The 45,954-nt window shown below is 64.1% G+C and carries 31 protein-coding genes; 16 read left to right on the plus strand and 15 right to left on the minus strand.

Annotated elements, in window-relative coordinates:
* The 5 genes from VHD36_21190 to VHD36_21210 all read right to left on the minus strand — a co-directional run.
* Positions 1-2,331, minus strand: a 2,331-nt coding sequence (locus VHD36_21190) for a redoxin domain-containing protein (GenBank protein HVU89859.1), incomplete at its 3' end; no start/stop codon positions are given.
* A gap of 215 nt (positions 2,332-2,546) precedes the next feature.
* Positions 2,547-4,388, minus strand: coding sequence for an ABC transporter ATP-binding protein (locus tag VHD36_21195; protein ID HVU89860.1), 1,842 nt, complete (start codon positions 4,386-4,388; stop codon positions 2,547-2,549).
* Between the two features lie 68 nt (positions 4,389-4,456).
* The gene (locus VHD36_21200) at positions 4,457-6,304 is read right to left on the minus strand and encodes an ABC transporter ATP-binding protein (protein ID HVU89861.1); all 1,848 of its coding nucleotides are present in this window, start codon (positions 6,302-6,304) and stop codon (positions 4,457-4,459) included.
* A 220-nt stretch (positions 6,305-6,524) separates the two neighbouring features.
* Positions 6,525-9,836 carry a fused MFS/spermidine synthase gene (locus VHD36_21205; GenBank protein HVU89862.1) on the minus strand — a complete coding sequence of 1,104 codons (3,312 nt, stop codon included), beginning with the start codon at positions 9,834-9,836 and terminating at the stop codon, positions 6,525-6,527.
* A gap of 403 nt (positions 9,837-10,239) precedes the next feature.
* Positions 10,240-12,066, minus strand: a complete 1,827-nt coding sequence (locus VHD36_21210) for a glycerophosphodiester phosphodiesterase family protein (GenBank protein HVU89863.1) — start codon at positions 12,064-12,066, stop codon at positions 10,240-10,242.
* 75 nt (positions 12,067-12,141) lie between these two features.
* Here VHD36_21210 and VHD36_21215 point away from each other — a divergent pair, with 75 nt between their 5' ends.
* On the plus strand, positions 12,142-12,318 hold the full coding sequence (locus tag VHD36_21215; protein ID HVU89864.1) for a hypothetical protein: 177 nt from the start codon (positions 12,142-12,144) through the stop codon (positions 12,316-12,318).
* 51 nt (positions 12,319-12,369) lie between these two features.
* Here VHD36_21215 and VHD36_21220 read toward each other — a convergent pair whose 3' ends face one another.
* Positions 12,370-14,109, minus strand: a complete 1,740-nt coding sequence (locus tag VHD36_21220) for a HEAT repeat domain-containing protein (GenBank protein HVU89865.1) — start codon at positions 14,107-14,109, stop codon at positions 12,370-12,372.
* Between the two features lie 55 nt (positions 14,110-14,164).
* The gene (locus VHD36_21225) at positions 14,165-14,809 is read right to left on the minus strand and encodes a hypothetical protein (protein ID HVU89866.1); all 645 of its coding nucleotides are present in this window, start codon (positions 14,807-14,809) and stop codon (positions 14,165-14,167) included.
* A 307-nt stretch (positions 14,810-15,116) separates the two neighbouring features.
* Here VHD36_21225 and VHD36_21230 point away from each other — a divergent pair, with 307 nt between their 5' ends.
* Together VHD36_21230 and VHD36_21235 are read left to right on the plus strand one after the other, a co-directional pair.
* Positions 15,117-16,043 carry a nuclear transport factor 2 family protein gene (locus tag VHD36_21230; GenBank protein ID HVU89867.1) on the plus strand — a complete coding sequence of 309 codons (927 nt, stop codon included), beginning with the start codon at positions 15,117-15,119 and terminating at the stop codon, positions 16,041-16,043.
* Positions 16,044-16,089: 46 nt separating this feature from the next.
* Entirely contained in the window at positions 16,090-16,932 is an 843-nt protein-coding gene (locus VHD36_21235; protein ID HVU89868.1) for a hypothetical protein, read from the plus strand.
* Positions 16,933-16,947: 15 nt separating this feature from the next.
* Here the strand turns inward: VHD36_21235 and VHD36_21240 are convergent, their stop codons facing one another.
* Positions 16,948-17,730 (minus strand): SDR family oxidoreductase, encoded by a 783-nt coding sequence (locus tag VHD36_21240; protein ID HVU89869.1) that lies wholly within the window; start codon positions 17,728-17,730, stop codon positions 16,948-16,950.
* A 445-nt stretch (positions 17,731-18,175) separates the two neighbouring features.
* Here VHD36_21240 and VHD36_21245 point away from each other — a divergent pair, with 445 nt between their 5' ends.
* Together VHD36_21245 and VHD36_21250 are read left to right on the plus strand one after the other, a co-directional pair.
* The gene (locus tag VHD36_21245) at positions 18,176-19,537 is read left to right on the plus strand and encodes an FAD-dependent oxidoreductase (protein ID HVU89870.1); all 1,362 of its coding nucleotides are present in this window, start codon (positions 18,176-18,178) and stop codon (positions 19,535-19,537) included.
* Complete coding sequence (locus VHD36_21250) at positions 19,515-20,411, plus strand: RNA polymerase sigma-70 factor (protein HVU89871.1); 897 nt, start codon at positions 19,515-19,517, stop codon at positions 20,409-20,411. Before VHD36_21245 ends, VHD36_21250 begins: the two co-directional genes overlap by 23 nt.
* 29 nt (positions 20,412-20,440) lie before the next feature.
* Here VHD36_21250 and VHD36_21255 read toward each other — a convergent pair whose 3' ends face one another.
* Positions 20,441-21,682, minus strand: a complete 1,242-nt coding sequence (locus VHD36_21255; protein HVU89872.1) for a HAMP domain-containing sensor histidine kinase — start codon at positions 21,680-21,682, stop codon at positions 20,441-20,443.
* Between the two features lie 433 nt (positions 21,683-22,115).
* Between VHD36_21255 and VHD36_21260 the strand changes: the two genes are divergently transcribed.
* The gene (locus VHD36_21260; GenBank protein HVU89873.1) at positions 22,116-22,784 is read left to right on the plus strand and encodes a protocatechuate 3,4-dioxygenase; all 669 of its coding nucleotides are present in this window, start codon (positions 22,116-22,118) and stop codon (positions 22,782-22,784) included.
* Between the two features lie 27 nt (positions 22,785-22,811).
* Here the strand turns inward: VHD36_21260 and VHD36_21265 are convergent, their stop codons facing one another.
* Positions 22,812-23,162, minus strand: coding sequence for a DMT family protein (locus VHD36_21265; protein HVU89874.1), 351 nt, complete (start codon positions 23,160-23,162; stop codon positions 22,812-22,814).
* A 293-nt stretch (positions 23,163-23,455) separates the two neighbouring features.
* Between VHD36_21265 and VHD36_21270 the strand changes: the two genes are divergently transcribed.
* Positions 23,456-24,415 (plus strand): hypothetical protein, encoded by a 960-nt coding sequence (locus VHD36_21270; GenBank protein ID HVU89875.1) that lies wholly within the window; start codon positions 23,456-23,458, stop codon positions 24,413-24,415.
* A 42-nt stretch (positions 24,416-24,457) separates the two neighbouring features.
* Here the strand turns inward: VHD36_21270 and VHD36_21275 are convergent, their stop codons facing one another.
* Positions 24,458-26,101 (minus strand): glycosyltransferase family 39 protein, encoded by a 1,644-nt coding sequence (locus VHD36_21275; GenBank protein ID HVU89876.1) that lies wholly within the window; start codon positions 26,099-26,101, stop codon positions 24,458-24,460.
* Positions 26,102-26,488: 387 nt separating this feature from the next.
* Between VHD36_21275 and VHD36_21280 the strand changes: the two genes are divergently transcribed.
* The 3 genes from VHD36_21280 (at position 26,489) to VHD36_21290 (ending at position 29,717) form a co-directional block, all read left to right on the plus strand.
* Positions 26,489-28,339 (plus strand): GTPase domain-containing protein, encoded by a 1,851-nt coding sequence (locus VHD36_21280; GenBank protein HVU89877.1) that lies wholly within the window; start codon positions 26,489-26,491, stop codon positions 28,337-28,339.
* A gap of 151 nt (positions 28,340-28,490) precedes the next feature.
* Complete coding sequence (locus tag VHD36_21285; protein HVU89878.1) at positions 28,491-28,850, plus strand: 2Fe-2S iron-sulfur cluster-binding protein; 360 nt, start codon at positions 28,491-28,493, stop codon at positions 28,848-28,850.
* 36 nt (positions 28,851-28,886) lie between these two features.
* On the plus strand, positions 28,887-29,717 hold the full coding sequence (locus VHD36_21290; protein ID HVU89879.1) for an enoyl-CoA hydratase-related protein: 831 nt from the start codon (positions 28,887-28,889) through the stop codon (positions 29,715-29,717).
* Positions 29,718-29,746: 29 nt separating this feature from the next.
* On the opposite strand, the gene VHD36_21295 is transcribed toward VHD36_21290, so the two are convergent.
* The gene (locus VHD36_21295) at positions 29,747-30,007 is read right to left on the minus strand and encodes a hypothetical protein (protein ID HVU89880.1); all 261 of its coding nucleotides are present in this window, start codon (positions 30,005-30,007) and stop codon (positions 29,747-29,749) included.
* Positions 30,008-30,274: 267 nt separating this feature from the next.
* On the opposite strand from VHD36_21295, the gene VHD36_21300 reads away from it, so the two are divergent.
* From VHD36_21300 to VHD36_21315, 4 genes are all read left to right on the plus strand, one after another.
* Positions 30,275-32,797, plus strand: a complete 2,523-nt coding sequence (locus VHD36_21300) for a DUF1553 domain-containing protein (GenBank protein HVU89881.1) — start codon at positions 30,275-30,277, stop codon at positions 32,795-32,797.
* A gap of 71 nt (positions 32,798-32,868) precedes the next feature.
* On the plus strand, positions 32,869-34,239 hold the full coding sequence (locus tag VHD36_21305) for a DUF1501 domain-containing protein (GenBank protein HVU89882.1): 1,371 nt from the start codon (positions 32,869-32,871) through the stop codon (positions 34,237-34,239).
* 290 nt (positions 34,240-34,529) lie between these two features.
* A complete protein-coding gene (dnaB, locus tag VHD36_21310; GenBank protein ID HVU89883.1) occupies positions 34,530-35,954 on the plus strand; it encodes a replicative DNA helicase in 1,425 nt (474 codons plus the stop codon).
* Positions 35,955-36,388: 434 nt separating this feature from the next.
* Positions 36,389-39,793: a BamA/TamA family outer membrane protein gene (locus VHD36_21315; protein HVU89884.1), complete on the plus strand. Its 3,405-nt coding sequence runs from the start codon at positions 36,389-36,391 to the stop codon at positions 39,791-39,793.
* 101 nt (positions 39,794-39,894) lie between these two features.
* Here the strand turns inward: VHD36_21315 and VHD36_21320 are convergent, their stop codons facing one another.
* A complete protein-coding gene (locus VHD36_21320; GenBank protein HVU89885.1) occupies positions 39,895-40,419 on the minus strand; it encodes an adenine phosphoribosyltransferase in 525 nt (174 codons plus the stop codon).
* Between the two features lie 538 nt (positions 40,420-40,957).
* Between VHD36_21320 and VHD36_21325 the strand changes: the two genes are divergently transcribed.
* On the plus strand, positions 40,958-41,257 hold the full coding sequence (locus VHD36_21325; protein ID HVU89886.1) for a hypothetical protein: 300 nt from the start codon (positions 40,958-40,960) through the stop codon (positions 41,255-41,257).
* Positions 41,258-41,304: 47 nt separating this feature from the next.
* On the opposite strand, the gene VHD36_21330 is transcribed toward VHD36_21325, so the two are convergent.
* Entirely contained in the window at positions 41,305-42,681 is a 1,377-nt protein-coding gene (locus tag VHD36_21330) for an ectonucleotide pyrophosphatase/phosphodiesterase (GenBank protein ID HVU89887.1), read from the minus strand.
* A gap of 370 nt (positions 42,682-43,051) precedes the next feature.
* On the opposite strand from VHD36_21330, the gene VHD36_21335 reads away from it, so the two are divergent.
* Positions 43,052-45,151, plus strand: a complete 2,100-nt coding sequence (locus VHD36_21335) for a hypothetical protein (GenBank protein HVU89888.1) — start codon at positions 43,052-43,054, stop codon at positions 45,149-45,151.
* Between the two features lie 143 nt (positions 45,152-45,294).
* Here VHD36_21335 and VHD36_21340 read toward each other — a convergent pair whose 3' ends face one another.
* Positions 45,295-45,879, minus strand: coding sequence for a hypothetical protein (locus VHD36_21340; protein ID HVU89889.1), 585 nt, complete (start codon positions 45,877-45,879; stop codon positions 45,295-45,297).
* Positions 45,880-45,954 lie beyond the last annotated feature (75 nt).

Consider the following 45,954-nt stretch of genomic DNA (forward strand, 5'->3'; position numbering starts at 1 on the left):
CGCTGCCATCGCTTGCGACAAGGCCGCGAGCAATTGCACGGCCGGCTGCGGGAAGGCGTCGGGTTCGGTGCTCCAGAAGTTGATCGTCGCACGCGTTTCGCCCAGCTTCACCGGCACGTGCAAGCTCGATTTCGCGCCACGGGCGACCATTCGTTCGAAGATCTTGCCCTGCACCTTCGTCAAATCGGCATTCACCACCGGCTTGTCCCCCTCGGCGATCGTGGCCAAGGGCTCGCCCGCAGCTTCGACCTGCGGCAACGGGCTGCGAATCGTTTCGGGGGGCGGAGGTGCCTTCTTGTCGGCATCCGCGCGCCGATTGCCCGTAAAGGGACCGTATTTCTGCACGACCTGGCCGTCCTGGACGACCGTCATGCACACGCGATCGACCTGCGGCACCGTGTTGGGCAGGAGGAAGCCAAAGCGGCCAAACCACTCGGCGTCCGTCAGCGCCATGTGCGTGGCGGCCTTTAGATTGTCATCGGGATCGCCACCGGTGGCTCGCATGACGGTCAAGAAATCTTGCATCCGCGTCGGCTGCTTTTGCTCGGCCTGAGGATTCGTCAGGTCCTGGTGCGGATCGGCTATTTCGAAAAAGCCGATCATCATTTCTTCGAACGTCTGATCGCCGAAGCCGACCGTGGCCTTGGGGTCGGGATTATTCAGGTTGTGCTCGGAATTGTCGAAATGCGCGTGGCAGTCCAGGCGCGTGCCGGCCGGCATCAGTTTCGGCTCTGCCAGACGATAGTTCGTCTGCCAGCCAAAATCGTAGCGCGGCACCGAGAGCAAAGTCTCCTTCTTTCCATCGGGATACGTCACTACGTAGTCGAACGCTTTGCCGCGCAGGTGCATGTGCGGCATCATCCTCAGTAGCAGTGCATCGCGCTTGAAGATGTAGCGCGAATTGACACCGACTTCGTCCGTCTCGGGCGGCAGTTGGAAAACAAAATTCACGGCGCTTGTTACGACGACCTCTTGCTTCACCGTCTTGGGATCGGCGAATTTCACCCCCAAGTAGCTGCGGTCCTGCTGGGCCGAGCCATTCGGCGTGTAGTGCATTTGAAACGCCAGTTTCGAGCCGGCCGGTACTTTACGAGCCATGCCCGGCGGCAAGGGCTCGGGCCGCAGCCCGGGGGCAAACGCTCCGGTGAAATCATTGCCGTTACCCAGGCCTCCCTGGCCGCGACCATCGGGCGGAATCACGAAAATCAAAATGTGGTGTACGACCGCCGGATTGCCCGGCCGCGGCTCGATGGCGCTCAGCCACTTGTCCTCCTTCCAGCCCGGATCGACGACGAACATCTGATATTCGACGACGCCCGTCGCCGGCACGTCGTATGGCTTGTCGGCCATGTAGATGACCTGGTCGGGCTCGGGGATCATCCACCCTTCGGTGAATTGCGGCGGCTTGGGCAGGTCCTTCGGGTCACCTTCCGGCGCGCCAGCGGCCACCCAGCGGGCGATCGTGGCTTTGTCCTCGTCGCTCATCCGCGCGTCGTTTTGGAAATGACCATAGTGCGGATCGGCATGCCAGGGAGGCATGCGGCCGGCTTGCGTGACTTCTTCGATCATGCCGGCCCAGCCTGCGGCGTCCTCGTAACTGGTGAGCGTGAAGGGCGCGATCTGCCCCGGTCGATGGCAGAACACGCAATTCTCGTTCAGGATCCGCGCGACGTGCTTGGTGTAGGTGACGTCACTTTTGGTCGATGGTTGGCGATCGCGGCCGATCAAGCAGCCGCTCAGCTCGGTCGTCGGCTGCGAGACGGGCTTGCCGGCCAGGATCTCATCAAGCGCTTCGGCCAGGTCGCGCCGCGACGGCTCCTTGCGCTGATAGTTGGCCGTCTTCACCAGGCCGTATTGATCGTCGACGCGGCCGCGATAACGGATCTTTCGCGCGCGGTCGAGCACGATGATTTCAGGCGTGCGCGTCGCGCCGACCTTGTCGGCCACCGCCTGCTGCAAGTCTTTGAGGATCGGAAATTCAATGCCGTGCTGCCGGGCGTAAGCCGCGATCTCGGTGACGGCGTCCTGCCGGTTCGCGTCGATGCCCACGAACACCACGCCGCGCGATTCATACTCCTTGGCAAGCGCGGCCAGCCGCGGGGCATACAACTTCGCCAGCGGACACTCGGTGCCCAGGAATGCCAGCACGACGACCTTGTCCTTGGCGGCCTGATCGAGATCGAACGTTTGGCCGCGGTAGTCCTTGAGCGTGAACGAAGCGACCGGCGTTGCGGCCGGCGCGTTTTTTTCTGTGCCGGCCGGCGCTGCGGCCCATGCCAAGGACGGGGTTGTTGCGGTCGCCAGGATGAGCGAATGCCAGAGTTTTCGCATGGGAACCTCACGTCCTTTTGGGGGAAGGATTTTGGCGTGTCGAAGCTAGCGGGCCAACGGCCCTGCACGGGGCCCTCACGGGTCTCGGAATCTTGTTCGCTCGTCGCGGAGGAATATTAGATAACCAGAAGGAAGAATCATCGGCCAGCAAAGACGGGCCCTCATTCCAGGCTTAGCCCCACGAGCGAGACACAGCCCGGACCCTGCGAAGTGGGCTATGCCGCGGCGTTCATATAGTGGCGGCCCAAGCTGGCGTAACGAGCGTTACGCAGTAACAACTCGGCCGGCGAACCTTGCTCGACGATCTGGCCGCTGTCGAGCACCAGCACCTGGTCGGCGCGGCGGATCGTGCTCAAGCGATGCGCCACGATGAAGCTGGTACGGCCCGCAATCAACCGCGACAGCGCCTCGCTGATACGCTTTTCGGTAAACACGTCGATCGCGCTCGTGGCTTCGTCCAGAATCAAGATCGCGGGATCGGCCAACAGCGCCCGGGCAAAACAGGCGAGCTGCCGTTGCCCCAGCGACAGGTTCTTGCCGCACTCTCCCACGTCGGCGTGCAATCCGCCGGGGAGCGATGTCACGAGGTCATAGCAACCGAGCTTCTCGAGCGCGTCGGCGATGTCGTCGTCCGTGGCCTCGGGCCGACCGAAACGAATGTTGTCGGCCACGGTGCCGCAGAACAAAAAGTTCTGCTGCTGCACGATGCCCATCTGCCGGTGCAACGAAAAGGTTTGCAAATCGCGGATATCGTGACCGTCAATCAGCACTCGCCCGGCCGTGGGCAGATAGAACTTGGCGATTAGATTAATGATCGAGCTCTTGCCGCTGCCGGTATGACCAACCAGCGCGATGCACTGCCCGGGCGCAGCGGTGAAGTTTATGTTCTCAAGCACCAGGCGATCGCCTTCGTAGGCAAACGACACATCTTCGAACGCGACTTCGCCGACCATGCGCCCGATGGGTTGCGCCGCAGGACGATCGATCCAATCCGGCTCGATGGCGAGAAATCGCCGCACCCGATCGGCGCCAGCCAGCGTAAGCATCGCCTGGTTGTATTGATCGCCGAGCGTCTGAATCGGCGCAAAGAAGACATTCGCCAGGAACATGAACTGGATCAGCTCGCCCGCCGGGGCACCGATGCCGGGCGACAGGACGCGGTAGCCGCCCAGGATCAGGATCGACGCCAGGAACGCCTGGCTGTTCAATTCCAAGAGCGGCACGAACACGCCGGCCGTGCGCGCTGCCTCCATGTTGTACACCGAATGATCGGCCACCAGTTCGCGAAACAAGCGGGCGCTGGTGTGCTGCCGGGCAAAGCCTTGCGTCACTTGCACGCCGTGTACCGCTTCCACCAGCCGCGCCGTCACGCGGCTGAAGCTCTCCTGCACGGCGCGGTGGGCATCGGTGAGCCGGCCACGAAAGCGATAATTCAACCAGCCCAGCGTGGGTCCCATCGCGGCCACGACCAGAAACAACGCAGGGTCGTACCACAGCATCAGCGCGGCGGCGACCAGCATCTGCCCCAGCCCGACCAGGCTGGTGAAAACGACGTCCTGCACGCCGGCGCGCACGGCCTCGGTGTCGGACGTCATGCGGCTGATAACGCTGCCGAGTTTCGTGCGACTGAAGAAGCTGGGGGTCATGCGCTGCAGGTGTACGAATACCGCGTCGCGTAGATCGTGAACGACGCATTCGCCCAGCTCGAGCGCCAGCCGCTGCCGGAAATGAAAGAACAGGTTCGTCCAGGCTGCGAGTATGACGTAAGCGGCCACGCCGAGGGCCAGTCCGCGCAGCGAGTGCCCCGCGATCGGGCCGCTAACGACGTAACCGGTGACCCATGCCAGCGCCGCCAATTGCAGCGAGCGGACGACGACCAGCCCCAAGAGCACGTTGCGCTTTCGGGCGTAGGGGCGCGTGAAACCGTACAGCCAGCGGACGACGTCCCAGCCCGGCGGCGGCGCCGAATCGTAACAATCGTCTTCGCCTCCGCGCGCACCCCGGCCTGCCAGCCATCCGTCGGTTTTTTGTTTGCCCCTCGCTGCAAATGTCCTCATGGTTTCCAGACTTCATTGGTTGTCGCGGGCGAGTCATCAGGTTCCACGCAGGAGACTCGCCCCAAAACTTACGCGTAGCAGGCGGCCTGTTCGGCGTGCAGCCGCGTGGCCTGCCAGTAAGGGCCATTGCGCTGCGATAATTGTTCGTGGGATCCGGCTTCCACGATCCGGCCCTCTTCCATCACCAATACGACGTCAGCGCGCTTGAGCACGGCGGGGCGATGCGTCACGATGATCGAGGTGCGTCCGCGCATGGCCCGGTCGATCGCGGCGAGAATCTCCTGTTCGGTCTGCGCGTCGACGGCGGCCGTGGGATCGTCCAAGAGCAAAATCGGCGGTTCCAGCAAGATCGCCCGCGCGATGGCCAGTCGCTGCCGTTGTCCGCCCGAGAGATTGTTCCCCTCTTCCTCGAGCCAGGTGTCATAGCCGTTGGGCAGTTGACGAATGAACTCATCGGCGGCGGCAATCTGGGCGGCGCGGACGATTTCCTCGCGCGTCGCCTGCGGATGGCCGAAGGCGATATTCGCCGCCACGGTATCGCTGAAGAGGAATGTTTCCTGAAAGACCAGCCCGACGGCTCGCCGTAGATCCTCCAAGGCCAGGGCCCGCAGATCGATGCCGTCGACCAGGACGCGACCGATGGTCGGATCGAGGAAGCGTGGGATCAGGTGTAGTAGCGTGCTCTTGCCGCAGCCCGTAGCACCCAGGATCGCCACGCGCTCTCCGGGGTTTACCTTCCAACTGACATCGACGAGAACCGGCTCGCCCGTGTGATAGCTGAAGGAGACGTTTTCGAAAGTGATTTCGCCGCGCGGCCGCGGCAGCCGGCGCGGAAACGGGGGCGAGTGGATTTCGATCGGGGCGTCAAGCACCTCGAACACCCGGCGCGCTCCTGCCATGCTTTGCTGCATGCTGTTGAGCACGTTGACCATCTTGCTGACTTGCGCCGAGAACTGCTGCAACAGTCCCGAAAAGACGATCAGCCCGGTCCCCAGCGGCAGCTCTCCGATCGTCACCAGGTAGCCGCCGTAGCCCAACAGCACCGCCAGGTTGAGCGCCGTAAGAAACTCGCTGGTCGGCGTGAACAGGCTCAATCGCCAGAAGATGAAGCGCTGTTGACGTTGCACGGCATCGTTGGCCTGGCGAAAACGGTCGATCTGTTCCTGCTCGCGGGCGAATCCGCGCACGACGCGCATGCCCCGCACATTTTCCGAGAGGACTTGAATCAGCCGGTCCATCAGCCCGCGGTTGCGATCGTAGGCCGGCCGCACGACGTGACAGAACGTCGCCGCGACCATCCACAGCACCGGCATGCTGGCCAGGCAGGCCAGCGACAGCCCCATGTGGATCCGCAGCATGTAAACCAGGTAAACGCTCAGCGATAACAGCAGAATGACCATCTGCAGCACCATGCCCTCGACGAACTGCCGCACCGCCTGGGCATCGCCGGTGACGCGATTGATGATCGACGTCGTGGAATTGACGCGAAAAAAACGGCTGCTCAGATCGTGCAGCTTTTCGTAGATCGCGGCGCGCAGCTCGACGACGATTTGCTGCTGCACCACGCGCGCCGAAGAGATCGCGTGCTGGTAGTTCAGCGCCGCGCGCAACGTCGCCAGCAGCAGCACCGCCGCCGCCAGCACCAGCACCCGAGTAAACGCCGGCCAGTGCGGCGGAAAGGAAAGCCCTTCGGGCCAGGCCGGCGCAGCGCTGGCCGGGTCGACGGCGTGCCGAATCACGTCGATCGCCAGGCCGGTCAGCCCCAAACCAGCGAGCGCAAGCGCCAGCAGAACGATCTGCTGCGCCAGTAGCGTGCAGCATCCCCAGCGATGACGCCAGGCAAGCCGCAGCATGCGCAGCGTCAGCTTCGACGTCGAATGAGACGAACCGGTCTGAAACGAAGGATGAGGCGACAACACGAAGCTTACTGGCCGGGCTGCCAGGCCTGCGAGCACGCAAAAAGATGGCCCCGTGCGCGCGGCATGGCGTCAGAAGTCAGAACCTGTTCCCAAGTCGGGCGGATACTGTAGTCGGATGTCTGGGGCCGGTACAGGCTGAAACTTGGGCAAGCTGGCCGGCCTGCGCGGGACTCGTTCTGCCACGCGAAACCGCGTTCGAAACGACGCACCGACGATGCTAGCGTTGCGGCGCCTGAAGCGGCGCGGGGGGGGTAAATGCTGCCGGCTCGGGCTGTTCGCGAAGGGGCTTGCCCGCCTCGTACAAGGCCAGCCGGTCGCGGGCGATCTGGGTGGCTTGCTGGTTGCCGTCGACCGTGGCCCGCTTGAGCACTTCCCGCATCTCGGCGACGGCCGCGTCGAATTGGCCGGTCTCGGCGAAAGCGGCCGCTAACGAGTCGACCAGGCCCCACTGATCGTAATCCACCCCACGCGCGATCTGCCGCGCCCAGCGCAGCGCCTCTTGCCCGTCGCGCACCGAAGGATCGTAGCTCGTGGCCAGAATTCTCACATAGGCATTGATCCAATCGCGGTTCGCCGCTGCATCCGCCAGGGCCGGGTCGCGAGCAAGCGCCTGGCGAAACTCCCGCGCGGCTTCAGGGCGTCGGCCCAATTCGAGCAACACCTGCCCCAGAGCCATGTGGAAGAAGGCATTTTCCGGTTGCTCATCCACGACCGGTTGAAAGACCGCGGCCGCTTCGCGGGGCATGCCGAGCGACCGATAGATATTGAACAGGGCCATCCGGGCGTCGCTCCGATCGGGCCGATTGCGCAGCCAATCCTCGAGCAGCTTCACGGCTTCGGCCGACTTGCCTTGCTTCAAATAGACGTCGGCCAATAACCGGTGCGGCTGTTCCGAATGCGGTTCGATCGCAATGGCTTGCTGCAAGATCGTGGCGGCCTGGTCCCACCGCTCGCCGTCCATCTGCTCGATGGCTTGTGCCACCAGGAACAGAGCGCTGCCCGGCGGTGCGCCGATCAGTTCACCTAACTGCGCCGTCCATCGGCCATGCGGCAATTTGGCAAGCCGCAGTCCGGCGCGCATTGCCTCGGGCAAGGACGCAAATAAGTGCAGCGGAGCCTTGAACTCCAGCAGCATGTTGCGATCGGTGTTCGTGCGCTGCTGAGAATCCTTGGCGGTGAGCTCGTCGAGGATCTCCTGATCGATCGTATAACGCGCCAACAGCAGCGTCCGAACGTCGGTCGTGTGAAACCAGCGCCGCCAATCGTGCTCGATATCGGGCGAGCTATCGACCAGCTTTTGCATCGCCTCCAGGCGCTCGGCATCGGGTAATAGCGGCCGGTCCGAGGCCAGGAGCACCGTATCCAAACCGCCGGTCAGCGTCACCAGTCCGCAATAGGGAAACACCTTGCGCATGGTGCGCACGATCATCAGGTAATCGGACAGCGAAATGTTGTAGGTCTGAACCCACTGCGCGAGCACACCACCGGGCCGCAGTCGCGATTGCGCCGTCGTAAAGAATTCTTCGGTGAACAAATTCGACACGCCGGCCAGCCACGGGTTCGATGGCTCGGAGATAATGATGTCGTACGACTGCTCATCCCCCTGCAACTGGCTCCGTCCGTCGCCGTACACCATGCGCAGAGTCGATTCGGCGTCCAGTTGCTCGGCGCTGCGCCGGCAGTCGGGCGGAAGCGCCTCGTTCTGCCGCTCGAGACTGGCGCGCGTCCGCTCCAGGGGGCGGTGATTGATGTGCTGAAAGAAGGGCTCGGCGCCCACGACCGCCGGCTCGATTTCGCAGCTCGTCACGCGCGTGCCGGGAAGCAGCAGACTGGTGCCCGACGTCGTGCCGCTGCCGAATCCGATGACCAGGACGTCGCGCGCTGCGGGACAGAAGATGCGGGGAAAATAGGCCAGCCCCAGCTGCGTCACCATGTCGCTCAGGTCGCCGGCGTCGACCTTGCCGTTGACGCGCAAGCTGGCGTAGTCGCCGTACGAGATCACCGCCACGCTGCTCGTCGGCCCTTCGGCGAAATATTTGCAGCTTATGATATCCATCACTCCGGCCTGACTGCCGTACAGGTACAGGCCCAGGTTCGTGAGCCGTGGATCAAGCGGCAGCGAGACTCCAAAAATGATCGCGGCCAGCGCCAGCGCGCAGCCGAGGGCGTTGCGTAGCTCGCGCGCGCTGCCGCTGGGCGTTACGAGCAACATGGCCAAGAGGTACAGGCCCATCGCCAATCCCATCGCCCCGGCCGTGCCGAAGCGCGGAAACAAAACGACCGCCGTCAGCGAGGCCCCCACGATCGATCCGAACGTGTTCCACGCGTAGACATCCCCCACGGCGCGGCCGACGCGCGCGGCCTGTTCGTGCGTCAGGTCGACAAATACGGGAAAGAGAACGCCCATCGCCACGGCGGGCAGGAACTGGACGACGGCCGCCGCCATGACGCACAGGCTCGCATTGCCGAGCAGCGTTTGCCGCACCGTACGGTGATCGCCCACGAAAGTCGACAGCCACGGCAAAAGCAACTTTCCGGCAAAACAAGTCACACCCAGCCCGAAGATCACGATCATCGGCAGGTAGGGAACGACGTCGGTGCTGCGCAGGCGCAGGTGAAAGAACAAGCTGCCTGTGGCGATCCCCAGCAGCACGACAAACAGCGTGGCGCTGTACGCATACGTCGAGCCGCCGAGGACTAGCGCCAATTGCCGGCTCCAGGTCATCTCGAGGATCAAGGCCGCGAGACCTGCCAGCGTGACGGCCACGTAGACGCTCGCGAGCGACACGGCCGGCCCCGAACGCGCCTTGGGCGCGGCGGACGAGATCGCTTGCGACTTTGCTTTGTCATCGGTCGATTCTAGCCGCGGCGAGCGCACACCCACGCGCTCTTGGACAACGATCGCCGCCACGCCGATGGCTATGTTCAAAAGCGCCGTGGAATTATTGGCAGTGACCAGCCCCAGTGCCGGCAACACGTGAAATCCGGTCAGGTAACAACCGGCCGCGGCGCCGTACGTGTTGATTGCGTACAACCAGCCGGTCGCCTCGTCGAGCGCGCCGTCCCGCGCCGTCAACTCGCGCGTCAAGAGCGGCAGCGTCGCTCCCATCAGCGCGCACGGAGGTCCGATAATCACGAGCGTCACCAGGAATTGCAGCAGGAATCGCACCAGCGGCTCCTGGGGCAGATGAGCGTAGATCGCGCTCGAGAGGCCGATCAATGCCTGGATTTGCAACGGAATGCTGAGCGCCGCCAGACCGATGAACGATTCGCAGACGCCGTACCACCCCAGCGGCCGCACGAGGCGGTCGGCAAGTCGGCCACTGAGGTACGCTCCGACGCCGAGACCGAAAAGGAACGAGCCCCCGACGGCGGCGAATGCCAGGCTCGAGCTGCCCCACACGTGCGTGAACCGTTTGAACCAGATGACCTGGTAGGCCAGACCCGTGCCGCCCGACAGAAAGAACATGCCTGACGCCAGCCAGAACAAACGCCGCGAAACCTGCCCTGTCTTAGCGGATTTGGCCATGGGCAAAAGCAGTGTCGGGCGGCGTCCGGGCGGATGGGTGCGTTGGAAACGTAGCGGCGGCTGCGTTGGCGGAACAAGACTTGTGAGTTAATCGATTGGGCGCCGCCGGCAAGCTTTCAATCATAGGTGCCCCGACAGGCGGTGTCGACCGGCGGGCGTACCGCAGCGCGCCGAATGAGCCTGCCAACGCGGCAGGATTCCTCTTGTGCGGTATGATGGAAAAATGACATCGCGACTCTGGCGACTAGGCGCAGGAACGGCCATCGGGGCGATTCTTGGGGGCCTATTTGCACCCGGCTGCGGCGAGGCGTGCGTCCTGCAGTTTGTCGCTGGCGGCGGCGCTGCTGGCCTATTTGTCGCGCTCGTGCTGAACGCGGTTCGTCCGCTGTAGGATTTCCCAAACCTATTCGCGCATCCAGCGGCGCATGCGCATCAGCATTCGCTCGACGTCCCCCAGCGAGGCGTACCAATCGACCACTTCGCGCACCATTGCGGGGTCGTCGGTGATCAGGTTGTCGCAGCCCAGGTCGAGTAAACGCAGTACGGCCTCGCGATCCGATACGCCCCATACGTGGACTTCCATGCCGCGCCGGTGCGCGCGTTTGACCAGAGGCCCGTTGACCAGCCGCTGGTGCAAACTGAGAAAGTTCACCGGCAGCCGCGTCATATCACCTTGGCCGGTCGAGAGAATCATGCCGACTGGGATCTCGGGCGCCCGTCGGGTCGTTTCCGCAAGCGGGGCCAATTGCAGGCACGAGACGATGGCCGGGCCGGAAAAATCGTGGGCGCGCAACACGTCGAGCACGGCCGGCACCAGCAGTGCATTGTCGCCGTAATACTTGAGCTCGACGTTCAGGCGAATCTCCGCGCCGCAGGCGGCGATCATCTCGGCCAGGGTCGGCACGTGCTCATCGGTCGGCGCGCCCGAGTTTCTCATGCGCAACGCTGCCAGGTCGACGGTGCTAATATCTTTTACCTCGCGCGGGTCGCCCGTCATGCGGCGCAGATCGCGATCGTGCATCAGAACGACTTCACCGTCGGCCGTTTGCTGCACGTCGATCTCGGCGAAGTCGGCGCCGGCAGCGATCGACAGCCGTAGCGCCGCCAGGCTGTTTTCCGGCGCGGTCTTCGGACCGGCACGATGCGCCGTGACCAGCATCGGACGACGTTCGAGGGATTCTCGCTCCAGATGCACGGCATAGCCGATGCTCGCAAGCGGACCCAGGCAAGCGAGGGCAATCAGCACTGCGCGCCGACCACCGCTCCCTTGCCGGCCGCCGGTGCTCGTCGGCCACGCAGCGCGGCGCGGCAACTGTTGCGAACGCTGCCCATGCACGTATTCGTAAGCGAGCAAACCGGCCATGCCGATCGCGAAGACGGCGGCCAGCAGTTGCAGAACCAGCCCGTCCACCAAGAGCAACAAGGCCGTTAACCAGACGAGGCTCGTCAGCCGCCCGGCAAACCGATCAAGCAGCACGACGTTGAGCACGTTCAGCAGTGCGACGGCGATCGCGAAGGCGACATACTTTGCCAGTTGCCACCCGCCCAGCACGGTAATCACGCGCGCCACCCGGCCGCGCATCAACTGCGAACTTTGCGCGAGAGTCCCCAGGATCGAATGGCTTTCCACCACACAGACCGGCACCGCCAGCGCCCAGCGCGCGAACAACCAGACCGCCACGATCGCGAACCCCACCGTCAAGGCAATACCGCATCCGACCGCGGCCCAGAATCGCGGCGGACGCTCGGCCAGAAAGTAGTGGATGTCGGCGTCGCTCAGCAGCAGCCAGTAAACCGCGCCACCGAGCGCCATAAACGGCAGCGCCGCGAGCAGCGCCAGCGCCGTCTGAATCAAGGCCAAGGCGAACAGTCGCGGGGCCGCCCACACGAGTGCCCTCGCCAGAGTACCTGCCGAGACGGTTAGTCCATCGAGCGCCGCGTCGGCCAGCAGAATCAATCCCGCGTACTCGAAAAAGACCAATGCAAACCCCACGCTGCCGAAGAGCACCAGGGCCAGCGCGCCCAGCGGCGAGAGCAAGAACGACACCAGTTCGAAGTTACCCAGCACCGCGTCGCCCGAGAGGCCGACGGCGTGATACGTACACGTCGCCACGAGGGGGCCGAGCACCGCGGCCATGACCAGCGACATCAATAGCTCATAGCCAACGAGCGGCTTCCAGGCGCGGCACAGCGCTCCGGCGGCAACCAGCCAATTCTCAGCGCGGGTCATATCGGGCCGTTTCTCGGAGTGCGAGGCTTTCAAGATTTGACGCGGCACGAAGCCGGCATGGTATGATTGCGAGAGATGAATCGAAACAGCTTCACCAGCCGATTGCTCTTGGCCACCAGCAACGATGCCGTGCTCTTGCTGTTGGCATTCTTCGCCTATCGCAATGGGCTCTGGCCGATCGCTGTGCTATTGGCCGTCGGCGCGATTGTGAGCACCGGCTACGTCTTGTTGCGGAAATCTGTTCGACCGTGATCTGTTCGCCGGCAGGGGGCATCCGCGCAGCAGCGGGCGCCACGCACACGCTCAGCCGCGTATCTTTGCGAGCGCGTCATGAACCGCTTCACGCACGGCAGGGCTCGGATCATTTTGCGCCCTTTGCAGTGCTCCGGCCGCCGACTTGGCCGCCGCGCCAAGGTCACCCAGCGCCGCCGCCGCCTCCTGACGCGTCACGTCGGTTTTTCCCTCCTGCACCAGACCCACCAGTACCGGCACCGCCAGTGCGACCGTCTGAGCATTGTCGGGCTGCACGCGCAACAGCGCCTCGGCACAGGCCAGTCGCAGCAATTGATCCTTCGATTTGAGATGCTTCTGCAATTCGTCGACGGCCGCGCGGGCCGCCGGACCAATGTTCGCCAGCGCAAACGCCGCTGCTACGCGCACGTCTTCGTCGCTGTCGTGCAGCAGTGGAACAAGCGCGGTCGTGGCGTCGGCCGCCGCCGGTCCGATGCTCCCCAGGGCGAGCACGATGTCGCGCCGTCGCGGCGCGTCGGCCTCGCCGAGCAGTTCCACCACAGTCGGAACCGCCCCGGCCGCCGATGGGCCCATGCGACTGAAAACCCGCAGCGCTCGATCCTGACTGGCCGGGTCTTTAAGTCGTTCGACCACGCGCGGCACAATCGCCTCGCCCAGTGACGCCAGCGCCCGAGCCACGTTCTCCTGCACTTCCGGATCAGGATCATCCAACGCGGCCATGAGCGGCGGACCGACCGTTTCACGCGGCGCATTCAAGTCGAGCAGGGCCTTGGCGGCTCCCTCCCGCAGGTTCGCATCTTTGCTTTTCAATCCGGCGACGATCAACTCGACCGCTTTCGTCACGGCACTCGCGTCGTCGGGCTTGATCTTGGCAACAGCCCAGCCCGAGATCATGGCCAGGAACGCATCGTCTCCCCCTTCGGCCTTTTCCAAAGCCGGCAGAGCATCGGCCGCGCGGGCCTGGCCCAGCGCGAACGCGCTCGCGTAGCGAACCGCGGGAGTCTTGTCCGCGAGCGCTGCCATCAGTGACGCTTGTGCACTGGCAGCGTCCGCGCCGATCGCTCCCAACGCCATGGCGGCCTGCATGCGCACCTCGGGGTCAGGGTCTTCGAGCAATTTGGCGAGCGCGGGCGTCGCGTCTTTGGCCGCCGGCCCCATTTCGGCCAACACCAGCGTGGCCCAATAACGCCCTTGCCGGTGGCCAAGCGCCTCGACGAGCGCGGGCACGGCTTCGGCGCCTCCTTCGGCCAAGCTTTGCAGCGCCGGCAGTTTCACCGACGGGTCGGCGTCTTCGAGCGCTTTGACCATCAGCGGGATGGCGACGTCCTGGCCCGGCTCGAGCCGGGCGAGCGCGCTGATCGCCGCCCGCCGCACCTGCGCGTCGGGATCGGTGATCAGGCTGGCCAGCCCGTCGACGATCGACGGCCGCCTATCGTCCAGCATGCCCAGGGCCCGCGCCGCGTGCGCGCGAACGGCGGCATCTTCGTCTTTCAGCGCCTTGAGCAACGCCGGCGCGGCGCTCTTTGCCTTGGGGCCGATCGTTTCGAGCGCCCGGGCGGCTCGCCAACGCACTCCCTCGTCGGCATTAGCGAGCGCCTTGGCGAGTTGCGGCACCGCGGCGACTCCCTTGGGACCCGCGTCGGCCAAATCGTCGATCGCCCGTTGCGCCACCCGGCTGTCGGTGTTGTTGATGTCGCTGATGGACTGCCGTAGTGCGTCAGGCTTCTGCGGAGCGCAGCCCAACAGCATCACGGGCAACGACAAACTGCCGATGATTCTCAATACTTGCATGATGGGTCGGTCCAACCGAGGTGATGCGAACGAGGCGTGGCGAGGTTCCGGGGTTCTATCCCGCAGGAAAGCGCGCGTCGTAAGCCAGGCTTTCGACGAATTTCTTGGCCGCGATCCAGTCGTTGGCCTGGTACTCGTTGATGTTTTTCTTGAGCGCCGCCAGCAAGTCGCCCGTGACTTGTTGCACTTGCCGGAACACGTCGGGCGAGATCGAGCTGGCCGTGGCGCGCTCGGCGAAAAGTTTGTCCAGTTGCTCGCGGTCGTCGGCGTACTGAGCATCGCGGAGGATGATCGGCCAGTTGAGTTGCCCGGTCAGCGGGTCGAGCTGCGTGGACGTCAATCGCGTGGGCAAACCCACCCGCGCAAACCGCATGATTTCGTTCTGCGACAGGCGGGGCGATCGCTTTGATGCGCGGTAAGCGCGGTTGGCTTTCCGCATCTGGTAATAGGCCTCGGTCCATTGCAGGCGGTTTTGAATGTCCATCGAGCGGGCTTGCTCGTAGTTTTGCGCGGCCATCGAATCCATCAGATTCGCGGATCCGGCCGAGCGCACCACGTCGGCAAACCCGCGCTGATAGCTTTCGGCCGCCGTCGATGGCCCGAAGCCATTGAAGTACGGCGCCGGCGCGAACCATTGCCCCACGGCCACCAGCGGTACGAGGATTCCGATGGTCGCTGCAGCCGCGATGAGCCTGCGCATCGTGTCACTCCTTGATGAAATCACGGCGATCGAGATGCGTGCGTCAGAGCCCGAGAACGAGAAGGGGCGGCCGGCCCCACGTCAGACAAGTTCTGCCGCCGACTCGGTTAGAAAGGAACGGATCAGCACAATCTTGAAGCCTTTCACGCCGAAATGCAAACGATTTCGTCCATGCGCGCGGCAACAGAAATGGGCATGGCACAGCGGGGAGTGCGGAAATGAGGCGCACTAGTGGCTTAATGCCGGTTCTGACTACAATGCTATCCTATTCTTGGGCAGCTTCGATCGATTGATCCGGGAGCGTCGCATGCGTTTCTATTTAGTTCAACTTGTCGCACTCTGCTGCTCAATCAATCTGATCGGTCCGGCGGCGGGGCTGGCCGAAGAATCGGCCGCGACTCGGCAAGCGGATGCCTCGGCCGACGAGAAGGCAATCCGTGAAGCCGGCGACGCCTATCGCGCGGCGTTCGCCAAGGGTGATCTCGAGGCGGTCGCCGCCTTCTGGGCCGCGAACGCCGACCTGGTCGATCAAACCGGGCACGCCTTCAAAGTGCAGGCGCTGATCGAGCAGGCGCGCAAGCGGGCCGAAGCGGGCGGCCAGATTCCTCCGCCGCAACGAAAGAGCACGACCCTGTCGATTCGTTTCATCACGCCCGACGTGGCGCTGGAAGACGGCACGTTCGAGCGTGGCGGCGAGGACGGATCGCGCCAAGGCCGCTACACAGCGGTGTGGGTCAAGCGAAACGGCAAATGGCTGCTCGATGGCGAGCGCGAGTCACCGGTCAACGCTCCGGCGGTCGAAGATCCGCTCCCCTCGCTGGCCTGGATGGTGGGCGAATGGACCGCTACGGGCGACGACCAATCGGCCGAGATGTCCTGCACCTGGGGGCCCGGCAAAACTTACTTGCTGCGGCAGATCACGCTTAAACCAAAGAATGGCGACCCGATAACCGCTACACAATGGATCGGCTGGGACCCCATACAAGAACAACTGCGCTCGTTCCTGTTCGATTCCCGGGGCGGGTTCAACGACGGTGTCTGGACCAATGAGGGGGACGCCTGGGTCGTGCGCAACAAGGGGACCACGCGCGACGGCACGCGCAGCTCGGGCGTCATGCTCTACAGCCGCATCGATGACAACACCTGGACGATCGAGTCGCTCGAAGACGAAGTCGACGGGCAGCCCGGTCCCGAAATTAACCTGCGCGTGACGCGTAAAAAGGCCGGCCGCTAGCGGCTGCCTTTTCAATTGCATCGGCGATTCAGAAAGGATCCACGTCGTGTCAGAAATGCGACGCACACGCTACGTTCTTGGCGGCACCGCAGGCGCGCTTGCGGTGCTGGCGTTTGGATTCTGGGCTGTCGGCTCTTCGCCGGCGCAGCAAACGAAAAAGCAGCAGCCCGGAAAGGCAGCCGCCGGATCGTCGCGCGCGACGCAAAGTGCTGCACCCGCCGCGGGCGGCGCCGCGAAAGCCGCTGCGCCGCGCGAACGCATCGATACGCTCGCCCAGCAACAGTTTTTGGCGACCGAGGAATGGAAAACGACGGCCGCGGACTTCGACGCCTGGCTGAGCTCGCAAACGTTTTACGACGACGCGCGTACGGCCGAAACGCGGGCCCGCTTCGCCGTCGGCGTCGAGCGGATGAGCGCCGAGCAGTTGCAGCGCTTCATGGTCGAGCTGCAGAAGAAACTGGAATTGCTTTACGGCCCCATCGCCCAGGATGCCGAAGCGTACCTGGCGGAAAAGGCGGCCGTGGCCTCGCCGGCCTACATGAAACGAATTCTCGACCAGATTCCGGACGTGCTGACCGCCAGCGCCGCGCAAATCGATCAGAGATTGGTTGCCTATGCGGCGAAGCGCCAGAGCCGACGAGATTCGCAGCAGCGCTTCGACGAGAATCGGCAAGTGCGCGTGGCCGCGAATCAGGCCCGGGCCCAGGAACGCCGCGACGCCCAGCAGCGCGCCGCGGAAAGGCGCGGCCGTTCGCCGGCCGTAACCAATGCGTCGACCGAGAATAACTTCACGCCCGCCCGGGATTACGCTCCGCACAATCAGCCGCAGAGCGGGTTCGGCATTCCGATGATGGGATTTGGGATGGGCGGCTTCGGCGTGATTTGGTGAGCGCCGGCTGAGCGGTCATTCGTGCGTGCCGACGATCGTTTGATCGAAGTCGATGATCGAGCCGGTCATCAAGCCCGCGCGCTCCGAGAGCACGAAGGCCGCGACCTGCGCCACTTCGTGCGGTTTCAGCAATCGGCCGAAGGGCTGCCCGGCCTCGGCTTTCGTCAGCCAATCGCTGGCGGCATTGTGAAAGTTCTTTTGAATCGCATGTTCGCCGGGCGTGTCCATCCAGCCGATGTTCAGGCCGTTGACGCGAATCCGCTCGCGCACCACCGACCGTGCCACGTTTTTCGTCAAGGTCGCCAGTGCGCCTTTTGACATCGAATAGGGGCACAAAAACGGCTGGCCGCCGTGACTCGACATGCTGAGGATATTCACGATCGACCCCTGCACCTTGCGCTCGACCATCAGCCGCAGCGATTCCTGCATCAAGAAGAACGGCGCCCGCACGTTCACGGCCATGATGCGGTCATACAACTCGGGCGAGGTATCGAGAATCGTGCCGCGATCGGTCAGAGCCGCGCTATTCACCAGATAATCGACGCGGCCGAAGTGTTCCCGCGCGGCGCCCACGACAGCCCGGCAGTCGGCAACCTGGGCCAGGTCGGCCGGGACGAACTGCGTGCGACAGCCGAGCTGGCCGAATTCGTCGGCCAGGCGCTTGCCGTTGGCGGCGTTGCGACCGCAAATCACCAGCCCGCCGATCATGCGCTCGGCGATCAAACGGCGTGCGATCGCTTCGCCCAAGCCTTGCGTGCTGCCGGTGACGATAGCGATCTTTTCCGATACGTCAGCCATGCGGTCTCACCTTCCTGCAAACGACACCATGATTGCGCCGGGACAGAGCATCCGGGTGCGGACGAGTATAGCGGCGCGCGCGCCGGTATTTCAAAGCGCGGAGAAGCACCGCTGTTTCGCACAGCACAATTTGGCGAGGAACAACCGGCCACTCAACTCTCTGTTGGATGCCGGGCGGTCCCTAAGGCAAAGGCGCATCGATGTACGGAAGCGCGATCCCGTGACTTGTGCAAGTCCTCTCCCTGGCCGTTCCTCTTGCGGCTATGGAAAGCGCGGAGGGTGACGTCGCGGCCTGAAGCAGGCCGCTCGCGCTTCTTCCGGTGCATTCGTCTCTCCGCCGCGGCGGTCTGCGCGGGAATTTCATCTTTCTCCGTCACATATCCTCGGCCCGATCCGTCTATCCTCTTGTGGGGCCACGATTCTGTGTCCCCCGGGAGGGATAAACATGAGCGCAGGCAAGGTTTTACGCACAGACATCCATTCGGCCGACGCAATCGTCGTCGGCGGTGGCCTGGCCGGATTGCTGGCCGCCGCCCGGTTAGCTCGGGCGGGACTTTCGGTCCGGGTTTTCGAACAAGCGGGCCATCTCGGCGGGCGCGCCGTCACCAATGAGTTGCATGGCGTTCGCTTCAACCTCGGGCCGCATGCGCTGTACGCCACCGGGCCTGCCCGCCGGTCGCTCGAAGAATTGCAGGTGCCCATCGCAGGGCACTTTCCCAGCCCCGGCAGGCCGCTGGTCACGCTGCGCGGAACGTCGTATCGTTTACCGGCCGGGCTGGGCTCGCTTGCCACGTCGCGCTTGTTGAGCTTCGGCGAGAAACTGCGCCTCGCGCGACTATTTGCCACGATCAAGTCGATCGACACGCGCCGCCTCGACAGCACCAGCGCGCGCGAGTGGATCGAACGTGTTGCCGGCCGCGGCAATTTGGCGCTGCTTCTGGCCGCGCTGTTCCGCGTCAGTACGTATGTCGACGACGCGGAGCACTTATCGGCCGGCATGGCGCTCGATCAATTGCGGACGGCGCTTGTGGGCAACGTGCTGTATCTCGACGGCGGTTGGCAAACGATTGTCGATGGCCTGCGCAACGTCGCGACCGGTCATGGTGCATTGATCGAAACGCAAAAGCACGTGCAGTCCGTGTCAAGCGGCGGCTCGAGCGTCACGGTCCGCCTGGCGAGCGGCGACGCATTGCACGCCCGGGGCGTGATTCTGGCCGTCGAACCGGCCGCGGCGTGCCGGCTGCTCGGCGCTTCGGTCGACCACGAGTTTGCGCAGTGGGCGAACCGGCAGGTGGCCGTTCCCGCGGCCTGCTTGGACGTGGCGCTTCGCGACTTGCCACGGCCTGGCGATCGCTTCGCGCTCGGACTCGACCAGCCCCTTTATTATTCGGTTCATTCGGCGGCTGCGCGCCTGGGGCCGGTGGGTGTCCACGTTCTGCACGTGATGAAATACGCACGTGCGGATCGCGAGGACCCCGCGGCCGGTGTCCAGGCGGAGTTGGAAGCGATGCTGGATCAATTGCAGCCCGGGTGGCGGGCGCATCTTGTCGCCCGCCGTTTCCTCCCCAGAATGACGGTGACCCACGCGCTTCCTTTGGCGGCGGCTGGCGGCGGATCCGGGCGAGCGACGGTCGACGCAGCCCGACTGCCGAACGTTTTCCTCGCCGGCGATTGGGTCGGTCCCGAGGCGATGTTGGCCGATGCGTCGGCGGCTTCGGCCGCGCTTGCCGCGCAGCGGGTTCAGTCAGTGGTGCGCGGGGCAGAAGCGCGGAACGATCAAGAGCATGTTCTCTATGCACGTGGCTGACAAAATCTTCGAGGAAGAACGCCCGCGGCTGGAACGGTTCGCCTACCGCATGCTGGGCTCGCGCGCCGACGCCGACGACGTGCTACAAGAGGCCTTCTTGCGCTGGGCCGGCGCGGACCGTAGCGACGTGCAGTCGCCCGCGGCCTACCTGAGTTCGATCGTGGCGCGGCTGTGTATCGATCAACGCCGCTCGATCGAGGCGCGCAAGGCAAGCTACGTCGGTCCCTGGTTGCCCGAGCCCATCGTCGGCGCCGAAGAGAGCGATCCGGCCCGCCGGCTGGAAACGGCCGAAACCGTGTCGCTGGCGCTACTCATGATCCTGGAAAGCCTGTCACCGGTCGAACGGGCTGCGTTCTTGCTAAAGCGGGTGTTCGACTATGGCTACGACGAAATCGCCGCCATCCTGGACAAGTCGGCGCCGAATTGCCGGCAACTGGTGCATCGCGCCGAGCTGGCGATCGAAGGCGGCCGGCCGCGCTTCACGCCCGATCCGGGCGAGGCCGAACGAGTGACCCAGGCGTTCCTCGGGGCCTGCACCAGCGGGGACGTGCAGGGCCTGCTCGAACTATTGGCCGACGACGTCGTGGTGTACAGCGATGGCGGCGGCAAAGTGCCGGCGGCGCTCGCGCCGGTGCGCGGCGCCGATCGCGCCGCGCGGTTCTTCGTCGGCGTCACGAAAAAACAGCCTGCCGGCGCCGTGGTGGAGCACGCGCGCGTCAATGGTCAGCCAGGCATCGTGATTCTCGTAGCTGGCCGGGCCGATACCGTGCTGACCCTGGATGTTTCCCACGGACGCATCGTTACCTGCTATGCCATCCGCAATCCTGAGAAGCTGGCACGGGTCAGTCACGACCTCGCGAATCGCACGAACTGATCGGCGCTACCGCAGAGCCACCAACCCTATCATGACGCGTCGCGCGGCGCGATGGTCGGCGCCCGCTCGACGTTCGCCTCAGCGGTCGGCGTATTGTCCCCGGAAGGATTAACGGGCGGCCCGCCGACAAGCGGCAGACGAACGACGAACTCGCACCCCTGGCCGGAACCGTCGCTGTGCGCGGTGATCATGCCGCCGTGCAATTCGACAATCGGCCGGACGGCGGTCATGCTGATGCTCGTCCCGCTTCGCTCTCGGGCATTCGCCCGATCGAGCAAATCCCCGGGTTGAAAAACACGCGCCAGCGCCTCGGCGGAGAGTCCGGCGCCGGTGTCGCGGACTTTGAGAACGGCGACCCCGTCTTTTTCGTTCACGGTCAACCAGATCTGGCCGCCCGGGTTGGTCGACCGAATCGCGTTTTGCAGCAAGTTGAAGGCCACGCGCTCCAGCCGCTGCGCGTCGCCGTCGACCAGCACTGGCTTTTTCGCCAGGGAGATATTCAGTTCTCGGCCTGATTGCGCCGCCAGGCTGCGGAGGCCGTGAGCCGCGCGATTGGCGATTTCGACAAGATCGACGTTGCGCTTGTTCAGATGAATGCCGGCCTGGCTGTGGCGAAACGCGTCGAGCAGATCATCGATGAGTCGGCCGAGCTGGCTGGTTTCTTGCTTGACGATCTCCATGGCCGATTCCATCTCGGACGCTGTCGCGGCGATGCTATGGAACGAGGCGGCACTGGCGATGGGAATCAGAGGCCGGCGCAATTCTTCGGCGAGAACGCCCAGGAAATTCTCGCGGCGCTGGTCAATCTCGCGCAATTGGCCGCTCAGGGTTTCGAGCTCTTGATGGAGCCGCTTGCGTTCGGCGGCAAGTTCGCGGGCTTGCGTGCCGTAAAGCTCTTCCGTCCGTTTGGCCTCTTGCCGTGCGCGCCAGAAGCGGCCCCCGAGGCCGACGATCAGGCACCCGAGAGCGAGAAAGGTCACGACCGCGATGTAATTGTAGCCGTCGAGCACGAAGACGCTGTGGCGCGGCTCGATGAAGAAGAACGTCGCCATCGGCACGCTTGCGAATAGCACGAACAGCGCGGGGCCAACTCCGCCCAGCCAAGCCGTGGCAATAAGCGCCGCCATGTAGGTCATAAAGGCCTGGCGGTCGCCCAGCAGCGGATCGAGCGCCAGGCGAACCAGCGTCGCTATGATCAGACCAAGAGAAGCCCAGACGTAGGGGCGCGCAGTAACCCACGCGCCACGATTCATCGCAGAGCCAGCACTCATCACGCACTTCGCTTTCTGGAGACGAATCTACCCCTTTTTCAAGCTGGCCCGCGACAGCTCGAACGCCGAAAGCAACCCGGCTCAACAAGGAAGAGACCCCCGATTCTAGTTGCCAACTGCAAGGGCGGCAAACTGTTAAACCCGGCTCGCCGCGCCGAGTACCGCAAATATCGCGGAATCGATGGTATAAGCATTCGTCCCGCGGGGAACGGTTCTCTCGCAGCCGGCGGATTTGTGCCAGGAATCGTGACTAGAGCAGAAACGACACCCGGTCACCGCCAGCGGCAAAGAAGGACCAGCGTGACATTCTGTCACCACCTTGCGGCGGGTCCGATATAATGCGGGCGTTGTTGGTAGTCACACCGGGCGCGTTACGATCACTCGAACCGGCGCTATACATGACGCGCTGGTTCCTTTGCTGCGAGCTCATCCCATGATGCCTTCCTTTTCGTACGTATCTCGGCGCCGTTTCTTGGGTAGCGTTGCCGCCTCAACGGCCGTGTTCACGGTGCATGGCGCCTTTGCCGAAGAGTTGACCCGCACACCTGCCCAGACCGAGGGCCCTTTTTATCCCGACAAGCTGCCGCTGGACACGGACAACGATCTGATCATCGTCAACGATTCCATCACGCCGGCCGTGGGCGAGATAACACACCTCAGCGGTCGCATCCTCGATGCCCGCGGCGAGCCATTGCGCAACGCATTGGTCGAGATCTGGCAGGTCGATAACCAGGGCGCGTACATCCATTCGCGAAGCGGCAATCGCGACGCGCGCGACACGAACTTCCAGGGCTTTGGCCGCTTTCTCACCGGCTCGACCGGCGAATACTTTTTTCGCACGATCAAACCAGTGCAATACCCGGGCCGCACGCCGCACATCCATTTCGCGATCAAGACCAAGGGGCGCGACAAGTTCACGACCCAGTGCTACGTGAAGGGATCGCCGGGCAACGAACGCGACATGGTCTACCGGGGCATTCGCGATCCGCAAGCACGCGACGCCGTGACGATCGATTTCGCGCCCATCCCGAATTCGAAAATCGGCGAGTTGGCGGCACGATTCGACATCGTGATGGGCTTTACGCCGGAAGACCCCGCCTAGCGCCTGCCGTCGATTGGCGCGTGCGCGTCAGGATGGCGCGCCGCTAACCAAGCGCGGGTACAGCATGACCACCACGGCCAGCACGACCAGGGCAAACGCGGCCCAATCGCTCCATCGCGGCGCTTCGTGCAGATAAAGAAAGCTGAATACCAGGAACACCGAGATGGAAATCACTTCCTGGATGATTTTCAGTTGCGGTGCGGAAAACTGCCCATGACCGATGCGGTTGGCCGGCACTTGCAAGGCATATTCCGGCAAAGCGACCAGCCAGCTGGCCAGGATCACGACCAGCAGGTGCGTCGACTTGAAACGCAAGTGTCCATACCAGGCCATCGTCATGAAGGCGTTCGAGCAGATCAGTAGCAGGACCGTAGTCACGGCAACTCCTTGTCGGAATGGGCGATTTTCGTGATCTCGCGCAGCGCGAAATGGCCGCGTCCCGCAGCCACGGCCAATCATCCGTGAAGTCGCGGCCGCGCTTGCCCACCTTACACGCGAGCCAAGCGAGTTTGCGAGGGGGATTTCGCAGCCGCGCGATCTATGAGTCAAGAATTAACGTTCCATAAAAACAGCCGCAAAACCGGCTTTCGTTGTTTCGCGCGTCCCCAGGGCTATAATTCCTGCTAGGTGTGCGACCGTTCGATCGAATAATGATTCGCGGAGCTTTGGCCATGTGCCGTCGCTGGAATCCTCCGGTCCTGGCTCTTTTTCTGATTGCCGCTTCTGGTGCGATTGCCGCCGCGGCCAGCAAAGATGAGAGCGCCTCGAAATCAACGTTCCTGCGGCTTGCGCGCGACGATAAGGATCAACCGGTGTCGATGGATACGGCCATCGTGCGCTACAAGGCGAAATCGCCCGACAAGCAGGACGTGACGATCGACCTGATCGGGGCGGTACACATCGGCGAGAAGGCTTACTACGACAAGCTCAATGAGGAATTCGAGCAGTACGAAGCATTGCTGTACGAGTTGGTTGCTCCGGAAGGAACGCGCGTTCCCAAGGGGGGCGGCGGCGGCAGCGGCCATCCGGTGGCACTCTTGCAAAACGGCATGAAGGACATGCTGGAGCTGGAACACCAGCTCGAATACATCGATTACCACAAGGACAACTTCGTACACGCCGACATGTCGCCGGATGCTTTTTCCAAGTCGATGGAAGACCGCGGCGAAAGCGTGTGGACCATGATGTTCCGCATGATGGGACAGCAGATCGCGCAACAGAGCAAGCATCCGAGCCGTTCGTCCGACATGGATATCCTCATGTCCCTCTTCGACAAGAACCGCGCCCTGACACTCAAGCGGTTGATGGCCGAGCAATTCGAGGATATGGACGGGGCCATGAGCGCGTTGGAAGGGCCCGGCGGCTCGACACTGATCACCGAGCGCAACAAAGTGGCGCTCAAGGTGCTCGCCGAGCAGATCGGCGCGGGCAAGAAGCGCATCGGCATCTTCTACGGTGCGGGGCACATGCCCGACATGGAAAAGCGCCTGATCAAAGACCTGGGCGCCACGCGTGATACCGAACGCTGGCTCATTGCGTGGGATCTACGCGCGAAGAACAAAGGCGCCGGCGGCTCCAAGGACGCAGGTACCAAGAAGAAATCCGCCGCCAAGACTCCCGCGCCGAATTAGGGCGAATCAGCCTGTTCGACCGCGACCGTGCCCGGCCGGCATTCACTGCCGCGCCTTCGCCCGAAATTCATAGACCGTGTACACCGCATGTCGCGACGGCTCGGGGGGGCAATTGAGCCGCACGCGGTAGTTCTGCTCACCGGTCAATTCGTGGTGCGCGGACATTTCCTCCATCCATGCGCCAAAGGCCGCTTCATCCCGGGCTTCTCCGGCAAATTCGCAAACGACGCAGCGTAGTGGCCTGTCGATTGGCAAAGCGTCGAGATTGATGCTTCGCCCGCCCTGCCCGTGTAGTGGCGAGTAGGCGCGCTGGTAGCACAGGTAATCTTCGGGAACCGGGGCCGCGGTGAATCGTTTGCCCAGGTCGGTATGTACGCAGACGACGTCCCCCTCTTCGCCATTCTCCTTCCAGAACCAGCGTACGAATCCGCGATGCTCGAAATCGACGAGCCGCTTGTACGGCTTCGTGATGTCGCGCACGAGCGTCACCGCGCCGATCACGAACAGCACGGCGACGGCGATCTGAAAAGCGCGGCGCCGCGCTTCCGGCCTGGCAAAGCTTTGCAGCACCGTGGCCGCGCCCAGGCCAATCGCCAGACATGCGAGCGACGCATACCACTGCGAGAGCCGCGCCCCTCCGTACGGATAGCGCTTGAGCGCGGCCGCGACAAACGCCAGAAGCAATGGCGCCAGGACCAGCGTCGCAAGCATTCGGTCACGCCGCCTTAGGAGTACGATGGCTCCCACGACAAAGCAAGCCAGCGTCAGGATGCTGCCGAAATGATCGTCGCCAACCGGATAGGCCATCATCTCGCCGGCGTGAATCGTGGCCATCCAACCTAAGAAGGCCCAGGGCCGCCACGGCGGGAAGCCCTCGGCCCAGTATTGGTGCATGAACTCGTGCGTTGCCGCATACTGGGCCGCGGTGACCGACCGCAACATCAGCAGGAAGGTCACGGCCACGAGCACGTTGTACAGGGCGAAGGCGATCCACGCCGCTCGATCTCGCGTGCGCGCGACCGGTAGCGCCAGCGCCATCGAAACAGCCCCGGCGACGAAGATCGTGGGATTCGAAATCGAGATCATCGCTGGCCCCGCCACGGCCAGGGCCCACAACCAACGACGCTCCGTCGGCGCTTGCCAGAAGCGGACGGCCAGCCAGGCAAGAAACAGCGCCGCCGTCAGGTCCGATCCGTACGGCTTGCACTCCGCGGCATGCCGGATCGGGTAATAGCTGACCGCCAGGATGCCCACGGCCAGCACCATAGGCACCTTATTCAATGTCCGAGCCGCCAGGTCGCGAAACAGGAACATGCCTGCCACGCTGGCGATGACCGCAAACAGCCGCAGCGACCATTCGGAAAACCCGAAGAGCTTGATCGCCGTCAACTCGGCCGCCATGTAGCCAACCGGCGCCACTTGTTGCAGGGACAAGGGCTTGAGCAGGTCGCCATATCCGCGGTCCAGAAAGTTCTGGACCAGCATCAGCTCGTCGCCCCAGAACGGAAAGTTCAGCAGGTAGCGCGCCAGCCGCAGCGTCACGCCCACGGCTACGAACGACCACGCCAGATGATCGAGCCGGCCATCAGCGGCCGTATCAAGCACCGGCGCGGGAGTGTCAACGCGGGCCTGGGACCGGACCATGCGTCCGATCGGCCAGCGCGATCTGGTTGCGGTGTCGCTCATCAACAAAGATCCGATTGCCAGGAGGTCCGCCGCGGAAAAAGCCGCCAGAAGATAGTCCCTCGAGCGCGAATCGGACAAGGTCAGCCCTGATTGCGGTGGCCGGCGAAGCGCGATCACGATTCCGAAAAACCCGCGTTGGCCGTGACGTCCTCCCCGCCCCCGCTCGCTCCCGAAGAGCCGGCGCCGCGAGCTATAATTGGGGGCGGTTCAAGGCCGCCGCGCTCGCGTCGAATACACATTTGTGAATGCCGTCTTTGGCCAAGGCCTGCACCCGCGGGGCAGGTAAAACTTCTTACGACGATTCCCGAACCCCGCACGCTAGCACCACCTTTCGTCCCGCTCGATTTCCGAGAAAGAATTTTTGCGCCACAAGAGCCCAGCTTTTTCATGGCCGTTGACTTTCACGCTTGGGCCGCCCAGATCCAGTCGCTCGACCGTGCGCTCGCGGATCTGCGTGCCACGGCGCAAAGCCTCGGTGTGCCGCCGCCGGTGGGCGAGGAATGGTACGAGCTTTTGACGCACAAGTTGGTGCCGCAGGCCGCGGCGCCGCCCGTGCTCGTCGTGGCGATCGTGGGCGGTACGAATATTGGCAAGTCGGCCATCTTCAATCACCTGGCGGGCGAGATGGCCAGCGCCGTCAGTCCCTTGGCCGCCGGCACTCGGCATCCGGTCTGTCTGGTGCCGCCCGACTTCGACGACCGGGCGACGTTGAGCCGCCTGTTCACAGGGTTCGATTTGTGTCCTTGGCATGCGGCGGAAGATCCGCTCTCCGAAACGCCCGAGCATCGCCTCTTCTGGCGCGCAGGCGCCGCGGCTGCGTCGCGTCTCTTGCTATTGGATACGCCCGACATCGATTCCGATGCGCCGGTCAACTGGCAGCGTGCGGACATCATTCGTCAAGCGTCGGACGTGTTGATCGCCGTCTTGACGCAGCAGAAATACAACGACGCCGCGGTGAAGCAGTTCTTCCGCAAAGCGGCCGAGGCCGACAAGCCGATCATCGTGCTGTTCAACCAGGTCGACCTGGCGGCCGATCGCGACTATTGGCCGCTGTGGCTGAACACGTTTGCCGAGGAGACCGGCGCCCGGCCCGAGCTGGTTTATGTAGTGCCCTACGATCGGCAGGCGACGGCGGCGCTCGCGCTGCCCTTCTATCAGGTCGGACCCTCGGGGCGTGACGCGCCGCGCGAAAAGGTCTCGCTGCGCGACGATCTGGCGGCGCTGCACTTCGACAAGATCAAGCTTCGCACCTTTCGCGGCGCGCTGGTGCGGCTCTTGGATCAAGACGCAGGCGCGCCGGCCTATCTGGAGCGCATCCGTTATCGGGCCGGCGAGTTTGCCGCGGCCTCTCAAGCGCTTGCGGCGGCCGAGATGGCCCGCGTTCCCTGGCCGGCCGTGCCACCGCAATTGCTTGTCGAGGAAATCCGCGAGTGGTGGGACGCGCGGCGCAGCCCCTGGTCGCGCCGCGTGCATGGCGCTTACCGAGCGCTGGGACGCGGTGTCGGCTGGCCCGTGATGGCCGCCTGGCGCGCCTGGAATGGCCCGCCGACGGATCCGTTGGCGACATTTCGAGCCCGCGAGCGCACGGCCATCGTCGAGGCCGTGGAAAAGCTGCTCGACGAGCTCGACCGCCTGCGCCGCTTGGGAAACGAAACGCTGCGGCCGCGCTTGGAAGCGCTTCTGACGGGCGACCATCGCGCCGCGCTGCTGTCGCGTATCGAGGCAGCGCACGCCGCGCTGCCGGCGCTCGACGACGATTACCGTGCGACGTTGCGCGCCGAACTCGACCGCTGGGGAAGCGAGAATCCCGGCGCGGTTTCCTTTCTGCAATCCCTTGACCATGCCACGGCCATCGCCCGGCCGGCAATCACCGTCGTGTTACTCGTGACCGGGACCTTCGTCGGAAGTGAAGTCGTCGGACAGACGGCCCTGCACCTGGCCGGGCACACGGCGGGCAACCTGGCGGCCGAGGCCGCGATTGCCGGCGGCATCACCGTCGGCGGCGACGCCGTGATGACCGCCACGGGCGAAGGCGTGCGCCAGACCGCGGCCCGCTTGTTCAGTCGCTTGCAAAACAGCTACGCCGAATCGCGCGCCGCCTGGCTGGCCGGCTGGCTCGATCGCGAGCTGCTTGGCGGACTGCTGGCCGATCTCCGCCGGGGCGCTGACGCACAGCGCAGCCCCGCCTTCCGCGCCGCCAATGCCGCGCTCGTGGCGCTGCGCGACGTGGGCGAATAGCATTCGCGCCGCCCATGTCGTACGCCGGCCGGCGTTCCAAAAGCGAAGGGGGTTTTATTTGCGCGGCGTAAGCGAAATAATGCCTCGCGTGCGTTCTGCGCGCAACCGCAAACCATTTCCCATTCCGAACATCATCGAAGGGTGCCCCACGATGCCCAAGCTATCGGTCGAAGGAGTTGGCGATTTCACGGTGCCGGACGGCAAGCGCATGGTGCTGGCCCTGGAAGAAGAAGCCGGCATCGATCAATTGCACGCTTGCGGCGGACACGCCCGCTGCACCACGTGCCGGGTGGAATTCGTCGCAGGCGAGCCGGAAAAAATGACGGTCGCCGAGAAGAACGTGCTGGCCGCCCGCGGCTTGAGCGGCGTGCGTCTTAGCTGCCAGATTCTCTGCGATCATGATATGACGGTCCGCGCCATCAGCCGCCTCGAAGGGAGCGGGCGCAAGGACGCCGGCGGAAAGCCGGCCGCCGAGATCCAACCGCAACCGGTCGAGTGGACGACGAAATAGATTACGCAAGCGCGCCAGGTCTGGAGTCTCCGCGCGATGAGTGAGCCGGCCGACACTTCTCCCGATGCCGCCGAAGTGCTGACCTGCGTCCATCCGGGCGCGGAAGGGAACATTCTCGAGATCACGATCAATCGCGCGGCCGTCCACAATTGCGTGAACGGCACGGCGGCCGCACAATTGCTCTCCGCCTGGCAGCGCTTTCAAAATGATGATTCACTGCTCGTGGCGGTACTGCACGGCGCCGGCGACAAATCCTTCTGCTCAGGCGCCGACCTGACGGCGCTCGACCAGCTTGCCACGCTCGGCGAGCATCCGGCTTCGAGCGGTGAGCTGCGCCAGCATGGCGCCGGGCCGATGGGCGGGACGCGCCTCGTTCAGGTCAAGCCTGTCATCACCATGGCCCAGGGTTACGCGTACGCGGGCGGGTTGGAACTTTTCTGCCACGGCCACATCCGCATCGCCGAGCCGCAAGCCAGCTTTTCGGTCGCCTGCCGGCGCTGGGGCGTGCCGCTGGTGGATGGCGGCACCGTGTATCTGCCGCGGCTCCTGGGGTGGGGGAGCGCGTTGCCGCTGATCATCACCGGCGAGCGCATCTCGGCGGCGCGCGCGCAGCAAATCGGCCTGGTCTGGGAAGTCGTACCGACGGGAACCGGGCTGGCCCGCGCGCTCGATATCGCCCGGCAAATCTGTCAGCAGCCGCGCGACGCCATGCTGGCCGATCTGAACTCGGCCATCAACGGGCTTCACTTACCGATGGAAGATGCCCTGGATGTCGAAGCCGCGAACATGTATCGCGTGATGCGCAGCGAAAGCACGGCCCGCGGCCTGGCCCGTTTTGCCAGCGGTGAGCGGTTTTGGTTTAAGTAGTCACGCGATCAGCCGGTAGTGGATCCGTCTCAAGCCCGGTCCGTAGTCCAGTCGCGAGATTCGATGCCATAGCGTTCTTTTGCGGCGCGTTCCGCGTCGTCGATGGACTGGAACCAATCGTCCCAACAGAACGAGCCGTCCTGTGCGGCGCAAATGAGAAGGCAGTCGTTCGGTCCATTGCGTTCAATCTCAATGTCGACCAGAACGTCGCGCACAGGCGTCGGGAGCGGCTTAACGGCACCTGCGGGAAGCCAGCCGCTATGTTCTTCACCTCCGATACGTATCGACACGCCGATAACACGCTTTACCGGCTGTGGAGCGTTAGATGCCATTCCCCCATGTTACCCGGTGGGAGGGGTTATCGACGAGCGCGCTAGCCATCTGTCGCGTCGCTTTGTCGAGTCAGACTGCCCCAGAACTGATCTGCCGAAAAACGTGCAATCGCTCGGGCGGCCGGGTAGATTAGTCGGTGTTCCCGCCTGCCGCAACGAGCTTGGCCTGACGCCAATGCCCGCTTCGCGGCTCGATGTCGCACGACACCCTGCCGGACGAAACGCATGCCGCGCACGTTCCTACCCGTGCTGGCGATTCTTTTGACGATCTCGGGTGGTTTCGCGCGCGCTGCCGATGAGCCAAAGTCTGCAGACGCCGCTACCGAAACATTCTTCGAGACCAACGTACGGCCTGTGCTGGTCGCGCATTGCGCCAAGTGCCACGGCGCCGATAAACAATCGGGCCGTCTGCGCATCGATTCGCGCGCGGCACTGTTGACCGGCGGCGATCGCGGGCCGGCAATCGTGCCTGGCGACGCGGCCAACAGTCTGCTCGTGCAGGCGATCCGCCGCGGCGAAGATCTGCAGATGCCTCCCGACGACCCGTTGCCGCCAGCGGCGGTCGCGGACCTGGCGAAGTGGATTCAATCGGGCGCGTCGTGGCCGGCCAGCGCCGCGGACACGACTGCGTTCGACAAGGCGCGGCATTGGGCCTTTCAGCCGGTCGCGGCCGTCGAGCCGCCTGCCGACCCGAGCGGCTGGGCCGCGACGCCGATCGATCAATTCATTGCGGCCGGATTAGCCGAACACGCGTTGAGGCCCGCGGCTCCTGCGCCAAAACACGCGCTCTTGCGCCGCGCGTACTTTGACCTCATCGGTTTGCCCCCCACGCCCGAGGAGATCGCCGCGTTCGAGGCGGACGATTCGCCCGAAGCGTTCGCCCGCGTCGTCGAGCGATTGCTTGCTTCGCCGCGCTATGGCGAGCGCTGGGGACGGCATTGGATGGACGTGGTGCGTTACGCGGACACGGCGGGCGATAACGCCGATTATCCCGTGCCCGAGGCGCATCTTTATCGCGACTATATCATCGCCGCCTTCAATAATGATAAGCCGTATGACCAGTTCCTGCGCGAGCAACTGGCCGGCGACATTCTCGCTGCCGCGGCGCCCGATGATCATTATGCCGAGCAGGTGATTGCGACCGGCTTCATCGCCCTCTCGCGGCGCTACGGTACGATGCCGGTCGAGCTGTGGCAACTGACGCTCGAAGACACGATCGACACGTTCGGCCAGGCGTTCCTGGGGCTCACGCTGCGTTGCGCTCGCTGCCACGACCACAAGTTCGATCCTGTCTCGACCGCCGACTATTACGCCCTGTATGGGATCTTCGACAGCACGCAGTACCCCTACGCCGGCTCGGAAGAATACCAGTCGAAGGGGTTCAACCGCATGCACTTCGTGCCGCTGGTACCGCCGGCCGAAGCGGCGCCGAAACTCGCGGCCCACGCGGCTCATATCGAGGACTTGAAACGCGCGCTCGAAGACGCCGAGAAGAACGACCCTCTCGTGGCTCAGCTCGCACAGCTCGACGAGCGTATCGCCGCGGCCGAAAAGCTTTCCGCGGAGCCTGCCGGCGATGACGAAGAAGCGGTGCGCCGCAAAAAGGCCGTCGAGGCGCTCGAAAACCAGCGCAAGGAAACCCGGCGCGAGCGGGATGCGAAACTGAAGAAGTTGCGAGAGGGACTGCGCGATCCGCAGCGCAGCGGCCTGCCGCCCGACGTGCCAGGGGCGTATGCCGTCAGCGAAGGAAAGGCGCATGACGTGGCGGTGCAAAAGCGTGGTGACCCGGGCGAGCCAGGGCCGGTGGTCGCGCGCAATGCCCCCCAGTTCTTGCGCGGTGAACACGATCTGGCGATTCCCGCAGGCGCTAGCGGCCGGCAACAATTGGCCGCGTGGCTGACCGACGCGCGCAACCCGCTCACGGCCCGAGTGATGGTGAACCGCGTCTGGCAGTGGCATTTTGGTCGTGGGCTGGTGGCGACGCCGTCGAACTTCGGCTTGCGCGGCGCCGCGCCGTCGCATCCGGCCCTGCTCGACTGGCTGGCGCACGAATTCGTGGCGCAGGGATGGTCGATCAAGGCGCTGCACCGCGCGATCATGCTTTCGCGCGTGTACCAATTGTCTTCGACCGCCGCACCAGAAGTGGTCGCGGCCGATCCGGCCAATCAATACTACGCGCGGTTCGATCGGCGCCGGCTCGATGCCGAAGCGCTGCGCGATGCGATCATGGCCGTGGCCGGCACGCTCGATCTCGCGCCGCCGGCGGCGCATCCGTTCCCACCCTTGAACGAGTGGCACTGGACGCAGCACCAGCCCTTCAAGACCATCATGCCGTCGAACAAGCGCAGTGTTTACTTGATGACGCAGCGTTTGCAGCGGCATCCTTATCTGGCGCTCTTCGATGGTCCGGATACGAACTACTCGACCGGCTTGCGCACCGAGGCCACGGTGCCGCTGCAAGCCTTGTACTTTTTGAACAACGCGGGCTTCGCCGAGCAGGCCGCGGCATTTGCCGCGCGGCTGGTTGCCGCCTCCTCCGATCCGCACGAGCGAGTACGGCACGGCACGCTCGCGGCCTGGACGAGAGCCGCCGACGAGCAGGAAGTAGCTGGAGTGCTTGACCATCTGGGCGAAATTCGCCGGGAATTGGAGTCGAGCGGCTGCGCGCCCGAGGAGTTGGAGCAGGCCACCTGGACGCGTTTTGCCCGCGTGCTGTTGTCGGCCAACGAATTCTTGTACGTTGATTGAGAGGCCCGCTCGTATTTCATCCATGAAATCTGCGTCACCTACGGATACGTCTTCGCCCTGTTGAACCCGGCATGCGATCATCACCGCTAACTCGCCGTGACTTCCTGGCCAGCGCCACGGCCGGCGCGCTGGCGGCGGGCACGACTCTGCAATCGCGGCTGGCCCTGGCGGCCGCAGAGAATGGCGGCGGCCCGCTCGCACCGCGGCCCGGACATTTTCCGCCGAAGGCCGAGCGTTTGATCGTGGTTTTTCTCACCGGCGGCTACTCGCAGGTCGATACCTTCGACCCCAAGCCGCAACTGACTGCCGATCACGGCAAAGAATTCCATGGCGGGTTTTTGCTCGGCTCCCCCTTCAAGTTTCAGGCGTGCGGCCAGTCGGGCTTGATGCTCAGCGAGCTTTTTCCGCACCTGGCAGGAGTGGCCGACGAGTTGTGCGTGCTGCGCACCTTGCACACCGACATCGTCGAGCATTTCCAGGCCACGCTGGCCATGCACACCGGTTCGGCCACGGTGCCGATGCCCAGTCTGGGGACCTGGGTCAGCTACGCGCTGGGCACGCACAACGCCAACTTGCCGTCGTACATGGTGCTGGCCGAGCATTTGCCGTATGCCGGCGCGCAGGTGTGGGACAACAGTTTCCTGCCGCCGCATCATCAGGGCGTGCGCATCACGCCGGGGGACGAGCCGATTCCTGATCTGCGCTCCGCGGCGCGCAGCGTGCGGCTGGCCGAGCTCGAACAACTGATGCTGCGCGATGTGAACCGGCGACACGCCGCTGCACGCGCTGGCGACGTGAACCTGGCGGCACGGGCCAGCAGCTTTGACGTCGCCCGGGGGATGATGCACGAAGCGCCCGAGGCGTTTGACGTCACGCGCGAATCGCGCGCGTTGCTCGACGCTTACGGTGTGACGGACGGGGACCGCAAATCGTTCGCCTGGCAGTGCCTGGTCACGCGTCGATTGATCGAGCGCGGGGTGCGCGTGGTCGAGCTGATCGATACCGGCTCGCACGACAATTGGGACGCCCACGGCGACATGCAAGACCACCGGAAGAAAGCCGCGCGCGTCGATCAGGCCTTGGCGGCTTTGATCCGTGACCTGCGACAACGCGGACTGCTGGAATCGACGTTGATCGTCGGCTGCACCGAATTCGGCCGCACCCCCTGGGCGCTGAAGCAGGGGGAAAAAGGACGCAACCATCACGCCGAGGCGTTCAGTTGCTTCCTGGCCGGCGCCGGCGTCCGCGGCGGTATGACCTACGGCGAAACCGACCAGTACGGGGCGAAGATCGTCAAGGATCCCGTACACGTACACGATTATCACGCCACGATCCTGCACTTGTTGGGGCTGGATCACACGCGACTGACTTACCGCTACGCGGGACGCGACTTCCGGCTGACGGACGTCTCGGGCAACGTGCTGCGGCCGATTCTTGCGTAGCCCACGCAAACTGCCGTGCTCGATGGGGCCGTTTCGTATTTCATGCTGCGAAAAGACGCAGGCGAGACGCCTGCACCACAGAAATGCCGAAACAACTTGCGGTGCGGCCGTCTCGGCTGCACACCCCTGTCAACGTCTTAAGTCGTTGAGAGGCCGTGCACCGCTCCGACGGGTGATTCCCACCGCGCGTCCGGCTGCTAAAATCAGCTCCCTTTGGCAATCATCTCAATAGTTAGAGTGCCACTGGTGGCTTGCCCACCAGTGCCGTCGCCGCACGGAGGATAGGGCACATGGCAACGACGCGCATCGACTCTCGCCCCGCTGCATCGTCGTCGCGGAGCGAGATTCTCGACCGGCTGCCGCCGCAGAGCATCGAGGCCGAAAAAGCCGTGCTGGGCAGCGTCCTGCTCGATCCGATGACGTGCGATGATGTCGCGCTCGCGCTGCGGGCCCAGGACTTCTACGGGCATGCGCACCAGGTGCTATTCGACCATCTGCTGGCGATGCACGAAAACGGCGTGCGGATCGACGTCACCCTGCTGGCCGAGCGACTCCGGCAACACGGCGATCTCGAAACGGTCGGCGGATCGCTCTACTTGGGCGAAGTGATGCAGTCAGTCCCCACGGCCGCCAACGCCATGTATTACGCGAACATCGTGCGCGACAAGGCGACGCTGCGGGCGTTGATTCACGCCAGCACCGAAATCCTGCGAGATGCCTACGACCAATCGCTCGAATCGCGCGAAATGCTCTCGGCGGCCGAAGAAAAAGTGTTTCGCATTCTGGAGGATCGGGGGATCGGCGAACTGGCGCCCATCAACGAAGTGCTGACCGCGGCCTTGCAACGTATCGACGCCCGGCTGACGCACGAGGGAGCGTCGGACAGTGTTTCGACCGGTTTCAGTGAGTTGGATCAACTGACCGGTGGCATGAACCCTTCGGAGTTGATCATCATCGCCGGGCGTCCGAGCATGGGTAAAACGGCGCTGGCGACGAATTTCGCCACGACGGCGGCCGTGAAAAATCAGCAAACGACGCTCTTCGTCAGCCTGGAAATGTCGCGGCTGGAGCTGGTCGAACGCATGCTCTGTTCCTATGGCGAAATCAACGGCCACAAGCTGCGCAACGGCATGCTGTCGGCGGCCGACCGTCGCAAGTTGCCCGAGGTATCGTCCGAGATGAGCGAGGCGCGGTTGTTCATCGACGACAGCCCCAGCCGCAGCATGACCGAAATCGCGGCCACGGCCCGCCGGCTGAAGCGGCGCGAGGATCTGCGGCTGGTCGTGATCGACTACTTGCAGTTGATCGAGCCGGACAACGCCAAGGACCCGCGGCAGGAGCAGGTGGCACGGATCGCGCGCCGTCTGAAGGGACTTGCGCGCGAGTTGAAGATTCCCGTACTCTGCCTGGCGCAATTGAATCGGCAGGCCGAAGCTTCGAAAGATAATCGTCCGCGCCTGAGCCATCTGCGCGAAAGCGGAGCCATCGAGCAGGACGCGGACGTCGTGCTCTTCGTCCATCGCGACGAGTACTACATGAACAACGATGAGGACCGGCAGCGCGTGGCCGGGCAAGCCGACCTGATCATCGCCAAGCAGCGCAATGGGCCCATCGGCGACGTGAAGGTGAAATGGGAGAAGGACTACACGCGCTTCCGCGACGACGACCAGGCCCCCAGCTATCTGAACGACAGCGAGCAGTTCCGCCCGTTCTAGTTTCCGCGGGTCTTCGACCGCTGCTTTTATGCGAGATGTGCGCGTTGGCGGCGTGCGGCGAGCCGCCACGCGCGTGCCGTCAGCGCCAGCAGCGGTGCCGTCGGCGGTACGCGCGCCGCGCCTGGCAAGTCAGGCGTTTTGGGTGGCCCTGTTACTTTCTTAAGCGGCCGTCACGTTCGCCAACACCCTGTTTGGCAGTCTGTTGCGCTCGCTAGCTGTGTGAATCTCCCTTGTGGGCCGCACCGGCTTTGAGTATTTCTACGCGACCCATCTAGGGCACCAGGAGTTCCTTGCGCGTTCGCGCCGGTCGCATGTAAGTGCGCTGCGGGCCGTTACAAGCAGGTTCCTGGATCGTCCGTCAACCGATCATTTCCCGCGCCATTCGTTATCGGAATACGCCTTTGATACTTGGCGGCCGCTTCGATTCTGCCCTCATGTCGCGCTTGTGCGCGATCGCGCTTGTCGTTGCGCTGGCAACGACCATTGCGCGCGGGCAATATCCGGCGGCGGGAAGCGCGCCTCCGACGAATTCTGCGCCCCGGTCACCGCTGCTGCCGGGCGCGGCGCCGCCATCGGGCCCCGTGCCGATGACGCCCCCGTCGCAAGATGCCGGTCTGCCGATTTCGACCACGCCCCAAGTGGTCGAAGTGCGCATCGAAGGGAACAAGGCCGTCGAATCGCACAAGATCATGCCGCACATCAAGACCCGCGCCGGCCGGCCGTTGGATAAGTCGATCGTCGAAGACGACGTCAAGCGGCTCACCAAGACGCATCAGTTCATCAACGTCGAACCGCGCTACGAACGGCGCCCGGACGGCGGCATCGTGATCATTTACCACGTCGTCGAGCGGCCCTTGATCCGCTACGTAAGAATCTACGGCAGCACGAAGAGCGAAAAGACGCTGAAGAAAAAGGCCGGCTTGAAAGAAGGAGACGCGCTCGACCCGTACGCCGTCGAAGAGGCGCGCACCAAGCTGGAAGAGTATTTGCACTCGAAGGCCTACGCCCAGGCCTCGGTCACGATCATCGAGGGAACACGTCCCGGCGACCGCGGCGTGAAGCTGATGGTCAACGAGGGTCTGAAGCAGAAGATCTGGGACGTGAACTTCGAAGGCAACACCGTAGCTCCCGACAAGCGCTTGGAAACGCAAATCCAGTCGAAGCCGCCGATCCTGTGGATCTTCAAGGGAGAAGTCGACTACAACCGCATCGACGAGGACGTGCGCCGCCTGACCGACTACTACCGCGGACTGGGCTTCTTTCGCGCCCGCATCGGACGCGAGTGGATCTTCAACGAGAAGCAGAACTGGATGACGTTGAATTTCGTCATCGAGGAAGGCCCTCGCTACACCGTCAACAATGTCTCGGTGATCGGCAACAGCCGGCTGCAATCCGAAGCGTTGATGAAGGATCTGAAGCTGACCGGCGGAGACTTTTTCGATCAAGCGAAGCTGAACAAGGATATTACGGGGGTCCAGGACAAATACGGCGAGGTAGGCTACATCTTCGCCGACGTCCAACCCGAAACGCGCTTCCTCGAAGAACCGGGCCAGCTCGACCTGGTGTACAAGATCGAGGAAGGAGACCGCTACCGGGTGGGGCGCATCGACGTGAAGATTTCGGGCGATAATCCGCACACGCGGCGAACGGCCATCTTGAACCGGCTGTCGTTGCGCACCGGCGACATCGCCAACACCAAAAAGCTGCGCGACAGCGAGCGGCGCCTGAAGGCTTCGCAAATGCTCGCCAACCAGCCGGCCCAGGGGCAAGTCCCCAAGATCGTGTTCGCCAAGCCCGGCATGGAAGACGAAGAGGAAGACGCCGATACGTCGGTGGCACGCAACCCCCGCGGTCGTCATAAGGGGCCGGGCGTGCAAGCGCCGATGGGCCTTGGCGGCATGGGCGCCGGCGGCATGGGTGGGATGGGGGGCGGCGGCATGAACGGGATGGGCTTCAATGGGCAGAGCCCCGACCCCGAAACGACCTCCTCGGCGCATGATGGCGAGTTGTTGCACGAGGGAGAATCGGCCGAAGTCGAGTTGATCCCCGAAGGCCTGGCCCCGCCGCCGCGCCGCACGGCGCAAGTCACGACCGTCGCGCGCCCCTGGCTCACCGGGGACACGCGCGAAATCGTCGTCCGCGGACAGAGCCCCGCGGGCGCGAGCTCCTCGTTCGGACAACAGCCGCTCGGGCGTATCGAGCCCGACGCTCCCACCGGTGGTACCCGCTACGTGGGGAACAGCGCGGGCGTCACTCGGACGCAGTTCATTCAACCGGTGCCCGGCGGCTACGCGCCGTCGAGCACGCCGCCGTCGAGCGCAACGCCCACGATCCCGCCCGCCGTCACGCCGTCGTATTCCCAGCCGGGCGGCTATGCCGCGCCGGGAGGTTATGCCGCTCCGAATCAGTACGGCGCCCCGCCGGTGAATTCGATTCCGGGCTACGGCTCGGCAGTGCCATCAGGAAACGCGCCGCCGGCCTACGCTCAGCCCGGCTATGCGCAACCGGGTTATTCGCAACCTCCCGTTTATGCTCCTCCTGCCGGCGGCTACGCGGCGCCGGGGGGTGGGCCAGCGTACGGGCAATCGGTGCTGCCGCCGCCGTCGGCAGTGCCCAGCGGCCAGCTTCCGCCGCCCAACGTGCCGCCGCTGTTGAACAACGCTCCGGCCGGCGCCGTCGCCAGCCCGGGCGGATATGCGGGCCCGAACGACGTCTTTCCGCCGGGCGTCGGCCCCGGTCCCTTCGAGGAAGACCCGCCGCGTGATATCCCGATCCGCATCATGGGGCAGGAAACGCAGACCGGTCGCTTGATGCTGGGCGTGGGCGTGAACTCCAACGCCGGCTTGATCGGAAATATCACGCTCGACGAGCAGAACTTCGACTGGCGCCGCTGGCCGACCAGTTGGGAGGACATTCGCAACGCCACGGCCTTCCGCGGCGGCGGTCAGCAATTCCGCATCCAGGCCTCGCCCGGTACCGTCTATCAGCAGTACATGGCCAGCTTCCAGAACCCGTATCTGTTCGATACAGCGATCAGCTTCGGCCTGAGCGGCTCGTACTTCACGCGTATTTACAACAACTGGACGGAAAAACGTCTGGGCGGAAGCGTCCGCCTGGGCTACCAGTTCCTGTTCGATCCGAACTTGTCGACGATGGTCTCGCTCCGCGCCGAGAACGTGAACATCTCGCAACCGTCGGTCCCCACGCCGCCGGAGTTGGAAGCGGTGTTGGGTAACAATGCCTTCTTCTCGGCCAAGTGGGATATCGTCCACGACACGCGCGACAGCGCGTTCCTGGCCACGCAAGGGCATCGCATCGACATCGGGTTGGAGCAGGCGTTTGGGAGCTTCACCTTCCCGCGCGCCACGATCAACTATTCGCAACATTTCCTGCTGCACGAACGGCCCGACACGTCCGGACGGCAAACGCTCAGCTTCAACAACCAGACGGGCTTCACCGGATCGAACACGCCGATCTACGAAAACTTCTTCGCCGGCGGTTACACCACGCTCCGCGGTTTCTACTTCCGCGGCGCGTCGCCACTGGACGAAGGCGTGCAGGTCGGCGGTCACTTCATGTTCATCAACTCGGTCGAGTACATGTTCCCGATCACCGGCGACGACATGCTGCGCGGCGTGGCATTTACCGACTTCGGTACCGTCGAGCCCAGCACCGAAATGCACTGGCAAGATTTCCGCATCTCGCCGGGCTTGGGCCTGCGTGTCACCGTGCCCGCCATGGGACCCGCGCCGATCGCATTGGACTTCGCCGTGCCGGTACACCACGCTCCGGGCGATCAATTGCAGCTGTTCAGCTTCTTCATCGGCGTGAACCGGTAACGCCGCGAGTTTTTGGCGGCTGCAATACACCGCGTGCAAGAACACCGGGTGCACCTGCGGTGCGACCGTTAAACGGCGATCCCGCAGGGATGCCACGACCGTCAGTACTTCATCAGGCTGAAGGTTTCGTATTCCTTGATCCGTTCGGCGCCGTGCAGATCCGCAAGCTCGAGGACGAACGCGCAGCCGGCCACGTGCCCACCGGCGCGTTCGATCAACCGGCAGCAGGCTTCCATGGTGCCGCCGGTGGCCAGCAAATCATCGACCAACAGCACGCGCTGCCCGGAGGCGACGCCGTCGCTGTGAATCTCCAGCGTGTCGGTGCCGTATTCCAGCTCGTAATGAAAGGCGTGCGTCGAAAACGGCAGCTTGCCGGGTTTGCGCACGGGTACGAATCCCAGGCCCAACTCGATGGCCAGCGGCACCGCAAAGATAAAGCCGCGCGCCTCGGCCGCGGCCACCACGTCGATCGGTCGGCCGCGATAATGTTCGGCCAATTGGCGGATCGATTCGCGCAAAGCCTCGGCCGCGGAAAGCAGCGGCGTGATGTCGTAAAACATGATCCCCGGCTTCGGAAAGTCGGGAATCGAGCGGATGTATTCTTTGAGATTGATCGCAGGCGGCATGAGGCGCAGATCTCTTTCGAGTGCTCGAAGTCATCGCGATTCGAAACGACGGTGCGGGCGCCGGCGCGCGGTCCCGACCGGCCGCAGGGCAATATAGAGTCACCCCACAAGACTGGCCAGCGCCACGCGAACGGTAACGAGAATCGGGAAACTTACGTGCGCCGAATTTGACCGTGCGAGGACCGCGACCTATGTTTCAGATGCCGAACGGCCGTAAGGCAGTCGGCCCAAAAACATGGCTCTCTCACCCCCGTGTCTAGGTGGGGCCGTCGCAGTCCTCGCTACGGCGGCCCTACCTGAACTTCAGCCACCCGATGCGGGCCTGGTGCCATCGTTCCGTACATTTCCCGGCAGCGCGGCACTTCGATCGGCCGACGGCTCGTAACAGCCCCTTGCTCTGCTGTGCATCACCGTCTAGGCTTCTTTGTTCCCCGTTCGTCCGCCCGGGCAGACGGCTCGCCGTTTCGGATTGCGGACCCGTTGGTCGCGCGTTGTCATCAGACCAATTTCGTCCCCAGCACAGTTCAAGAGTTCGTTCATGTCTTGCCAAATTGCATCGCCTGGATCGTTGATTGAAGATTCGCCCGCGCCCATTTGGGAAACGCCGTGGTTGGTATGCGAAGACCCCGATTCCGACGAGCCCGCGGGTGAAGCTGAGGCCGGGGACGAAGACATCGACGACGACGATTTTGACGACGACTTCGACGACGATTTCGAAGACGACCTGGACGCGGAATTCGAGAAGGACATCGACGAATTCGACGACGACGCGGGGGTCGGCGAGGCAGACGACGACGAGGACATCGAGGTCGGCGAGGAATTCGACGACGATTTCTAGAGCCGCCTGGGTGCGCTTTGCCGCGAGTGCGCGATCATCTTGCCAGTTCAATCGGCGAGCGCGCCGCTGATTGGCTTTCCGTCGACGTTGTCGAGCGCCAGGTTCAGCAGCCTGGCGACCGTCGGCGCGACGTCGATGTTCGAGACGCGTTCGAGGTGTGTGCCCGCCTTGATGCCACGCCCCCACGCGACAAAGACGGCGTCCATCGCTGGCAAATGTTCGTCATGACCGTGGGCCCCTTTGCGACCGGGCGGTGCGGCGATCGTCGGCGGCCCGATCGCCGAATCGCCAAAACTCCATCCTTCCTCGGCCAATAATAAAAAATCGGGCGAGCGAGGCTCGACCGCGGGCTGCGCCAGACGATGATCGGCGAAATCCGCCGCGGCGACGATCTTTGCGACGCCTTCCTTCCCTGAAAGGGCTTTGCGGACGCGATCAACGAGCGCGGCCCGATTCTCCCGTTCGTCGATGTAGACAAGCGCCGCGCCTCCCTGCACGATCACGTGCGTTGCCCCCTCCCGCACCTTGTCCCCCTCAACGTCGAGCAGGCCCGCTTCTTTCAGAATCACGTTCGGCATGACGAGACGCTCGACCGGTGAGAATCCGTGATCCGAGATTACGATCAGCGTGGCTCGCGCGCCATACACGCGCTTGACGGTCTCCCACACGAGGCGAACTTGCTCATCGGCCGCCGCCATGGCCGCATAAGCGTCATCGGTCCGCGGACCCTTCACGTGTTGCTGGTAATCGACGTGGGTCAAATGGAGTAGTGCCAGGCCCGGCTTATGGCGCTCCAGAATAAAATTGAAAACGCGCGTGCAGGTGTCGTCGGAGATGACCTGGTATTGCTTCGGGCCCGCCTGCACCACTTCGCCATCGGCCCACACGCCGGCCGCTTTGCACTCGGCCACCAGTTGCGGGGTGGAATACTCGTGCAAGAGCCGATCTGAGAAGACGTCGGGGACCGTCCAATCCAGACCCTTCGCATCCCGCGTGGCGGGCCAGCGAATTGCCGCCGTGCCCAGCCCACGTTGTTTGGCCCAATCGTAGATCGTGGGCACGCGCACGAGCGGCTCCTTGTTGCCCGCCGGATCGGTCATCAGCGGGACAGGTTGGCGAAGCGCGCGATCGTAATAGTCATTACCGACGACACCGTGGCGCGCCGGCGTCACACCCGTGACGAGCGTGGTGTGATTGGGCCAGGTGACGGTCGGCGCCACCGTTTGCATCGCGTCGGCATAGGCGCCGTGCGCGGCCAGCTCATGAAGCGTCGGCAACGCGGCGCGCGTATCTTGCCAATAGAACGCGGCCAGGCCATCGACGCTGACCACGATGACGGCAGCCTCGGGCAATTCTGCGCTGCGCGCCAGCGTGGGACAAAAAATCACGACCACAAGTGACAGCATCCGATACCAACGTCGCATCGCAAAAACTCCTACGCGTTTCCATAGCAAGCAAACCATCGAACAGCGTACGCGATGATTGTGAGCACTGCGTTAGGAGCGCACCACGACGGCGTGCCGCCTCCCACTCGATGTGGTGGACTGCCTGGTCACGAAATGATCACATCGATGAGCGTACGTTTAGAGTTCGATGAACTTCGCGCATTGCGGCTCTTTCGCGTTGACCTTGCGCATGTCGATTTCTAGAGTCGGCACATCTTTCGCGCCCGGGCTGGGACGCGTGGGCCGCATCGCGGCCGCCAGTGATTTCGAAGGTTTCGATTTCCGAGATTCGCAACTTTGGTGATGCCGGCGGGTGTGCTGCCGGCGACCGCAACACGAGGAGACGCCAATGAAACGAAGAGTACGAACGTTCCTTGCCCGATCAGGAACAGCGGCCGTGTGCGCCAGCATGCTCGCCTGTAATCTGCCGCGCACGTCACAAGCGGCCAGCATCAATTTCGACACGACAAACGGCCTGATCAATGGATCGGCCACTTCTACGATCAACGGTGTGACGGTTTCTTACACCGGCACCGTGAACGGCGTTGCCGACTTCACCGTGTATGGTGATCTCGATGTTCTCTCGACCGACACGGTCAATGCGATTGGCAGCAATGGCCTCGATCTGATCGTGGGCAACAACGTCAACATCGCGGCAGGCGCCACATTCAACGTCACCGCCGGCACGCTCGGTGGCGGTTCCGGCGCAGCAGGCGGAGCCAACGGCGGCACGAGTGGCAATGGCGGCGCCGGCGGTGGCGCTGGCGGCAGCCTCAACGGTCAAACCGGCGGCCACGGCAGCTCGGGCACCAACAACACCGGCGGACCCGGTGGTGGCACCAGCCCGCAAGGAGGGCACGGTGGTGATGACGGCGCGGGCGTGAATAGTGGCGGAGGCGGATCGGCCGGTGGTGCGCGTGTCGCGGGCTCGACAGGCACCGGTGGCGGCACCGGCGGCACCGGCCGGGTAGGCGGCGCCGCAGGTCTCGGTGGCGGGGGTGCGGGCATAGCCGGCAGCGGTGCCGCAGGAACTGCGGCGGGCGCGGGCGCGAATCCTGGCGACGGCAGCGGTTCCGGCGGTAGTGGCGAAGGAGTCGGCGGTGGCAGCGGCGGCACAGGTGGACCAGGCGCCGCGGGTGCGACCGGTGGAAACGCGAACAATGCCTCCGGCGGTGGTGCCGGCGGCGGCGGAACGAACACAGGTGGAAACGCGCTGACGTTAACTGGTGGTGGAGGCGGCGGCTCCGGCGGCGGTGGTGGCGGTGGCGGTGGCGGCGGCGGCGGTAGCTCCGGCGGTGGTGGTGGCGGCGGTGGTGGTGGTCAAGGCTTTCTCGGCTCGGCCGGCACCGGTGGTGGCGGTGGGGGTGGCGGACAAGGTGGTACCGGCGGTACTGGCGGTCATGGCGGCCTCGGCGGTGGCGGCGGAAACGGTGGCGGCGCCGTGAAAATCGACGCCCTTGGGGCCGTGAATATCAACACCACCCTGTCCGCGCAGGGCGGAAACGGTATCACCGGCGGTAGCGCCACCACCGGTAGCGGCGGCGCTACGGGTCAGACCGGTGGCACCCCTGGAAACGGCGGAAGTGGTGCATCGGGCGGCGGCAACGGCGGACCTGGTGGCCAGGGCGGCAACGGCGGCTTAGGCGGCCACGGTGGAAACGGCGGCCCCGGCGGCACCGGCGGCGGCGGAGCTGGCGGAACATTCTGGATCAGTGGCACCACGCTTGGCGGCACCGGCAGCTTGAATGTCTCCGGAGGAACCGGTGGCAACACCGGCGGCGGTGGACGCGCGATCGAGGGATCGAACCTCGGAAACGTGGCCAGCGTTGGCGCTGCGAATGCGCCGACCACCACCGGACCGCAAGCGGCCAATCCCTTCATCGGCGGAGCGCCGAACACTCCGTATGTGCCAAACCTCAGTGGAGGTTCCGCCGCTTACGGGATCAGCACCACCTTGACGGCTGCCAGCTTGCAAAACAGTCTGCCGACAACCGACATCAACGGCGTTTCACTGGCTAATGCGACGGGCGCTTTGTTCCGTGTCTCGGCCTCGACATTCGGCCCGGCGTTCGCGGGCTATGACGCGCTGTTGTTCCTGAATCTTTCGTCGAACTCGCTCAACGTGCCCGAGATGACCCTCGGCGGTACCTTGCAACAACTGTTGCAAGGTGGCTTCAATACCGAAGCGGCCTTTGGCGGCACGGGCCCGCAACTGCTCGGCTCGCTGGCGGGCAACGGCGTGTACGGCACGCTGGTGCCGGCAGGTTCGACAGTGCTGCCGGCGGTGCAGTTCACTTCGTCGACGTCGGGCGTGACGTTTGCCGCCAGCGGAGCTTCGCTGGCGGACGGCCAGGCGTTGTATGTCGTGCCCGAGCCGTCGACGGTGGCGATGGCCCTCGTCGGCGCGTTCGGCCTGCTCCTGGCGTTTGTGCGTCGCAAAGCGGCCTGACACGAGGTAAGTTTTCGCGTAAGCTGAGATGATCGAAGCACCGCCGGGCGCAATCGTGTGCCCGGCGGTTTTCTTTGCGCCGCGATGCTTGCGCGCGTTCCGGCCCGCGTCTAGTCAGTCATCACGCCGACACGATCGCGCAGTTATTTCGCGGTTGGCTGCTCGGCGGGTGTTGCGAGCTGGGCTCGTTGGCTTGCCAATTGATCGCGCAGTCGTGAGATTCGCTTCTCATTAGTCCCTTCGCGCGCCAGATTGTCGAGAATTCCCGTCGCATCATCGAGCGTCTCGCCGGCCAGGTTGTCAAATCCGCAAGCGTGGTGCTCCCGAGCAAGATGCAGCAGTACGTTGGCATCCTTCCTCATGAACCAGAACGTTTTTTCGTTTTGCAGTGCGTCGAGTGCTTCGCGGCGCTCTCCCGCGGCCACGAGCGCTGCTGCCAGTCGGCCTTGGTCGGTTGCCCACTCCTCGCTATCAGGCTTTGCCGTGGACAAGACGAGGCGAGACAACGCGACAGCCTCTTGATGACGGTCCGACCCTTGCAACAATTCCGCCTTCGAGCGCTGAAAATAGCGGCGCGTCACTCGGTCGGATGCCGCTGCAATCTGCTGGTCATAAAAAGCTGCAGCCTCGTCGATGCGTTCCATCCGCGTCAAACACACCGCAATGTTACGCAGCATCCAATCGCGATCGTCGGCCGGGCAGTGTGGGTCGTCGACCAGCCGGCCCAAGATCGCCATGGCTTCTTCGTTTCGCCCCAACTCCTCCAGGAAGGCACAGCGTTTTTGTTCCAGTTGAAACCGAAC

This window comes from Pirellulales bacterium (assembly GCA_035546535.1).
Taxonomy (GTDB): Bacteria; Planctomycetota; Planctomycetia; order Pirellulales; family JACPPG01; genus JACPPG01.

Coding starts and splice junctions, on each gene's coding strand:
- VHD36_21325 (HVU89886.1), top strand. CDS start 40,958: ATGTCTTGCCAAATTGCATCGCCTGGATCGTTGATTGAAGATTCGCCC.
- VHD36_21250 (HVU89871.1), top strand. CDS start 19,515: ATGTTCTCTATGCACGTGGCTGACAAAATCTTCGAGGAAGAACGCCCG.
- VHD36_21275 (HVU89876.1), bottom strand. CDS start 26,101: ATGAGCGACACCGCAACCAGATCGCGCTGGCCGATCGGACGCATGGTC.
- VHD36_21255 (HVU89872.1), bottom strand. CDS start 21,682: ATGAGTGCTGGCTCTGCGATGAATCGTGGCGCGTGGGTTACTGCGCGC.
- VHD36_21225 (HVU89866.1), bottom strand. CDS start 14,809: ATGCGCAGGCTCATCGCGGCTGCAGCGACCATCGGAATCCTCGTACCG.
- VHD36_21320 (HVU89885.1), bottom strand. CDS start 40,419: ATGCCGCCTGCGATCAATCTCAAAGAATACATCCGCTCGATTCCCGAC.
- VHD36_21335 (HVU89888.1), top strand. CDS start 43,052: ATGAAACGAAGAGTACGAACGTTCCTTGCCCGATCAGGAACAGCGGCC.
- VHD36_21290 (HVU89879.1), top strand. CDS start 28,887: ATGAGTGAGCCGGCCGACACTTCTCCCGATGCCGCCGAAGTGCTGACC.
- VHD36_21210 (HVU89863.1), bottom strand. CDS start 12,066: ATGACCCGCGCTGAGAATTGGCTGGTTGCCGCCGGAGCGCTGTGCCGC.
- VHD36_21300 (HVU89881.1), top strand. CDS start 30,275: ATGCCGCGCACGTTCCTACCCGTGCTGGCGATTCTTTTGACGATCTCG.
- VHD36_21215 (HVU89864.1), top strand. CDS start 12,142: ATGAATCGAAACAGCTTCACCAGCCGATTGCTCTTGGCCACCAGCAAC.
- VHD36_21330 (HVU89887.1), bottom strand. CDS start 42,681: ATGCGACGTTGGTATCGGATGCTGTCACTTGTGGTCGTGATTTTTTGT.
- VHD36_21260 (HVU89873.1), top strand. CDS start 22,116: ATGATGCCTTCCTTTTCGTACGTATCTCGGCGCCGTTTCTTGGGTAGC.
- VHD36_21280 (HVU89877.1), top strand. CDS start 26,489: ATGGCCGTTGACTTTCACGCTTGGGCCGCCCAGATCCAGTCGCTCGAC.
- VHD36_21220 (HVU89865.1), bottom strand. CDS start 14,109: ATGCAAGTATTGAGAATCATCGGCAGTTTGTCGTTGCCCGTGATGCTG.
- VHD36_21205 (HVU89862.1), bottom strand. CDS start 9,836: ATGGCCAAATCCGCTAAGACAGGGCAGGTTTCGCGGCGTTTGTTCTGG.
- VHD36_21240 (HVU89869.1), bottom strand. CDS start 17,730: ATGGCTGACGTATCGGAAAAGATCGCTATCGTCACCGGCAGCACGCAA.
- VHD36_21245 (HVU89870.1), top strand. CDS start 18,176: ATGAGCGCAGGCAAGGTTTTACGCACAGACATCCATTCGGCCGACGCA.
- dnaB (HVU89883.1), top strand. CDS start 34,530: ATGGCAACGACGCGCATCGACTCTCGCCCCGCTGCATCGTCGTCGCGG.
- VHD36_21230 (HVU89867.1), top strand. CDS start 15,117: ATGCGTTTCTATTTAGTTCAACTTGTCGCACTCTGCTGCTCAATCAAT.
- VHD36_21195 (HVU89860.1), bottom strand. CDS start 4,388: ATGAGGACATTTGCAGCGAGGGGCAAACAAAAAACCGACGGATGGCTG.
- VHD36_21285 (HVU89878.1), top strand. CDS start 28,491: ATGCCCAAGCTATCGGTCGAAGGAGTTGGCGATTTCACGGTGCCGGAC.
- VHD36_21315 (HVU89884.1), top strand. CDS start 36,389: ATGTCGCGCTTGTGCGCGATCGCGCTTGTCGTTGCGCTGGCAACGACC.
- VHD36_21270 (HVU89875.1), top strand. CDS start 23,456: ATGTGCCGTCGCTGGAATCCTCCGGTCCTGGCTCTTTTTCTGATTGCC.
- VHD36_21305 (HVU89882.1), top strand. CDS start 32,869: ATGCGATCATCACCGCTAACTCGCCGTGACTTCCTGGCCAGCGCCACG.